The organism is Chromatiaceae bacterium, assembly GCA_016714645.1.
Lineage (GTDB): Bacteria > Pseudomonadota > Gammaproteobacteria > Chromatiales > Chromatiaceae > M0108.
Genome location: JADKCI010000004.1, coordinates 230,687 through 287,156 on the forward strand (window position 1 = coordinate 230,687; position 56,470 = coordinate 287,156).

The 56,470-nt window shown below is 62.8% G+C and carries 53 protein-coding genes and 4 pseudogenes (2 of these 57 cut by a window edge); 36 read left to right on the forward strand and 21 right to left on the reverse strand.

Annotation, left to right across the window (positions count from 1 at the left end; all coding sequences use genetic code 11):
- The 3 genes from IPN92_12925 to IPN92_12935 form a co-directional block, all read right to left on the reverse strand.
- Positions 1-178: the beginning of an anaerobic ribonucleoside-triphosphate reductase activating protein gene (locus IPN92_12925; protein MBK8639123.1), read on the reverse strand. 524 nt of this gene lie to the left of the window's left edge; the window shows 178 of its 702 coding nt (coding positions 1-178); its start codon is at positions 176-178; its stop codon lies off the left edge, out of view.
- A 21-nt stretch (positions 179-199) separates the two neighbouring features.
- On the reverse strand, positions 200-391 hold the full coding sequence (locus IPN92_12930) for a hypothetical protein (protein ID MBK8639124.1): 192 nt from the start codon (positions 389-391) through the stop codon (positions 200-202).
- Positions 392-458: 67 nt separating this feature from the next.
- Positions 459-2,471 (reverse strand): ribonucleoside triphosphate reductase, encoded by a 2,013-nt coding sequence (locus tag IPN92_12935; protein MBK8639125.1) that lies wholly within the window; start codon positions 2,469-2,471, stop codon positions 459-461.
- Between the two features lie 518 nt (positions 2,472-2,989).
- Between IPN92_12935 and IPN92_12940 the strand changes: the two genes are divergently transcribed.
- From IPN92_12940 to IPN92_12970, 7 genes and pseudogenes are all read left to right on the forward strand, one after another.
- A complete protein-coding gene (locus IPN92_12940) occupies positions 2,990-3,409 on the forward strand; it encodes an H-NS histone family protein (protein ID MBK8639126.1) in 420 nt (139 codons plus the stop codon).
- 243 nt (positions 3,410-3,652) lie between these two features.
- Positions 3,653-4,363, forward strand: a complete 711-nt coding sequence (locus IPN92_12945) for a VWA domain-containing protein (protein MBK8639127.1) — start codon at positions 3,653-3,655, stop codon at positions 4,361-4,363.
- Positions 4,364-4,366: 3 nt separating this feature from the next.
- Complete coding sequence (locus IPN92_12950) at positions 4,367-5,128, forward strand: molecular chaperone DnaJ (GenBank protein MBK8639128.1); 762 nt, start codon at positions 4,367-4,369, stop codon at positions 5,126-5,128.
- A gap of 20 nt (positions 5,129-5,148) precedes the next feature.
- Positions 5,149-7,688: pseudogene (locus IPN92_12955) on the forward strand (DNA topoisomerase 3).
- A 237-nt stretch (positions 7,689-7,925) separates the two neighbouring features.
- Entirely contained in the window at positions 7,926-8,309 is a 384-nt protein-coding gene (locus tag IPN92_12960; protein MBK8639129.1) for a hypothetical protein, read from the forward strand.
- A 98-nt stretch (positions 8,310-8,407) separates the two neighbouring features.
- Positions 8,408-10,132, forward strand: a complete 1,725-nt coding sequence (locus IPN92_12965) for a potassium channel family protein (protein MBK8639130.1) — start codon at positions 8,408-8,410, stop codon at positions 10,130-10,132.
- A 122-nt stretch (positions 10,133-10,254) separates the two neighbouring features.
- On the forward strand, positions 10,255-10,803 hold the full coding sequence (locus IPN92_12970) for a hemerythrin domain-containing protein (GenBank protein MBK8639131.1): 549 nt from the start codon (positions 10,255-10,257) through the stop codon (positions 10,801-10,803).
- A gap of 161 nt (positions 10,804-10,964) precedes the next feature.
- On the opposite strand, the gene glgB is transcribed toward IPN92_12970, so the two are convergent.
- Positions 10,965-13,217: a 1,4-alpha-glucan branching protein GlgB gene (gene glgB, locus IPN92_12975; GenBank protein ID MBK8639132.1), complete on the reverse strand. Its 2,253-nt coding sequence runs from the start codon at positions 13,215-13,217 to the stop codon at positions 10,965-10,967.
- A gap of 119 nt (positions 13,218-13,336) precedes the next feature.
- Here glgB and glgC point away from each other — a divergent pair, with 119 nt between their 5' ends.
- The 3 genes from glgC to IPN92_12990 are packed head-to-tail and all read left to right on the forward strand — an operon-like array spanning position 13,337 to position 16,768.
- On the forward strand, positions 13,337-14,608 hold the full coding sequence (gene glgC / locus IPN92_12980) for a glucose-1-phosphate adenylyltransferase (protein MBK8639133.1): 1,272 nt from the start codon (positions 13,337-13,339) through the stop codon (positions 14,606-14,608).
- Positions 14,598-16,298 (forward strand): glycoside hydrolase, encoded by a 1,701-nt coding sequence (locus IPN92_12985; protein ID MBK8639134.1) that lies wholly within the window; start codon positions 14,598-14,600, stop codon positions 16,296-16,298. Before glgC ends, IPN92_12985 begins: the two co-directional genes overlap by 11 nt.
- Before the next feature lie 11 nt (positions 16,299-16,309).
- Positions 16,310-16,768: a hypothetical protein gene (locus tag IPN92_12990; protein MBK8639135.1), complete on the forward strand. Its 459-nt coding sequence runs from the start codon at positions 16,310-16,312 to the stop codon at positions 16,766-16,768.
- Between the two features lie 91 nt (positions 16,769-16,859).
- Here the strand turns inward: IPN92_12990 and cobA are convergent, their stop codons facing one another.
- A complete protein-coding gene (cobA, locus tag IPN92_12995) occupies positions 16,860-18,269 on the reverse strand; it encodes a uroporphyrinogen-III C-methyltransferase (protein ID MBK8639136.1) in 1,410 nt (469 codons plus the stop codon).
- Between the two features lie 108 nt (positions 18,270-18,377).
- Here cobA and IPN92_13000 point away from each other — a divergent pair, with 108 nt between their 5' ends.
- The 7 genes from IPN92_13000 (at position 18,378) to IPN92_13030 (ending at position 23,376) form a co-directional block, all read left to right on the forward strand.
- A complete protein-coding gene (locus IPN92_13000) occupies positions 18,378-18,704 on the forward strand; it encodes a rhodanese-like domain-containing protein (GenBank protein ID MBK8639137.1) in 327 nt (108 codons plus the stop codon).
- Positions 18,705-18,816: 112 nt separating this feature from the next.
- Entirely contained in the window at positions 18,817-19,047 is a 231-nt protein-coding gene (locus tag IPN92_13005; GenBank protein ID MBK8639138.1) for a sulfurtransferase TusA family protein, read from the forward strand.
- 42 nt (positions 19,048-19,089) lie between these two features.
- Positions 19,090-19,569, forward strand: a complete 480-nt coding sequence (locus IPN92_13010) for a DsrE/DsrF/DrsH-like family protein (GenBank protein MBK8639139.1) — start codon at positions 19,090-19,092, stop codon at positions 19,567-19,569.
- A 250-nt stretch (positions 19,570-19,819) separates the two neighbouring features.
- Positions 19,820-20,722, forward strand: a complete 903-nt coding sequence (locus IPN92_13015) for a LysR family transcriptional regulator (GenBank protein ID MBK8639140.1) — start codon at positions 19,820-19,822, stop codon at positions 20,720-20,722.
- A gap of 10 nt (positions 20,723-20,732) precedes the next feature.
- Complete coding sequence (locus IPN92_13020; protein ID MBK8639141.1) at positions 20,733-21,122, forward strand: hypothetical protein; 390 nt, start codon at positions 20,733-20,735, stop codon at positions 21,120-21,122.
- A gap of 22 nt (positions 21,123-21,144) precedes the next feature.
- Entirely contained in the window at positions 21,145-22,206 is a 1,062-nt protein-coding gene (locus IPN92_13025; GenBank protein MBK8639142.1) for an AI-2E family transporter, read from the forward strand.
- A gap of 57 nt (positions 22,207-22,263) precedes the next feature.
- Positions 22,264-23,376, forward strand: a complete 1,113-nt coding sequence (locus IPN92_13030) for a trypsin-like peptidase domain-containing protein (protein ID MBK8639143.1) — start codon at positions 22,264-22,266, stop codon at positions 23,374-23,376.
- 50 nt (positions 23,377-23,426) lie between these two features.
- Here IPN92_13030 and IPN92_13035 read toward each other — a convergent pair whose 3' ends face one another.
- Both IPN92_13035 and moaA read right to left on the reverse strand, forming a co-directional pair.
- A complete protein-coding gene (locus tag IPN92_13035; protein MBK8639144.1) occupies positions 23,427-23,687 on the reverse strand; it encodes a zinc ribbon domain-containing protein in 261 nt (86 codons plus the stop codon).
- Positions 23,688-23,783: 96 nt separating this feature from the next.
- Positions 23,784-24,773: a GTP 3',8-cyclase MoaA gene (moaA, locus tag IPN92_13040; protein MBK8639145.1), complete on the reverse strand. Its 990-nt coding sequence runs from the start codon at positions 24,771-24,773 to the stop codon at positions 23,784-23,786.
- Between the two features lie 253 nt (positions 24,774-25,026).
- On the opposite strand from moaA, the gene IPN92_13045 reads away from it, so the two are divergent.
- A complete protein-coding gene (locus tag IPN92_13045; GenBank protein ID MBK8639146.1) occupies positions 25,027-26,040 on the forward strand; it encodes a class 1 fructose-bisphosphatase in 1,014 nt (337 codons plus the stop codon).
- 97 nt (positions 26,041-26,137) lie between these two features.
- Here IPN92_13045 and IPN92_13050 read toward each other — a convergent pair whose 3' ends face one another.
- Together IPN92_13050 and IPN92_13055 are read right to left on the reverse strand one after the other, a co-directional pair.
- A complete protein-coding gene (locus IPN92_13050; GenBank protein ID MBK8639147.1) occupies positions 26,138-26,398 on the reverse strand; it encodes a DUF2442 domain-containing protein in 261 nt (86 codons plus the stop codon).
- A complete protein-coding gene (locus IPN92_13055; protein ID MBK8639148.1) occupies positions 26,395-26,667 on the reverse strand; it encodes a DUF4160 domain-containing protein in 273 nt (90 codons plus the stop codon). The genes IPN92_13050 and IPN92_13055 overlap by 4 nt, the downstream gene beginning before the upstream one ends.
- Before the next feature lie 225 nt (positions 26,668-26,892).
- Between IPN92_13055 and IPN92_13060 the strand changes: the two are divergent.
- From IPN92_13060 to IPN92_13070, 3 genes and pseudogenes are all read left to right on the forward strand, one after another.
- Positions 26,893-27,801 (forward strand): annotated as a pseudogene (locus IPN92_13060) (site-specific integrase).
- Positions 27,798-28,133: a hypothetical protein gene (locus IPN92_13065; protein ID MBK8639149.1), complete on the forward strand. Its 336-nt coding sequence runs from the start codon at positions 27,798-27,800 to the stop codon at positions 28,131-28,133. Before IPN92_13060 ends, IPN92_13065 begins: the two are co-directional and overlap by 4 nt.
- Positions 28,134-28,139: 6 nt before the next feature.
- Positions 28,140-28,337 (forward strand): transposase, encoded by a 198-nt coding sequence (locus IPN92_13070; GenBank protein ID MBK8639150.1) that lies wholly within the window; start codon positions 28,140-28,142, stop codon positions 28,335-28,337.
- Positions 28,338-28,818: 481 nt separating this feature from the next.
- Here IPN92_13070 and IPN92_13075 read toward each other — a convergent pair whose 3' ends face one another.
- Both IPN92_13075 and IPN92_13080 read right to left on the reverse strand, forming a co-directional pair.
- Complete coding sequence (locus IPN92_13075; GenBank protein MBK8639151.1) at positions 28,819-29,028, reverse strand: hypothetical protein; 210 nt, start codon at positions 29,026-29,028, stop codon at positions 28,819-28,821.
- A 49-nt stretch (positions 29,029-29,077) separates the two neighbouring features.
- Positions 29,078-30,046, reverse strand: a complete 969-nt coding sequence (locus IPN92_13080) for a hypothetical protein (GenBank protein ID MBK8639152.1) — start codon at positions 30,044-30,046, stop codon at positions 29,078-29,080.
- Positions 30,047-30,497: 451 nt separating this feature from the next.
- Between IPN92_13080 and IPN92_13085 the strand changes: the two genes are divergently transcribed.
- The gene (locus tag IPN92_13085; protein ID MBK8639153.1) at positions 30,498-30,872 is read left to right on the forward strand and encodes a phage integrase N-terminal SAM-like domain-containing protein; all 375 of its coding nucleotides are present in this window, start codon (positions 30,498-30,500) and stop codon (positions 30,870-30,872) included.
- A gap of 38 nt (positions 30,873-30,910) precedes the next feature.
- On the opposite strand, the gene IPN92_13090 is transcribed toward IPN92_13085, so the two are convergent.
- From IPN92_13090 to IPN92_13100, 3 genes are read right to left on the reverse strand one after another with little or no spacing between them, the layout of a single operon-like run.
- Positions 30,911-32,347, reverse strand: coding sequence for a PhoH family protein (locus IPN92_13090; GenBank protein ID MBK8639154.1), 1,437 nt, complete (start codon positions 32,345-32,347; stop codon positions 30,911-30,913).
- Between the two features lie 38 nt (positions 32,348-32,385).
- Entirely contained in the window at positions 32,386-32,862 is a 477-nt protein-coding gene (locus IPN92_13095; GenBank protein MBK8639155.1) for a peroxiredoxin, read from the reverse strand.
- Between the two features lie 25 nt (positions 32,863-32,887).
- The gene (locus IPN92_13100) at positions 32,888-33,433 is read right to left on the reverse strand and encodes a glycine cleavage system protein R (GenBank protein MBK8639156.1); all 546 of its coding nucleotides are present in this window, start codon (positions 33,431-33,433) and stop codon (positions 32,888-32,890) included.
- A 220-nt stretch (positions 33,434-33,653) separates the two neighbouring features.
- On the opposite strand from IPN92_13100, the gene IPN92_13105 reads away from it, so the two are divergent.
- From IPN92_13105 to IPN92_13125, 5 genes are all read left to right on the forward strand, one after another.
- Entirely contained in the window at positions 33,654-34,529 is an 876-nt protein-coding gene (locus IPN92_13105; protein MBK8639157.1) for a 4-hydroxy-tetrahydrodipicolinate synthase, read from the forward strand.
- A gap of 54 nt (positions 34,530-34,583) precedes the next feature.
- Positions 34,584-35,750, forward strand: coding sequence for an outer membrane protein assembly factor BamC (gene bamC / locus IPN92_13110; GenBank protein ID MBK8639158.1), 1,167 nt, complete (start codon positions 34,584-34,586; stop codon positions 35,748-35,750).
- A 34-nt stretch (positions 35,751-35,784) separates the two neighbouring features.
- A complete protein-coding gene (locus tag IPN92_13115) occupies positions 35,785-36,546 on the forward strand; it encodes an MBL fold metallo-hydrolase (GenBank protein MBK8639159.1) in 762 nt (253 codons plus the stop codon).
- A 60-nt stretch (positions 36,547-36,606) separates the two neighbouring features.
- A complete protein-coding gene (cysM, locus tag IPN92_13120) occupies positions 36,607-37,497 on the forward strand; it encodes a cysteine synthase CysM (GenBank protein MBK8639160.1) in 891 nt (296 codons plus the stop codon).
- Between the two features lie 292 nt (positions 37,498-37,789).
- On the forward strand, positions 37,790-39,703 hold the full coding sequence (locus IPN92_13125) for a L,D-transpeptidase family protein (GenBank protein MBK8639161.1): 1,914 nt from the start codon (positions 37,790-37,792) through the stop codon (positions 39,701-39,703).
- Positions 39,704-39,809: 106 nt separating this feature from the next.
- Here the strand turns inward: IPN92_13125 and amrA are convergent, their stop codons facing one another.
- Together amrA and amrB are read right to left on the reverse strand one after the other, a co-directional pair.
- On the reverse strand, positions 39,810-40,406 hold the full coding sequence (gene amrA / locus IPN92_13130; protein MBK8639162.1) for an AmmeMemoRadiSam system protein A: 597 nt from the start codon (positions 40,404-40,406) through the stop codon (positions 39,810-39,812).
- On the reverse strand, positions 40,387-41,217 hold the full coding sequence (gene amrB, locus IPN92_13135) for an AmmeMemoRadiSam system protein B (protein MBK8639163.1): 831 nt from the start codon (positions 41,215-41,217) through the stop codon (positions 40,387-40,389). The genes amrA and amrB overlap by 20 nt, the downstream gene beginning before the upstream one ends.
- A 114-nt stretch (positions 41,218-41,331) precedes the next feature.
- Here amrB and amrS point away from each other — a divergent pair, with 114 nt between their 5' ends.
- The 3 genes from amrS (at position 41,332) to rdgC (ending at position 44,362) form a co-directional block, all read left to right on the forward strand.
- On the forward strand, positions 41,332-42,414 hold the full coding sequence (amrS, locus tag IPN92_13140) for an AmmeMemoRadiSam system radical SAM enzyme (protein ID MBK8639164.1): 1,083 nt from the start codon (positions 41,332-41,334) through the stop codon (positions 42,412-42,414).
- 53 nt (positions 42,415-42,467) lie between these two features.
- Positions 42,468-43,367, forward strand: a complete 900-nt coding sequence (locus IPN92_13145) for a YihY/virulence factor BrkB family protein (GenBank protein ID MBK8639165.1) — start codon at positions 42,468-42,470, stop codon at positions 43,365-43,367.
- A 68-nt stretch (positions 43,368-43,435) separates the two neighbouring features.
- Positions 43,436-44,362 (forward strand): recombination-associated protein RdgC, encoded by a 927-nt coding sequence (rdgC, locus tag IPN92_13150; protein ID MBK8639166.1) that lies wholly within the window; start codon positions 43,436-43,438, stop codon positions 44,360-44,362.
- Here the strand turns inward: rdgC and IPN92_13155 are convergent.
- The 3 genes and pseudogenes from IPN92_13155 to IPN92_13165 all read right to left on the reverse strand — a co-directional run bounded on the left by IPN92_13155 (position 44,359) and on the right by IPN92_13165 (position 46,469).
- Positions 44,359-45,366: an NAD-dependent epimerase gene (locus IPN92_13155; GenBank protein ID MBK8639167.1), complete on the reverse strand. Its 1,008-nt coding sequence runs from the start codon at positions 45,364-45,366 to the stop codon at positions 44,359-44,361. The genes rdgC and IPN92_13155 overlap by 4 nt on opposite strands.
- 126 nt (positions 45,367-45,492) lie before the next feature.
- Positions 45,493-45,939: an SRPBCC family protein gene (locus IPN92_13160; protein ID MBK8639168.1), complete on the reverse strand. Its 447-nt coding sequence runs from the start codon at positions 45,937-45,939 to the stop codon at positions 45,493-45,495.
- A 67-nt stretch (positions 45,940-46,006) separates the two neighbouring features.
- Positions 46,007-46,469 (reverse strand): annotated as a pseudogene (locus IPN92_13165) (VIT1/CCC1 transporter family protein).
- Positions 46,470-46,663: 194 nt separating this feature from the next.
- Here IPN92_13165 and IPN92_13170 point away from each other — a divergent pair.
- The 3 genes and pseudogenes from IPN92_13170 (at position 46,664) to IPN92_13180 (ending at position 49,201) form a co-directional block, all read left to right on the forward strand.
- Positions 46,664-47,919: pseudogene (locus tag IPN92_13170) on the forward strand (IS1380 family transposase).
- 353 nt (positions 47,920-48,272) lie between these two features.
- Positions 48,273-48,887: a hypothetical protein gene (locus tag IPN92_13175; GenBank protein MBK8639169.1), complete on the forward strand. Its 615-nt coding sequence runs from the start codon at positions 48,273-48,275 to the stop codon at positions 48,885-48,887.
- Positions 48,888-48,901: 14 nt separating this feature from the next.
- Positions 48,902-49,201, forward strand: coding sequence for a ferritin (locus IPN92_13180; protein MBK8639170.1), 300 nt, complete (start codon positions 48,902-48,904; stop codon positions 49,199-49,201).
- 91 nt (positions 49,202-49,292) lie between these two features.
- On the opposite strand, the gene IPN92_13185 is transcribed toward IPN92_13180, so the two are convergent.
- A complete protein-coding gene (locus IPN92_13185; protein MBK8639171.1) occupies positions 49,293-51,413 on the reverse strand; it encodes a M1 family peptidase in 2,121 nt (706 codons plus the stop codon).
- A 140-nt stretch (positions 51,414-51,553) separates the two neighbouring features.
- Positions 51,554-52,261 carry a hypothetical protein gene (locus tag IPN92_13190; protein ID MBK8639172.1) on the reverse strand — a complete coding sequence of 236 codons (708 nt, stop codon included), beginning with the start codon at positions 52,259-52,261 and terminating at the stop codon, positions 51,554-51,556.
- Between the two features lie 170 nt (positions 52,262-52,431).
- Between IPN92_13190 and IPN92_13195 the strand changes: the two genes are divergently transcribed.
- The 3 genes from IPN92_13195 to IPN92_13205 all read left to right on the forward strand — a co-directional run.
- On the forward strand, positions 52,432-54,399 hold the full coding sequence (locus IPN92_13195) for an adenylate/guanylate cyclase domain-containing protein (GenBank protein ID MBK8639173.1): 1,968 nt from the start codon (positions 52,432-52,434) through the stop codon (positions 54,397-54,399).
- Between the two features lie 131 nt (positions 54,400-54,530).
- Positions 54,531-56,033 carry a mechanosensitive ion channel gene (locus tag IPN92_13200; protein ID MBK8639174.1) on the forward strand — a complete coding sequence of 501 codons (1,503 nt, stop codon included), beginning with the start codon at positions 54,531-54,533 and terminating at the stop codon, positions 56,031-56,033.
- 97 nt (positions 56,034-56,130) lie between these two features.
- Positions 56,131-56,470: the beginning of a ChaN family lipoprotein gene (locus IPN92_13205; protein MBK8639175.1), read on the forward strand. It continues 824 nt past the right edge of the window; 340 of the gene's 1,164 nt are visible here — the first part of the coding sequence; it begins with the start codon at positions 56,131-56,133; its stop codon lies beyond the right edge, outside the window.

Below are 56,470 nucleotides of genomic sequence, written 5' to 3' on the forward strand. Positions count from 1 at the left end.
CCTCCACTTGGCTCCAGGGGATGGCATGGGTGCCGTCGGGCGGCAGCAGATGCGGGTTGTGACAGTAGGAGCACCGCCAAGGGCAGCCCTGGCAGAAGATCACCGCCGCCAGTTCCCCGGGATAGTCCAGACTGGTCAGGGGGGTAAGACCGCCGATGCGCAACGCGTCCTTGTCCATGCCCTTATCCCTTGGCGCTGCTCAATCGCATTTTTTCACTTCAAGGCACCCCGGGGCCGGCCGTTGCTCGACAAAATAGCGCCGCTCCTGGTGCTCGGAGCGCTTGCCGGCGTTGAAAGCGGCCACTGGGCGATGGTAGCCCATGACGCGGGTCCAGACTTCGCAGCGGGTACGATCTTCGTCCGTGAGCGGGATGTTGGGGTTAGTCGACATGGTGGTGCTCTCCTGAATAAGTTTTGAAAAGGATTCGCCCATGGCGAGGGTTCTCTGCGGTCTGGCACTACTTGCGGGCCATGATTTCCTGGTCACAGTGGGGGCAGAACTCATGCTCGCCCGGGAGATAGCCATGGTTGGGGCAGATGGAAAAGATGGGCGTGATGGTGATGTAGGGCAGGCGGAAGTGGGTCAGAGCGCGGCGGACCAGGCGTTTGCAGGCCTCGGGGCTGGATATGTGCTCGCTCATGTAGAGGTGGAGTACGGTACCGCCCGTGTATCTGCTCTGGAGCTCCTCCTGTAACTCCAGAGCCAGGAAGGGATCATCCGTGTAACCGACAGGAATCTGAGAGGAATTGGTGTAGTAGGGTGCATCCGCCGAGCCGGCCTGAAGTATGCCCGGGAGGCGCTTGCGGTCCTCCCGGGCGAAGCGATAAGTGGCACCCTCCGCAGGGGTGGCCTCCAGGTTGTACATATGGCCGGTCGCCTCCTGGAACTCCACCAGCCGCGCCCGCGCCCGGTCGAGAAAACGCAGGGCCAGTGCCTGACCCGCGGTGGAGGTGATGTCCTCCCGGTCCTGGGTGAAGTTCCGGACCATTTCGTTCAGGCCATTCACCCCGATGGTGGAGAAGTGGTTGCGCAGGGTGCCGAGGAAACGCTTGGTATAAGGAAAGAGGCCATCATCCAGGTGGCGCTGGATGACCTTGCGCTTCATCTCCAGGCTGTCGCGGGCCAGATCAAGCAGCTGGTCCAGGCTGGCCAGGAGGCAGGCCTCGTCGCCGGCATGGGCATGGCCCAGACGCGCGCAATTGAGGGTCACCACCCCTAGGGATCCCGTCTGCTCGGCGGAGCCGAAGAGGCCATTGCCGCGCTTGAGCAGTTCCCGCAGGTCGAGTTGCAGGCGGCAGCACATGGATCTGACCATGTTGGGTCTGAGTTCGGAATTGATGAAATTCTGAAAGTAGGGCAGGCCATATTTGGCCGTCATGGCGAAGAGGCGCTCGGCGTTTTCACTGTCCCAGGGAAAGTCCTCGGTCATGTTGTAGGTGGGAATGGGGAAGGTAAAGATGCGACCCTTGGCATCGCCCGCCGTCATGACCTCGATATAGGCGCGGTTGATGAGGTCCATCTCCCGCTGGAGATCGCCATAGGCGAAGGGCTGTTCCTCGCCAGCGATGATGGGTATTTGTTCGCGCAAATCCTCCGGGCAGATCCAGTCAAAGGTGAGATTCGTGAAGGGCGTCTGACAGCCCCAGCGGGAGGGCACGTTCAGGTTATAGATGAGTTCCTGGATGTACTGACGAACCTGCGAATATTCCAGCAGATCCTTGCGTACATAGGGCGCCATATAGGTATCGAAGCTGGAGAAGGCCTGGGCACCGGCCCATTCATTCTGAAGGGTGCCGAGGAAATTGACGATCTGGCCGATGGCGGATGACATGTGGCGCGGCGGGCCGGATTCGACCTTACCCGGCACACCATTGAAGCCCTCATGTAATAAGGTGCGCAGGGACCAGCCGGCACAATAGCCGGCCAGCATGTCGAGGTCATGGATATGGATGTCGCCCGCACGATGGGCTTCACCGATCTCGGGGGGATAAACGTGCGATAGCCAATAGTTGGCGATCATCTTGCCCGAGGTGTTCAGAATGAGGCCACCCAGGGACCAGCCTTGGTTGGCATTAGCGGAGACGCGCCAGTCGGACCTGTCCAGATATTCGTCGATGCTGGCGGCGGCGTCCACCAGGGTGCGGCGATCCGAGCGCAGCTTGCGGTGCTGTTCCCGATAGCGGATATAGGCTCGGGCCGTTTCGAAGTGGTCATCCGCGATGAGGGTCTGCTCCACCAGGTCCTGGATGGCCTCGATATCCGGCACACGACCATTATGGAAGCGGTGGCTGAGCACTTTGACGACTTGGGAGGTCAGGCGCTCGGCCTCCCGAGCCCCGAATTCGCCACTGGCCCGCCCCGCTCGTTCGATGGCCGAGCGAATCTTGCTGGCCGCGAAGGCGACCTGCGTACCATCGCGCTTGAGGATGCGGGTGGGCAAGGTGGCGAGCCTTGGCTGGACGTTAGGCATGAGCGATAACCTGGGTAAGCACAATATATAGTGGTTAAGATTATACGAAACTCAAGATGTGGGTCTTGACCCAAGTCAAGCTAGAGCCGGTGATCGGGTCTGCGGGTGCCGCCGAGTCTGGGAGGGCCGCCGAGTTTGCCGGATTGTGCGGGGCGTTACGGCTTGGGTGTGGGTCACCCCCGTCGGGAGGGTTCGCCAAATCTCTCCTGGCGCTTGGGTTGGGGGATACCCGCCATGCCCCCGGGTCTCCAGGGTGGCGAGGGACCCTTCCGGTAATGAGGCTTGACCTAATTCGATCGGAGCGAATGAGTGTGCGGGTATCCTGACGATACCCTTGACTTGAGTTTAAATAGCCGGGTTGATCGTCTTGGGAGTCACTGAATGGTCATTAAAGACGGCGTGGTTTCCATGGGGAGTTGACAATATAAATTTTTGGTTTAAATTAGCGGTCCTATTACCGTATCGGGTGCGTCGATTCGGTAGTTAATGTTACTCACCCACTCATCAGGAGTTTTTTGATGGAATTAGAAAACCTAAGTTATGAGGAGATCCAGCGGCTTGTCGCTGATCTCGAACAGGAACGCCTCAATGCCATCGCGGCCCTTGCGCAGCGTAAAGAGCAGGCCAAATATGAATTGGCTCAAACCATCAAGGACATGATTGCCGAACAGGGTTATGCCCTGAATGACATCGTCCCCCTGCTTGGTGTGAGAAAGCGCCGTGGTCCAGCTCGCGTGGTGGCTGCTCCGCGTCGCTCCCCGGCGGATAGTCGCCAGCGTACCCTCTACGTTGATCCCGATAATTCCGATAATGTCTATTCTCGCGGTGCGACTCCTGGCTGGATGAAGCAAAAGATGCAGGATCAGGGATATGATCCCGCCAGCAAGGGCGATCGCAATGCCTTCAAGGCTAATTATCTGAAGGTCGTGGAAGGCTGATTTGAGAGTGGATGTCGAGGGGAATCGGCGTCTTGACCGGCGCTGATTTTCCTCCATCCTTATGCTCATGGATTATGGCTAGGCGTCCCCTCGGGCGCCTGGGCCGTTTCTGGGATATCCCGAAGTTCGCATCCGGGACTATCTCATTCGCATAGACCCGGTTGGCATTTTCCCAGGATGCGGCCAAACTGACAGAGTCGCTCCTCCTTGACTATCCATCCTTATTGACGGCCCCGACGACCTATGACCAGTGACCGTCGAGATCTGTATTCCGTCGCCAGTGATGGTGAGTTGGCGGCCTTTATGCGCAAGTTGGAGGCTACTCCGCCGCGGATTGGGGGACAGCGCGGGCGCCTCATCTTTGCCATGGACGCAACCGCCAGCCGCGAGCCGACCTGGGACCAGGCCTGCGCCATCCAAGCCACCATGTTCAGCGAAACGGCTAACCTGGGGGGGCTTTCAGTGCAACTCTGTCACTTTGGTGGCTTCCTGGTTTTCGAGGCCTCACCCTGGTGTAACCAGGCCGAGGAATTGCTAGGGCGCATGACCCGCGTCTCTTGCTCGGCGGGTCTGACGCAGATCGGGCGCGTCCTGGAACACGCCCTAGAGGAGCGTAAGCAGGGTAAAGTGGATGCCCTGGTCCTGGTTGGCGATGCCGTGGAAGAGGAACCGGCGCGGCTCGCCGAGCTTGCCGGCCAACTCGGCCTTCTGGGGTTGCCGGTCTTCGTCTTCCAGGAGGGACGTGATCCCCAGGCGGAAAAGACCCTGCGCGCCATAGCCAGTCTGAGCGGTGGGGCCTGGTGCCCCTTCGATGCCCACAGCCCCGAGGTGCTGCGCGACTTGCTGAGCGCCGTCGCCATCTTCGCGGCGGGCGGTCGCCGCGCCCTGGAGGACTTTGGCCGTCGGCGTGGCGGCGCGGTCCTGCGCTTGACCCAAGGCCTTCGTCGGGGCTGATCCATGGTCGGTCGACTGCTCCTCCTCGTCCTGCTGATTGCCGCTTTAGTCTGGTTCCTCCACTGGTTCCGCAAGACATCAACCGCCCAGGTTTCCCGGCGCGTGCGGCAGGGCGCCTTTTGGGGCCTCATGGGTCTCCTGGCCGCTTTGGCCCTGACGGGGCGCCTCAACCCCCTTTTTGCCGCCCTTGCCGCCGCCATCCCCGTGGCCATGCGCGGTATCAATCTTCTGCTGATGTTGCCGGCCATCCGCCAGACCCTGCGCTCACTCGGCTTGGGCGGTCTCGCCGGGGGTGCCGCCCAGGCCGGGGGGCCGGGTCCGGCGGGTCAAAGTTCCTCGATCCGTACCCGTTTTCTCGAAATGACCCTGGATCACGCCAGCGGCGATATGGATGGACGGGTTCTGGAGGGTGAATTTCAGGGACAGCGCCTTTCCGAATTAGCGCAAGACGTCCTATTGCGCCTACTGGAATGTTGCCGCCGCGAGGATGTTCAGTCGGCCACCCTGCTGGAGGCCTACCTGGACAGGACCCAGGGCGAGGAGTGGCGCCAATCGGCGTCTGGCGGCCCCCAGTCCCCGGCGAGCGGCGGCCCCATGAACCAGGAGGAGGCCCTGGCCGTGCTGGGCCTGGCGCCAGGGGCGGACCCCGTGGCCATTCGCGACGCCCATCGCCGTCTGATGCAGCGCTTGCACCCGGATCGGGGAGGGTCCGACTATCTGGCCGCCAAGATCAACGAGGCCAAACGCGTCCTCCTGGACGATTGACGGTCCTCGCGAAATCTCCCTTGACCCTTCTCGTCCTCGCCGAAAAGCCCAGCGTCGCCCGCGATATCGCCCGCATTCTGGGGGCTGGGCGCAAGGGCGAGGGCTTCCTGGAGGGGCAGGGCTACCGCGTCACCTGGGCCCTGGGCCATCTGGTCCATTTTGCCGAGCCGGATGACTATGGCGTCGCCTGGTCGGGTCGCTGGTCCCTGGCCCAACTGCCCATGATCCCGGAGAGCTGGCAATTGCGGTCCGACCCGCGCACCGCCAGCCAGTTAAAGATCGTCCAGGGCCTGCTCAATGCCCCGGATACTCAGGCCGTCATCTGTGCCACGGATGCTGGGCGCGAGGGCGAGAATATCTTCCGCCTCATCTACGAGTTCGCTCACTGCCGCAAACCCTTCCAGCGCCTCTGGGTGTCCAGCCTGACCGACGAGGCGATCCGCGCGGGCTTTGCCCACCTCAAGCCTGGCGCGGCCTTCGAGCCCCTGGCCCAGGCGGCGCGGGCCCGTGCCCAGGCTGACTGGCTGGTGGGGATGAACCTCACCCGGGCCTACACGGTCCATAACCGGGTGCTATGCACCATCGGCCGGGTCCAGACACCGACTCTGGCCATGATCGTGGCCCGTGATCAGGCCATCGCCGGCTTCGTCAAAGCCTATTTTTACGAATTAGTGGCGACCCTGGCGGAGGGCTTCAGCGCCCGTTACTGCCGGGATGGCGAGACCCGCCTCGACGAGAGAACCGAGGCCGAGCGCCTCCAGCGGGAACTGGCGCCGCATACCCAGGGCCGGGTGAAGCGGGTTGACCAGAAGGTGCGCCATAACCGGCCACCGCCCCTTTACGACCTCACCAATCTGCAGCGTGACGCCAACCGCCACTTTGGCCTCACGGCCGCCCAGGTCCTGGAGCAGGCCCAGGCCCTCTATGAGACCTACAAACTCATCAGCTACCCGCGAACCGAGAGTCGCCATATCGCCGAGGATATGTTACCCCTGCTTCCGGGCATCCTCACTGGCCTGGAACATACCCTGGCTGCCGAGGCGATCCAGCGTCTGGAAGCTGGCCACCTACTCGGCAAGGCCTATGTGGACAGCACCAAGCTCACGGATCATCACGCCATTCTGCCCACGGGCAAGCGGCCCCCAGCCCATCTGCCGGAGGCGGCGCGTCGGGTCTTCGAACTGGTGGCGGCGCGATTTGTCGCCATCTTCCTGCCCGATGAGCAGGTGGAGGAGACCCGCGTTATCCTGGATATTGGCGGTGCCGACTTCATGGCCCGGGGTTCGCGGGTCCTGGATCCCGGCTGGAAGCGGGTGGAGCCCCCCCGCCGAGTCGCAGCGGGGGGCGAGCAGGAGGAGGGGGTCCTGCCGCCCCTGACTCCAGGTCAGACCGTCCATGTCACGGGCCTGGAGGTGGTGGAAAAGGAGACCCAGCCCCCGCGCCCCTATGATGACGCAACCCTGCTGGCGGCCATGAAGAGCGCCGGGCGCGAGATCGAGGACGATGCCCTGGCGACGGCCATGAAGGCGTCCGGCCTGGGCACGCCCGCCACCCGCGCCGAGATCATCGAAAAACTCATTCGGAGCGGCTATGTGGAGCGTCAGCGCAAACAGTTGCGGGCGACCCCCAAGGGCCTGGCCCTCATCGGCCTGGTGGCGGAGCCCTTGCGCAGCCCGGAACTGACCGCGAACTGGGAGCAGCGGCTCAAGGATGTGGAACAGGGCCAAGGCCGGGCCGAGGACTTCTATCGCGATATTGTCGCCTGGGTACGTCATCTCGTCCCCGTCGTGGCCCAGGGTCCGGCCTTGACTCCGGAGCAGGCGGCCGCCGCGGGCCCGGGTCGAACCAGGGATAAGCGCGGTGGGCCGCGGCACGCCAGCCCCGCGCGCGCCACGGATCTGGGCCTCTGCCCGATCTGTAAGAAGGGCAGGGTGCTGGAAACCGCCAAGGCCTTCGGCTGCAGCCGTTATACCGAGGGTTGCGGCCTGACGCTCTGGAAGACTCTGGCGGGGCTCAGGCTCGAAAAGCCTCTGATCCGGCAACTGCTGGCCGAGGGGCGGACGGATAAGGTCGAAGGTTTCGTCGCCAAGACCGGACGGCCCTTTGCGGCACGCTTGAAGTTGGATGAGGCTGGCCGGGTCGCCTTCGATTTCGAGGGATCGCCCGCGGGCGCGTCTCCGGCCCGCCCCCCGTGGCGGCCCGGGAAGGGAGTGTCGGGCGCGGATCGGGGCAGCCCGCGGGTGCGTCCGGAGTCCCCCTGGGGCCACTGACCTGTCCCAAGTGCGGCTTGGGTCGCATCATCGAGGGCCGCCGGGGCTTTGGTTGCGACCGCTACCGGGATGGTTGCGACTTCGTGGTCTGGAAGGAGGTCGCCGGACGCTTGCTGACGGAGGATGAGATCTGCCGCCTCATTGCCACCGGCCGCACCGGACTGATCCAGGGCTTCAGCGATGGCGATGGCGCCCAACTCGACGCCCATCTGCGCCTGGATGGGCACTGGCGGGTCGTCCTGGATTTTTCAGGGGAGGATGACCATCCCCGACCGGGGGAGTTGGCATAGCCGACCGCGGTCTGGCCGGGTTAGCCGCGGGCCGGCCATGGCCCCTCTGGATGGGCAAAAGGGGGCGCGGAGAATGCCGGACCCTGGCAGGGAGTCAGGGCGATAGGTCCCGTCAAACATGGAATTTACGCTTTCTTTACCTGCCCTGATTTGGGGGGGATAATTCGCCACCGCCCAGCGAATTCACCCAGGATGGGGAAGGCGGCGTTTCCCCTCTGTCCCAAGCCAGGTATCTCCATGAATCCTGAAAAGGTCGTCTTTGGCTTCTTTATCGTCCTGGCGCTGACCCTTAACTTTGGGTTTTTTGTCGGCGATGTGGACAATCCCGAGCATCACCATGTGTGGGAACTCTTCGCCACGTTGGTGGTGAATGCGATCGCCACCGTGCTCAAGTTTGGCGACCGCACCCAGTTGGGGGCCGTACTCCTGGCCACCAGCCTGGCGGCCATGCTCCAGCTCATCGCCGCCGTGGTCGTCTGGGCGGTGGCCGTGCATGTCGCGGCGACGGGCCTGACGCCTGGGGTTACCGCCAGCATCGTCTCCTTGAGTGGCGGCGCCATGATCGCCAATGTGATCTCGGTCGTGCTGCTGGTCATCGAGACCGTCATGCTGCGGCGCTAGTGCGCGGCCCCGACCCTGGGCCGGGTAAGGTAAGGCCGTCGCTTCGCGACCCGTCCGCGCGGGCCCCTGGAAATAAGCCATAGGGTTAACCGATTCCCATGGATAACGTTGCTTTCCTGATTTTCCGGCGCATGCGCGCCCCCCTGATCGTCCTCATCATCATCTACTCGGTCTCCGTCATGGGGCTGGTACTGATCCCCGGCCAGGACGCCGAGGGCAAGCTCTGGCACATGGATTTTTTCCATGCCTTCTATTTCTTCAGCTACACCGCCACTACCATCGGCTTTGGCGAGATCCCTTATGCCTTTACCGATGCCCAACGCGCCTGGGTCACCATCGCCATCTATCTGACGGTGGTGGGCTGGTTCTACTCTATCGGCACCCTGATCGCCCTCCTCCAGGACAAGACCTTTCAGCATTCCCTGGCGGAGCTGCGCTTCGCGCGGCGCATCCGGCGGATGAGGGAACCCTTTTACCTGGTCTGTGGTTATGGGGAGACGGGTAGCGCCCTGGTTCAGGCCATTACCGACGGTAATCGACATGCGGTCGTGATCGATCAGCGCCAGGAACGGGTCGATCTGCTGCAACTCGAAAATCTGCGCGAGTATGTGCCCGCCCTGCATGGCGACGCGCGCCGCCCTCATCATCTGCTGGAGGCGGGGCTCAAGCACCCCCTGTGCGCGGCCGTGGTGGCCTTGACCGAGGTCAACGAGACCAATCTCAAGGTCGCCATTGCCGCCAAGCTGATGCATCCGGAGGTCAAGGTCGTCTGCCGGGCCGATTCCCATGAAGTGGAGGCCAACATGGCCTCCTTCGGCACCGATTATATTTATGACCCTTTCGATATCTTCGGCGCCTATCTGGGCATGGCCATCGCCACCCCTTGCCTGACCCTGATGCGGGACTGGCTGTCCGGCCTGCAGGGCGAACCGCTCAGGGATCCCCCCATGCCGCCCGCCGAAGGACTGTGGATCCTCTGTGGCTATGGGCGATTTGGCAAGGCTATCACGGCCAATCTTGGCGCGCGGGGGATGGATTTGGTGGTGGTGGAGGCCGCGCCGGAATTGACCGGCAGGCCCGAAGGCATACCCCTGGTCCCGGGGTGGGGTACCGAGGCCCATACCCTGGAACAGGCGGGCGTGCGGCGCGCCGTGGGTCTGGTGGTGGGCACCCATAACGATGCCAACAACCTCTCCATTGTCATGACGGCACGGACTCTCAACCCCGACCTCTTTATCGTGGTGCGGGAGAATCACAAGGATAACGAGGAGCTGTTCCGGGCCGTTGGCGCCGATATCCTGATGCACCCCAGCACCATCATTGCCGACCGCATCCGCATCCTGTTGGTCACCCCCCTGCTCACCGAATTCGAGCAGCTTGCTCGGCTCCAGGACCACGCCTGGTCTTGCCAACTGGTGAGTCGCATCCTGGCTCTGGTTGACCATCAGGTGCCGGATGTCTGGGAGGTTATCTTTGATGACGAAAACGCCCATGCCATCTGCGTTCTGACCGGGCAGGGGGCGGAGGTCACCCTGGGGGCGCTTTTGCGCGATCCCCGCGCCCGCGAGCGCTCCCTGCCCATCATTCCCTTGCTGCTGGTCCAGGGCGAGGGGCGCGAACTCTTGCCACCCGAGGACCGCCAGGTCGGTCCTGGCGATCATTTGCTGCTGTGCGGCCGTCCCCTGGGCCGCTCCCGTCTGGGCTGGACCTTGCAGAATGTCCACTCCCTCAACTACGTCCTGACGGGTGGCAGTTCCCCCGAGGGGACCCTCTGGCATTGGCTCGCGGGGCGGATCAACCCGACCGCGGGTCATAGGCTATAAGCCATGCCTCGGTTGGCTATTGGCGCCACCCGAGTCCAACTATGCCATACTAGATCTTGATTTTTCCCGTCATGCTGGCCGAGCCGTTGGAGCCTGCATCCACTTGAAGAGGACCCTGACCCATGACGCAAATACTTGACCGTCTCCATCATGAGCATAAGCAGATCAGCCAGTTGCTCGACCTGTTGGACAATATTCTGGCCATGTTTCACAACGGCCGGGAACCGGACTACGAAATCCTCAGCGAACTGCTGCAGTACATGGAGGAGTATTCGGACCAGATTCACCATCCGATGGAGGAGCTAATCCGCGAACGTCTCCGCCTGGCCGGCCACCACCAGTCCTATCTGGACATCCTCACCCGCCAGCACCAGGCCCTGAACGAGATGACCCACAATTTCCGCCAAGCCGTCGACGGGGTCATCAACGGCGAGGTCCAGCGCCGGGATCAGATCGAGGCTTACGGTCGGGAAATGGTCTCGACCCTCCGCGCGCACCTGGATCTCGAAGAGGCCGAGGCCTTTCCTCTGGCCCGTCGGGTGTTGAAGGAAGAGGACTGGGCGGCGATTCAGGCCGAGGTGGCACGGACCATAGATCCGCTGCTAAGCGAGACGGATTTGCAGCGTATCCACACCATCTATCAGCATCTCTCGTCCCAGGCCAGGGCCTGATCGGCATGCGCCGAGCCGCTTTTTTGGCCAAGCTCCGGTTGGAGTGAGCCTTACTAGGCCCTGCCGGACCGGCTAATAACTGGTAGCGTCCTCGCCGTGGGGCCCCTGGTTAGGCCAAGGCCCCACGGTGATTGGGTTGCCCTCGGACCTGCGGGCGTCTTTCATTGTGCATCCGCGTCCTGGGCCTCATCGGGCTCCCGGGTGGGCTCGGCTGCGTCGGCAGTGGCGTCGAGGACGAGGACGACACCCGCGAGGGGCGGCAGATCCACCAGGATAGAATGGGGGCGCCCCATCCATTCCACGGGCTCGGAGGCGCCACCCACGCGCTCGCCATAAGAACTGCCGCCATAGATACCCGCGTCCGAGTTGAGGACCTCACGGTAAAAGCCGGCCTCGGGTACGCCAAGGCGATAGCCGGGGCGCGGTACCGGGGTGAAGTTGAAGAGGGCCAGCACCTTGGCCTCGCCGGTGCGGTCCTTGCGCAGGTAGCTCAGGACTGACTGGGAACTGTCGTTGCAGTCGATCCACTCGAACCCCGTATCCTGGAAGTCCAGGTCGTACAGGGCCCGGTGTCGGCGATAGAGGCGGTTAAGGTCCGCGACCAACCGGTGAATACCCTGATGAGGCTCCCGTTCGAGCAGGTACCAATCCAGCTCGCCGGCGAAGTCCCATTCACGTCCCTGTCCGAACTCACAGCCCTGGAAGAGCAGCTTCTTGCCCGGATAGGTGAACATGAAGGCGTAGAGCAGGCGCAGCCCGGCGAACTTGCGCCAGCCGTCGCCCGGCATGCGGTCGAGCAGGGAGTGCTTACCGTGGACTACCTCGTCATGGGAGAAGGGCAGGACGAAGTTCTCGGTGAAGGCGTAGAGGAGCCCGAAGGTCAGCATGTCGTGGTGATAATGCCGGTAGATGGGGTCCTTGGAGAAGTAGGCCAGGGTGTCGTGCATCCAGCCCATGTTCCACTTCATGGTGAAGCCCAGGCCGCCGGCGAAGGTGGGCCGCGAGACCGCCGGCCAGGCGGTGGATTCCTCGGCGATCATGAGGGTGCCAGGGTGCTGGCCGTGAGTCACCTCGTTGAGCTGGCGCAGGAAGTCCACCGCCTCCAGGTTCTCGTTGCCACCATAGCGATTGGGTATCCACTCGCCGGCGTTGCGGGAATAGTCCAGGTAGAGCATGGAGGCCACCGCGTCCACCCGCAGGCCGTCCAGGTGAAACTCCTCTAGCCAGAAGAGGGCGCTGGAGAGCAGGAAGTTTGTCACCTCGTTACGCCCGAAGTTAAAGATCAGGGTGCCCCAATCCTTATGTTCGCCCAGGCGCGGGTCCTCGTGCTCGTAGAGGGCCGAGCCATCGTAGCGGGCCAGGGCGAAGGTATCGCGGGGGAAGTGGGCGGGGACCCAGTCGAGGAGGACGCCGATACCCTTGCCATGCAGGTGATTCACAAACCAGCGGAAGTCCTCCGGCGCGCCGAAGCGGCTGGTGGGGGCAAAATAGCCCGTGGTCTGGTAGCCCCAGGAGGCGTCCAGCGGGTGCTCGGTAATGGGCAGCAGTTCGACGTGGGTGAAGCCCGCCTCCTGGGCATAGTCCGCCAGGCGCTCTGCGATCTCGCGGTAGCCGAGGAAGTTGCCATCGGCGCTGCGCTGCCAGGAGCTGAGGTGGACCTCATAGATCGAGAGTGGCTGGTGTGACCAATCGGCCTGGGCGCGCTCCTCTAGCCAGGCGGCGTCGTCCCAGGCGAAATCGCTCTCGGCCTGGGTGATGCAGGCCGTATCCGGGCGGGTCTGAAAAGCGGTGGCATAGGGGTCGATTTTGACGTGGGTGTTGCCTTGCTGGTCGCGGAGTTCGAATTTGTAGAACTCGCCCGGCCCGAGGGCCGGCAGGAAGATCTCCCAGACCCCTGATCCGCCCCGTGCCCTCAGGGGGTGGACGCGTCCGTCCCAGGCATTGAATTCACCCACCACGCTGACGCGTTGGGCGTTGGGCGCCCAGACGGCGAAGAGGGTGCCGGCTACCCCCGCCACGCGACGCGGATGGGCGCCAAGAAAACGGTAGGCATGCCAATGGCGGCCCTCGCCAAAGAGATGCAGGTCGAAGTCTTCGAGTTGGGCGGGGAAGGCGTAGGGGTCTATGAGGCGATGGACCTGGCCTTGGGCGTCGGTCCAGTCGATGCGATAGCTGGGGGGGACCTGGGAGGGATCGCCCTCCCAGACGAAGAGATCGGTGCCCTCGATGCGTGGGACCTCTACCTGGGTCCCCGCGACCCGCACCCGTTCCGCCTTGGGCAAAAAGAGCCTCAGGGCGCATACGCCGTCCTTGACATGGCGGCCCAGGACCTCGAAGGGGTCGTGATGGCGGGCCTCGAGGATGCGCTGGAGGTGTTCGGGGAGTTGGGCGGCGGCGGGGGTTCCCGTGGGCATGACGGCGTGTCTCCTACACGGCAAGAGGCGATGGCTTAACGGCGGATGATGTTACCATAAGGGAGCCTTGCGTTTAGCCAAACGCCAGCCAAAATTAGTCATCGCCGAGGGGGTTCTCCATGCCGGATTCGACTCAACGTTTCGTCAGCCGCCTCACCCGCAACACCCTGGCCCTGATTCTGGCTGGTGGTCGGGGCTCGCGCCTCCAGGATCTCACCAAGTGGCGCTCCAAGCCGGCGGTGCCTTTTGGGGGCAAGTTCCGCATCGTCGATTTCCCGCTTTCGAACTGCATCAACTCGGGCATCCGCCGCATCGGTGTCCTCACCCAGTACAAGTCCCACTCCCTGATCCTGCATATTCAGAAGGGTTGGGGCTTCCTGCGGGGTGAGTTCGGCGAGTTCGTCGAGCTGTGGCCCGCCCAACAGCGCGTTACCGAGACCTCCTGGTACGCCGGTACCGCCGACGCCGTCTTCCAGAATCTGGACATCATCCGTGCTCATAACCCGGACTATGTCCTGATCCTGGCCGGCGACCACATCTATAAAATGGATTATGGCGCCATGATCGCTCAGCACGTCGAGATGGGCGCCGATATGACGGTGGGCTGTCTGGAAGTCAATCTGGCCAAGGCCCGTGAATTCGGTGTCATGTCCGTGGACCGGGACAACCGGGTTCGCCACTTTGCCGAAAAGCCCGACCAGCCGGATTCCATTCCCGGGCGCGAGGGCGTGGCTCTGGCCTCCATGGGCATTTACGTCTTCAATCGCGGATTTCTCTACGAGCAGCTCATCCGGGATTCGGATATGCCCGGTTCCAGCCGCGACTTTGGCAAGGACATCATTCCTGGCGTGATCGACAAGTACCGGGTCATGGCCTATCCCTTCCGTGACTTGCGCAGCGGCGAGCAGGCCTATTGGCGCGATGTGGGCACCGTCGATGCCTTTTGGCAGGCCAACCTGGAGTTGATCGGCGTCACTCCGCCCCTGAATCTCTACGATGCCTCCTGGCCGATCTGGACCTACCAGGAGCAGTTGCCACCGGCCAAGTTTGTCTTCGACGACGAGGAACGTCGGGGCATGGCGGTGGATTCCATGGTTTCTGGTGGCTGCATCATTTCCGGCGCCGTGGTTCGCCATTCCCTGCTCTTTTCCAACGTCCGGGTCAATTCCTATTCCTACGTTCAGGACTCCGTAATACTGCCGGACGTGGATGTGGGCCGCAATTGCCGAATCCATAACGCCGTCATCGATCGGGGCTGTCGCATCCCCGAGGGCATGAACATCGGCCTGGATCCGGACCGGGATCGCGCCAGCGGCTTCTATGTGACCGAAACCGAGGTAACCCTGGTTACCCCGGAGATGCTCAAGCAGGAACCCAGTTATGTCCGCTGACCCAACCCGCCTACCGGTTGTGCTCTGCTGGCATATGCACCAGCCAGACTACCGGGGGCCCGGCGGGCGAGAATACCACCTGCCATGGGTCTATCTCCACGGCATCAAGGATTACTCCGATATGGCGGCGCATCTGGAGGCACAGCCCCAGGCCCGCGCCGTGGTCAACTTCGCCCCGGTCCTGCTGGAGCAGATCGAGGATTACAGCGCCCAGATCCAGGCCTGGCAGGCCGGTGGCCGGCGCATCCGGGACCCGCTGCTGTCCGCCCTGGCCGGCCCTGGCCTACCCTTGGATACCCCCCGGCGCCGAGACCTGATCATCGCCTGCCGCAAGGCCAACAAGACTCATCTCATCGATCGCTTTCCCTGCCTGCGCGAACTGATAGATCTGGCGGATTGGTTCGACTGTCATCACAGGGCCGACCTTTACGTTAACGATCAGTTCCTTGCCGACCTCCTCGTCTGGTACCACCTGGCCTGGACCGGGGAGCATATTCGCGATAACGACCCCCGTATCGACTCCCTGCAGCGCAAGGGGCGGGGCTTTTCCCTGGACGACCGTCGCGCCCTGGTGGACGTTATCGGTGAGCAGCTCCATGCCCTGATCCCGCGTTATCGCCGCCTCGCCGACCAGGGTCGGGTGGAGCTGTCCTTCTCCCCCTACGCCCATCCCATTCTGCCCCTGCTGCTGGACATCCGCTCCGCCCGGGAGTCCGTACCCGAGAGCCCGTTGCCGGAGTTGCAGGCCTACCCGGGGGGCGAGGAACGGGCGCGCTGGCATCTTCGCCGCGGCATGGCGACCTTCGAGCGCCACTTTGGCCGCCGGCCCACCGGTTGCTGGCCCTCCGAGGGCGCCCTCAGCGCGGCCACCCTGCGTCTGCTGGAAGAGGAGGGGGTGCGCTGGGCCGCCAGTGGCCAGCGCGTCCTCTATAACAGCCTGCGCGCCACTCGGGGTGACAATTTGCCGGAACATTGGCTGACCAGCCCCTACCGGCTGGGTCAGGGCCAGATCCACTGCTTCTTCCGTGACGATGGCATCTCCGACCTCATTGGCTTCACCTATGCCGATTGGCACGCCCAGGACGCCGTCTCCAACCTGATCGAACACCTGGAGCGCGTCGCCGAGGCTACCCAGGGTCGTTCCAACCGCGTCCTCTCCATCATCATGGATGGCGAGAACGCCTGGGAATATTACCCCCACAACGCCAGCTTCTTTCTGCCGGAACTCTACCGCCGCCTGGCCAGCCATCCGCGACTGGAGCTCACCACCTTTTCTGGTCTGCTGGCGGGTCTTGCCGGTCCGACCCCCGCCCTCGAACGCCTGGTGGCCGGAAGCTGGGTCTATGGCACCCTCTCGACCTGGATCGGCAACGCCGACAAGAACCGCGCCTGGGACATGCTCGGTGCCGCCAAGGCCGCCTATGACCGGGCCCTGGCCACCCGAACCTGGAGCGAGGAAGAACGCGAGCGCCTGGAACTCCAGTTGGCCACCTGTGAGGGTTCGGATTGGTTCTGGTGGTTCGGCGACGACAACCCCGCTGGGGCGGTCAGCGACTTTGAGCGTCTCTACCGCCTGCAACTCCAGCAATTTTACGAACTCTTGGGCGAGGCCTCACCTGAATATCTGGACCGCCCCTTCACCACCCATGCCGGCACCGCCGAGCATGGCGGCACCATGAAGCGCAACTAACAGGAATCCTCATGGAAGAAGTCTATGATCTGATGGAAGGCCTCCTGGCTTCCAAGGCCGATGAACAGATGATGGGCTTTGCCGGATTTAGCCGAGGGGCTCATCCCGGCGGCGGGCCCCTCGAAGGTGTGCTCAAGGCGTCCGCCTTTCATCGTCCGGACGGTAGTGGTTACCTGACCCTTACCTTCATCTACGATCGGGAGCAGGGCGCGGGCAACTTGCTGGATAAGCCCGATCAAGAGGCCTTTCGCGCCCTCCTGGGTCCCAATTTTGAGATGGTGATCGATATCCCCCTCAACACCTTCTCCGATCTCTCCGATTATGTCGTTGAGGAGCTGGATGTCTATTTTCGCCATCTCCAAGGCCGGGAAAGGGACATCCTGGAATCCAGCCTTATGCCTGCCCTGACCCAACTGCTCGGGCTGGCCTTCAAGCCCCTCCAGGAATGGCCACCCCGGCCGCTGGCATGAGGTGCCGATGGGGTAGCCGACTTGCCCGCGCCCCCCATCTACCTTAAATTCATCGGCCGCACCCTGACCCTGGCCTCCCACCTGATCCCTCCTATGCCGCTGTTCCTGGGGGTAGTTGATGGTTCTGGAACCAGTTCAACTTCTCCCGTAGCTTGACGACCTCGCCGACAATGATAAGGGTGGGCGGCTGGGGCATTTCCTCGGCAATCACCTCCTGGATGGTGGCCAGGGTACCGGAAAAAACCCGCTGATGGGGGGTGGTGCCCTGCTGGATCAGGGCGATGGGCATATCCGGCGAGACGCCGTGGTTTAGCAACTGCTCGACGATGAGGGCCAGACCCACCAAACCCATATAGAAGACCACCGTCTGATGAGGTTGGGCGAGCTGATCCCAGTTGAGATCCATGGTCCCGTCCTTGAGGTGACCCGTGACGAAGGTCACGGACTGGGCATAATCGCGGTGGGTCAGGGGGATGCCGGTATAGGCGGCGCAGCCAGAGGCCGCGGTGATACCGGGCACGACCTGGAAGGGCACCCCCTCCGCCGCCAGGGTGTCGATCTCCTCGCCGCCGCGGCCAAAGATAAAGGGGTCGCCGCCCTTGAGGCGCAGCACTCGATGGCCGGCCTTGGCCAAGTCAGCGAGCAGGCGATTGATGTCCTCCTGGCGCATGACGTGGTTGTCGCGCTCCTTGCCGACATAGATGCGTTGCGCGTCGCGACGCGTGAGGTCGAGAATGGGCCTGGCGACCAGGCGGTCATGGACCACCACATCCGCCTGCTGCATGAGGCGCAGGGCACGGAAGGTGACCAGGTCCGGATCGCCGGGTCCAGCGCCCACCAGATAGACCTCGCCCATGCCGCCACTGGGGCGGGCTTCGGCAAGTTCGCGGGCCATGACGGCATCGGCCTCCTCCAGGTGACCGGAAAAGACGCGATCGGCGACCCCGCCAACCAGCACCCGATCCCAGAACCGGCGGCGGTCACGCTCGTCCGCGAAGCGCGCCTTGACGGCGTCTCGGTAGCGAGCGCAGAGGTCGGCAAGGCGGCCGTAGCCAGCCGGTATCATGGATTCCAGTCGGGTACGCAGCAGGCGTGCCAGTACGGGGGAGGCCTTGGTGGTAGAAACGGCCACTACCACGGGGGAACGGTCGATGACCGAGGGCAGGAGGAAGCTGCATTCCTCCGGCTGGTCCACGACATTGACCGGGATGCCGATTGCCTTGGCCAAACGCGCGATGCGCTGGTTGGTCTCGCGGTCGCTGGTGGCGGCGATAATTAACCGCATCCCCTTGATATCCTCGTCCTTGAAGTCTCGGGAGCGATGGATCAGGTCCCCGGCGTCGGCTTGAGCCTGGAGTTCCGGCGTCAGTTCCGGGGCAACCAGGTGGATCCGGGCGTGGGCGCGCCCGAGGCTGGCAACCTTGCGCGCGGCGACCGCGCCGCCACCCACGACCAGGCAGGGTTGATCGCGGATATCAAGAAAGATGGGTAGTAAATCCATGGGCTTAGACGTCGCTGGGCAGGGTTTGAGGGATGGTGGATCGGTTGCTTTAGGGATGAAAACATCTTAATATACTGAAATACTTGGATACGGGACAGGGCTTTACCTTTGGTTAGCGAGATTGATTCCGTCGGCCTGATGGACAGAATTGCGGCGGGGGAAGATATCTATCTGGTTGACATCCGCACCCCAGCGGAAATTGTCCAGGCCGCCATCCCCAATGCCGTTTATATTCCCATGCACCTCCTGCCCCTGCGGATGAACGAGCTACCCAGGGACAAGGATGTGGTGCTTTACTGCCGCAGCGGCGCTCGGTCCTACCATGCCTGCCAATATCTGGCCCAACAGGGTTTCGACAAGGCCATCAACCTGCGGGGCGGTATCATCGCCTGGGCTCGCCACGGTTTCGCAATCGAACCGGGCCGCTCAGCCTGACCCGGCGTCGCGCCGGTTGGCGCGATTGCCTTTTTTCGCCGTTTGGCCTATAAACGGCAAACTTGCGTGTCTTCACTCCTCGTCCACAACCCTAACCCCCTCGGAGATTTCCATGGCAGACTTCGATCAAGAACTCGACGCCAGCGGCCTGAACTGCCCCCTGCCCATCCTGCGCGCCAAGAAGACCCTCAACTCCATGAGTTCCGGCCAGGTCCTGCATATCATTGCGACCGACCCCGGCTCCGTGAAGGACTTTGACTCCTTTGCCAAGCAGACGGGCAACGAACTGATGGAATCCAAGGAAGAGGGCGGCAAATTCCATTTCTTGATCAAGAAGTCCTGAGCGCCGAAGCCAACCTAAATCAATTTCCGAGAGGAGCGTCCGATGGAACCGAAGAAGTTGGCGATCATCGCCACCAAGGGGTCGCTGGATTGGGCCTACCCCCCTTTTATCCTTGCCTCCACGGCGGCGGCACTGGGCTATGAAGTCCAGATCTTTTTCACCTTCTATGGCCTGCAACTGCTGAAGAAGGATCTGTCCCTGGAGGTTACGCCCCTGGGTAACCCCGGTATGCCCATGCCCATGGGCATGGATAAGTGGTTCCCGATCCTGGGCATGACCCTGCCTGGCATGCAGGGCATGATGACCTCCATGATGAAGGCCAAGATGAAGAAGAAGGGTGTGGCCAGCATCGATGAGCTGCGCGAACTTTGCACCGAGGCGGAGGTCAAGTTCGTAGCTTGCCAAATGACCGTCGATCTTTTCGATATGGAACAGTCGCAGTTTATCGAGGGTATTGAATACGCGGGCGCCGCGGCCTTCTTTGAATTCGCCGGCGAGAGCGATATCTGCCTCTATATCTGACTGCTGCTGGCTCAAGGCTTGATCAAAGCCGCGAGGAACGCCGCCCATGAGGCGGCGTTCCGGTTTCAGGCTTCCCCATGGGCATCGGCATGAAGGATGATCCGATGCGGCTCAATGTCTTTTCAGGCGGGCCAGGCCTCATCAGGCCCTGGGGTCTTTTCCTCGGGTCAGGATTGGGCCGGCCAGCTTCCCAGATCCGAATCTTTCATGATATAAGTAGTTTTTATTTGCTCTTTGCCGGGTGATGGTTATGGCGGATCGGCGACTGCAAGTTTTTCACACCGTGGCGCGCCTCTTGAGCTTTACCAAGGCCGCCGAAACCCTGCATATGACCCAGCCGGCGGTGACCTTCCAGATCCGTCAACTGGAGGACCACTTCAACACCCGTCTCTTCGATCGTACGCACAACCGCATCAGCCTGACCGCCGCGGGTGAACAGGTGTTGTATTTCGCCGATCGCATCTTCGAAATCTATGCCGAAATGGAACATTCGATACGTGATCTGACCGGGGAAATTAGCGGGGCCCTCACCATCGGCGCCAGTACCACCATCGCCGAGTACATGCTCCCGACCCTGCTGGGGGATTTCAAGGAGAAGTACCCCGAGGTCACTATCCATCTCAAGGTGGCCAACAGTGACGGCATCGTCTCCCTGGTGGAGAGTAATGCCATCGACCTGGGCGTGGTGGAGTCCTCGGTTGCCAACAAGAATCTGGTGGTGGAGGTCTGCAAGCGCGATCATCTGTTGGGCATAGTCCCGCCCAGTCATCCGCTGGCCAAGGAGACCTCGGTCAAGTTCGCCCGGCTCCTGGAGTACCCTTTTATCTGCCGCGAGGAGGGTTCGGGTACCCGGGGGGTGATTGGCGAGTATCTGGATCAGCTTCCGGAGTGCGAGGGCGCCCTCAAAGTCGCCATGGAACTGGGCAGTCCGGAGGCAGTCAAGGGGGCGGTAGAGGCGGGCATGGGGGTGTCCGTGGTGTCGCGGGCGACGATCCAGAAGGAATTGCGACTGGGCACCCTGGTGGCACTGGAACTGGATCCACCCTTGGAACGTCCCTTCTCCTTCGTCCACCAGAAACAGAAGTTTCGCCTGCGGGTCATGGAGAAACTGCTGGAATTCGCCCGCGGCTATTGCGAGGAACACCCAGGATGACCCAAGCCCGATGATGACGCAACCGCTGCCACCGCGCGACGAGCGCCACCTGACGCGGCTGTATCGCGGCCTGGATGAGGAATCCCGTGCCACCCTGCTGCGTTTTGCCGAGTTTCTGAGCGCCACCGGCAATGGCGGGGGTATCGGCGTCCTGGCCCAACGGCCAGCCCTGGCGGAACCCGAGCTCATCGCCAGGCCGCTGGTGGAGTCCGTGGTCGGGGCCATCAAGCGCTTGTCCCTCAGTTACCCTATGCTGAATCGGCGGCGCATGCTCGACGAAACCTCAATCCTGATGGCCGCCCACGTCCTCAACGGCCGACCGGCCCGGGATGTCATCGACGAGCTTGAGGCCCTTTTTGCCCGGCATTACGTTCTTTACCGGGACGACTACACGAAGTGAACGTCAGGATTCCTACTCATCCATGCAGGTTATAACCGACTGGTTCAGGCGCTATTTTTCCGATCCCCAGGTCGTCGTACTCGCGGCGGCCCTGATCGTGGGATTCGCCGTGGTGCTGTCCATGGGCTACATGCTGGCCCCGGCCTTGGCCAGTATCGTCATCGCCTACTTGCTGGAGGGCTTGGTGGGCTTTTTTCAGCGTCACGGCTGGCCACGCCTCGCGGCCGTCCTGGTGGTTTACATCGCCTTCATGGTCTTCGTGATCACGGTCCTCTTTGGCGTCATCCCGGTGGTGTCGCGGCAGGTGACCGACCTGGTGCAGCAACTCCCCTCGATGATCTCGACCGGGCTCGTCTCCCTGAGCGAACTGCCGGAACGCTACCCGGAAATGGTCTCCCAGGACCAGGTGCAGCAGGTCATCGGCTCCATCCGCTACGAGATCACCAACTTCGGCCAGCGGGTGCTATCCTGGTCCCTGGCCTCGGTGGTGGGCATCATTACCATCCTGGTTTATCTGATCCTGGTGCCCATGCTGGTCTTCTTTTTTCTCAAGGATAAGGAGTTGATCCTCTCCTGGTTCATGGGTTACATGCCGGAGCACCGGCGCATCACGGGTGATGTCTGGCACGACGTGGACCGTCAGATCTCCAATTACGTGCGGGGCAAGTTCTGGGAGATCCTGATCGTCTGGGCCGCCACCTATATTGGCCTACAGATCTTCGGGCTTAATTACGCCATGTTGCTGGGGCTGCTGGTCGGCCTCTCGGTTATCGTGCCCTATATTGGTGCCGCGGTGGTGACGGTCCCTGTCCTCCTGGTCGGCTGGTTCCAGTGGGGCTGGTCGAGCGAATTCGCCTGGATGGCCACGGTTTATTTCATCATCCAGGCCCTGGATGGCAACGTCCTGGTGCCCTTGCTCTTTTCCGAGGTGGTCAATTTGCACCCCGTGGCCATTATCGTCGCCGTACTCGTCTTCGGCGGGCTCTGGGGCTTCTGGGGCATCTTTTTCGCCATCCCGCTAGCGACCCTGGTCCAGGCCATCCTCTTCGCCTGGCCGCGGCCAACCCCGGAGGTTGGCGACTGACGAAGGCGGGTGATGCCCATCCCCTTTTCCAAATTCGGCGTCTATGGGGGTAGATCCATGCGCTCCTTCACCCTTGCCCGCTTTCTGCTGTGGTTTGCGGTCTTCCTGCTTCTGGCCCTCGCGCTACGGCCCTGGGTGGAGGATGTGCTGATCGGCTTTCGCGCCGTGCCGCGCGCCATCGCGCCCCGCGGCGATCTGGGGGGGGACGAACAGACGACGATCGCCATCTTCGAGGCCTCCACCCCCTCGGTGGTCTATATCACCACCACCACCCAGGTGCTGGATATCTGGACGCGGGACATAACCGAAATTCCCCGGGGCACGGGTTCGGGTTTTGTCTGGGACGACCAGGGACACATCGTCACCAATTACCATGTCATCAAGGGCGTCCGCTCGGCCCGGGTGGGGCTCTGGGATCAGCGCACTTACGACGCCGACCTGGTGGGCGCCAGCCCGGAGCATGACCTGGCCGTGCTGCGCATCCGGGTCCCCACCTCGCGGCCGATGCCGCTGCCCATTGGTACCAGCCAGGACCTGCGTGTTGGCCAAAAGGTGCTGGCCATCGGTAATCCCTTCGGGCTGGATTACAGCCTGACCACCGGCGTCATCTCGGCTTTGGACCGTACCATCCAGGGGGATAAGGGCCAGTCGATCCAACACCTGATCCAGACCGACGCCGCCATCAACCCTGGCAATTCCGGTGGCCCCCTGCTGGATAGCGCCGGGCGCCTGATCGGTATCAATACCGCCATCTTCAGTCCCTCGGGGGCCTTTGCCGGCATTGGCTTCGCCGTGCCGGTGGATACGGTCAACCGGGTCGTGCCGGAACTCATCGCCCACGGCCATTTCCAGCGCCCAACCCTGGGTATCAAGGCCGATGACGCCATCAGCGACCGGATATTGAGCCAACTTGGCCTTTCCGGTGTGCTGGTGCTCCAGGTGGAGCCCGGCTCGGCGGCGGAACAGGCGGGTTTGCGGGGGACCAAGGCGGAGCGGGGTGGGGGTATTGCCTTGGGCGATATTATCCTCGCCGTCAACGACCAACCCCTGGACAGTCTGGGGAAGCTGAACGACCTGCTGGAACGTCACAAGGTCGGCACTCAGGTCATGCTCACCATCGACCGGGTGGGTGAAACCCTTAGGGTCGGCGTAGTGCTGCAAGGACGATAAACGCCCTAATCGCCGGGGGCCAGAACCTCCCTGGGGCCCCCGGCGCGACCTTACATCATGCCGCACATCCCCGAGGGGCAGCAGCCGCCGCTGCCACAAGACGGCGGCGCCATGCCGCTGCCCAGGCTGGCCTTGGAGATGAGGTTGCCACCGGTGGCCAGGCGATGCACCGGGCTATCCGTGGGCGTCTCCCCGGGCTCGACCCCGGCGCGCGCGCAGAGTTCGCCCCAGTGGGTGATGGTCTCGTTCATGCGATGGCTCACCTCGACCACTTGGCCATTGGTGTCGCAGCGATAGTCGTATGTAGGCATGGAAAGCGCTCCGCTATATCAAGAAAGACTGATGAACCAATTATAGGCCGGGGCATCGAGGTGGCCAACGGGCATTTCCCGCAGACTGTCTGTCCTTCAACCCCCGATGCGGTTCATCGGTCGCCCCATGACGGCGGGAATGCCGGTCGCGAAGCCATGACCCTCGGGTTTCATGCGCAGGGCGTCCATGATGGCCTGGCGCAACCGGGCGTCGTCGCCGGGATATTGGCGAAGGATGGCACGCAGGTCGAGCGATTCCTCGCGCCCCAGACAGAGGAGCAATTGACCCTCGCTGGTGACCCGGACCCGGTTGCAGTCGGCGCAAAAGTTGTGGCTGTGAGGCGAAATGAAGCCAATGCGGGTGGGGCTGTCGGGAATGCGGTAATAGCGGGCGGGTCCGCCCGTGGTCTCGGTGGTGGGGATGAGGGTGAAATGGGGCTCGATCCGGGCGCGGATCTGTTCGCTGGAATAGCGGGTGGTGGGGCGATGCACGACCTCGCCCACTGGCATCTCCTCGATAAAGCTGATGTTGATGCCCTTGGTGAGGGCGAACCGCACCAGGTCGAGGATCTCGTCCCCATTGCGCTCGCCGAGGATGACGGTGTTAAGTTTGATGCGGTCGAAGCCGGCGGCGATGGCGGCGTCAATGCCGGCCAGCACCCGGCCCAGGTCGCCATTGCGGGTCAACTGGCGGAAGCGCTCGGGGTTCAGGGTGTCCAGGCTGATGTTGATGCGCCGTACCCCGGCGGCGCGGATAGCGCGGGCGCGGACCGCGAGCTGGGAGCCGTTGGTGGTGAGGACCAGTTCCGCCAGGCCGGGCAGGGCGTGGATGGCGCCCAAGAGTTCGATCAGGTCCGGCCGCATCAGGGGTTCGCCGCCCGTAAGGCGCACCTTGCGCACCCCCAGGCCGACGAAAATACGGGTCACCGCCAGGAGTTCGGCGGGGCTCAGGGCGAGATCCCGCCGGGCGAAGCGCTGATCCGGGTCCATGCAATAGATGCAGCGGAAGTCGCAGCGGTCCGTCACCGACAGTCGCAGATAGGTGATGCGCCGGCCGAAGGGGTCGACCAGGTCCGAGCCTGACAGTGGGGTGGCGGTTGACATGGGCTTGACCCTGAGGTTCACGTTAGGATCTATTTTGCCCCTTTCCCAGGGCGCGAGTCATTCGCCAATGCATCGGCGCCCGGGAAATAGAAGAGGGGCAGAGCATAGGGCGCCAGGAATTGTCGGAAGGTCAGGAAATCGAGCAGAGTATCCATCATCGAGGTGTGCGTAATATCAATATTCGCTAATATATGCCGTACTCCGCCCTGGGGCTCGCCACAACTGGAGGCAGTGCATGCACAACGGTACCACTATCACCCAATTCATTATTGAAGAGCAGCGTCGCGTCGCGGGCGCCACGGGGGATTTCACCTCCCTGCTCAACGATGTCGTCACCGCCTGCAAGGTCATCTCGAACATGGTCAACCATGGCGCCCTGGTGGGGGTCCTGGGCAGTGCCGGGAGCGAGAATATTCAGGGCGAGACCCAGAAGAAGCTGGATATCCTCTCCAACGAGGTCTTCATCAAGTCCAACGAGTGGGCGGGACACCTGGCGGCCATGGCCTCGGAGGAGATGGACGATATCTACCCCATCCCGGCGCGCTATCCCCGCGGCAAGTACCTGCTGACCTTCGATCCCCTGGATGGCTCCTCCAACATTGATGTCAATGTCTCGGTGGGTACCATCTTCTCCATCTTGCGGTGTCCCGGCGAGGGTGATCAGCCCAGCAAGCAGGCCTTCCTCCAGCCGGGCACCCGGCAGGTGGCGGCCGGTTACGCTATCTACGGCCCCTCGACCATGATGGTGCTCACCACCGGCAATGGCGTTAACGGCTTCACCCTGGACCAGAATATCGGCGAGTTCATCCTCACCCATCCCAACATCCAGATCCCCGTTGAGACCCGCGAATTCGCCATCAACGTCTCCAACTTGCGTTTCTGGGAGCCACCGGTGCGACGCTACGTGGATGAGTGCCTGGCTGGTCGCGAAGGTATCCGCGGCGAGGACTTCAACATGCGCTGGATTGCCTCCATGGTCGCCGAGGTCCATCGTATCCTCACCCGGGGCGGCGTCTTCATGTACCCCATGGACAGCAAGATGGCGGCCAAGGGCCTGGGCGGTAAGCTGCGCCTCCTTTACGAGGCCAATCCCATGTCCTTCATTGTTGAACAGGCTGGCGGTCTGTCGGTGACGGGCAAGGACCGCATCCTCGACCTCCAGCCCGGGGATCTGCATCAGCGTGTCCCGGTGATCCTGGGTTCCCGCGCCGAGGTGGAGCGCATCCAGGGCTATCATCTCGCGGACTGAATTGCCCCGGCGTTAACCCTGTCCGCCCTGTCTGGCCGGTGGCTGGCGGGGCCGCGCTCGCTTTTGAGGCGAAGGTTAGGTGTCAAGCCCCTTATCCTTACCTAGCCATATGTTGGCCGATGTCTAGTGGAGTAGGTCTCCAACGTGCTTCGATGGTATCTGCGGACAGGTCTGCACCACAAGCCCACTCAAGGAAATACACTCCATTGTGAACAGCCATAAATTCAGTATGGTCTTGAAGCGGTGCGAACACTTCTGAGCTTAGGTATGGCTTGACATCAAATAGACCCGTAACCCCATCTTCAGCCTCAATGAAGAGTAGGTTATCTTCCATCGGCACGACTTCAGCGATTCTCATTGGTCTAGCCCTCGAATCGAGAAAGGTTGCTTGCCGTTGACAGCAAGGCCCCAATCCGCTATCAGTTCGTCTTCATGAATGGCAATCCACGCTACGACCATTTTATGTTTCTTTGGCGGTAGATGGCCGACTAGTAGTTCCCCTTCAGGGATGGAGTAAACGGCAACTTGCCCTTGGAATTCCGCATGGATGTGCGGAACGTTGTGCTTGTCGGTGTCGTAAAAGAACATCCGAATCAGAACGCCGTAAAACATAGAGATGGTGGGCATCGAGTTTCGTCTCCCCTGTCTCTGGAGCCCAACGTTCCGGCTAAAGCGGGCGTGCGTACTGGGATGCCGAAGTCCCAAAAAATGGCTTGTGGCGCGCCTCGCTTTTGAGCCGGCTTGTTGGACGAAGCCGCTACCGCAGCAGGTGAGCTGAGCCCCAATACTCTCCCCGCCGCCCGACCCCCGGGCGGTCGCGACCATCGCGACAACCCTGCTGGAGAGTATCCCCTGAATTCTATCGAGCAAGCCCGGCTTAACCCCCTCTACGCCACCCTGCTGCGCGCCCTGCAACTCCAGGGCAAGGCCGAAAAGACCGTCGAGGCGTATGCGCGTGCGATCCGCCGCAGCGCCGATTTCTTCGGGCGCTGTCCCGACGATCTGACGGCTGAGGAGCTACAGACCTACTTCTCGGCACTCCTGAAGTCCCATTCCTGGTCTACGGTCAAGCTCGACCGCTGTGGATTGCCGTTCTTCTACCGCTCTGTCCTCAAGCGGCCGTGGGACTGGACCGAGATCGTCAAGCCGCCGCGTCCCCAGCGCCTGCCGGACGTGCTGACGCGGGAGGAGACCCTGCGGCTGCTGGGCACGGTTCGCAAGCTGCGCTATCGGGTCTTCTTCACCACCCTCTACAGCACCGGCCTGCGTCTGAGCGAAGGGTTGGCGCTGGAGGTGGGCGACATCGACGCGCAACGGCTGCGCATTCATGTGCGCGGGGGCAAGGGCAACAAGGACCGCTAGGTGCCGATCACCGACACGTTGCTCCACATGCTGCGCCGCTGGTGGGCAACCCACCGCCATGCGCGCCTGCTCTTTCCCAGCCCCACCGGCGGCCCCGAGCGGATGCGTCAGGCCACCACCCCCATGGACCGCGGCGGGGTGCAGGCGGCGATCCGGGCGGCGGTGGCCGATGCCCGCATCCGCCTGCGCATCAGCGTCCACAGCCTACGCCACTGCTTCTCGACCCACATGCTGGAGCTGGGGGTGGATTTGCGCGAGCTGCAGACGATCCTCGGCCACGCCCACCCGGAGACGACCGCTCGCTACGCGCACCTGACCGAGGTCACCGCCGCCCAGGCGCGCAAGCGCCAAGGCCATCTGCTGGAGTCCTTCGTCCTGCGCTGGAGGGACGCGGCATGATCCGCCTGGCCGAGCTGATCAAGACCTTCCTCCCGGATCTGGAGCAGAAGTACGGTAGCCGGCTGTTGCCCAGCCACCGCCAGGCCCTGACGGCGATCGAGCAGTGCCGCACCCAGGCCCTAGGCAGCGTCGCCAGCCACTGGCGGCGCAAGACGGGCAAGTCCCTCTTCCCCCACAAGGCCCTGGCCAAGGTCCTCCGGACCAAGTGGTTCCACGCGATGAAGGTGCGCGGTTGGGCCGTCCAGGCCAACCTGCCTGCACCGTGGTTGGTCGATTGCAAGCAGGTTGGCAACGGCGACTTGGCGCTGGCCTACCTAGGGCGCTATCGCTAACTCGGGGTGCTGCCGAAGAAGAACATCCTGCGCAACGCGAACGGTCAGGTGACCTTTCGCTACACCGACAATCAAGGGACCCACAAAACTCGCACCCTGGCCGAGGCAGACTCCCTGTGGCTGCTACAGCATGTCCTGCCCATAGGCTTCCGCCGCAGTCGCGATTACGGCTTCCTCCATGCCAACGGCAAGCGGCTCATCTAGCTGTTGCATAGGGTGCTGGGCTTCATCCCGCCCCAGCCAAAGCAGCAATGCCCACCGCAGTGCTGCAAACAGTGCGGGGGAACGGTGACCGTGTCGATCTTCCCCATCCTTGCCCATCTGAGTGCAGCGGCAAGGCCTGTGGCGGCGGCCCTGGAGATGGCGATGTAACCCGGGCCACCTCTGCACCTCCCGCAGAGCGGGCCATTCCCGCTCAAGGGCTGCGCTCGGCCCAAAGTCATGCGATTTTGACCCAATTCCAGCCAACTTCGGCCGGATGGAGCCCTGCTCCGGTAGCTGAGCCGCCCTCTCTCCCACCACCATCCCCGGGATCGCCTCCCGGGAGATGGTCGGCAAAAAGATATTTCCTAGTCAAAGGCTCCGTGCCAACCCGCCGGGCTCGTCCAACCATTAGGACAACTCGTGGTTCGCTGTGCTCACACGAGTTGTCCTTGCTCGTTAGGCCTTTACGTTGCTACCTGAATTATGCTGCTAGGAGCATACCTTCATTTGGACGATCGGAGTCACCGCGATTATCAGATTCTGCAGCGTAAGTAGATTGCTGAGTATTTGTCGGCGCACCCGATGCATAGATATTGGCGAACTCCTCATTGACAGGCTTCCAATTCCAGTCCGTCGATTCAGGCTTGTCTGAAATTGGAGGTTCAAGATACCTTAATGCAAAAACTTTCATATTTTGGCTCCGAGATGGTTGAGGATAAAAAACACGTGATTTCAGGTTGTTAGTCGATTGTCAAATTACCCCCTAGGTTACTAATAAGCCATTTTGAAATTGATCTAGATATTTTTGTGCCGGTGAGGTTTTCTATCCACAACCATTGCCCCATGGAATTCACCTCCAGAAAAAACCACTCCCCATCTAGCGATACTATAAAATCAAGCGCCCCGTATTCTAAGCCAAGGTTTTGCATTAGGGATGTAACCATTCCTCTTATTTCTGGGGGCGGCACTAGCAATGAGTGAGGGGTATGAGCCAAATCGTACCGACGCCAATCTACGTTGGCACGAGATGATTTCTGCGAGTCGATCTTACAAACATGGTGCTCATTACCAACGACGGTATACCGAACTTCATAAGACTTTTCTATGTATTTTTGTAGTGTTATTGGGTTCTCGCCCATCTCGCCAAACTCATCGAGATCGGTAGCTTTTACCTTGTTTACGTACATTCCTTTGTTTTTTCCATCGCTATCGAGATAAAATCCTTGGTGGAGCATTTTGATTACTACTTGATTTTGTTGTTTGGCAAATTCAACCAGCCTTGATTTATCGTTTGTTGTTATAGTTGGTGCCAATGAAAAACCTATTTCTTTTGCTAGGTTGTACTGAAAAAATTTATTATCTGCTTTGTAAGATTTGTCTAATCTATTGAGCCAAGGTATATCTTTAAGGCTTTGATATAAGCCGATTAAACCCCGGTCCCACTCACCTTTCCATATTTTTATTCCTGGGTTGCTTAAGTTAGCCTCGTCCAAGCTTAGCTCAACAAAAGCCCTTCTTGCCCAAACGCATTTTATATATTGCGACGACGTGCTTTTTCTATTTGATTCGATTGTAAAGCCATCAAACGCCCAGTGAAATTTTGTATTTTTTAATGATTCCGTATCTAAATTAAGGCGAAAGTAAGGGGTTTTTGACTCGGTCAACTGGCTGCACACTAAATCTGCGTGTGCATCAAAAGTGTCTGACAAGATAAGTATCATCGATTCTCTCAATTTTTAAGTTTGGTTTGTGCAATTTAAGCCTGAAAAGCTGGCCGGCGGCGAAGGCTAACAATACAATATCGGCCTAAGGACTAATTGTTTAGACGTCGTGCAGGCCTCATGGACCCCCGGTCGTGGCACGGCGTCTGGCGCGCACGACGAATAACTAGAGTTCGGCGGCCGATGTGCCACATAAACCCGCCTTGCGGGCGAAAATAAACCATAAAACCCGCGTAAGGTCAAGGGCTTCCGCAGCGTTTCGAGCGTCCGCCGCGCCCAAACTTTCCGGCGATTTTGCCGGATAAACCGGAAACAGCGGCGAAAGAGCCGCATAAACGGGACCCCATGGCTTGGCGCAAACGCAGGGATCTATCGCGGAATCATGGTGTTGGTGAGCCAGCTTGGTAACGAATGCGATCCACGATCATGGCGCCCGGCGATGCAATCCAGTTTCGGAAAGGGGCTAGAAAACGCGGGTGGGAGCTGGGGCTCGGGGTGCTATGGACACTCCACTTCAGCTCGAGGATGGGATGCCTACATCGGCCGGATCAAGCGCTTCATCTACTTCCACGGCAAGCGCCACTCGAAGGACCTCCGCGAGGGGGAGGTCGAGGCGTTCCTGATGGCACTGGCCACCGAGCGGGGGGGCTTGGCCTCGACCCAGAACCAGGCCCTGTGTGCCCTGCGGTTTCTGTACAAGCAGGGGCTTGGCGAGGAGATCGGATGGGTCATGGGGTTATGCGGGCTAACCCTGCAGGCCGGCATCCTTAAGCGGGCAACGCCCCACAGGCTGCGCCACTGCTTCGCCATCTAGCATTGTCGGGAGAGGCGTGGCAAGCGCCGCGCGGGACATCACAACTCCTCGGAGGCAAAATCCGCCAGTCGTGAGCGTTCCCCGCGCCGGAGGGTAATGTGGCCGCCGTGGGGCCAGGGCTTGAAGCGGTCGACCACGTAGGTGAGGCCCGAGGTGGTCTCGGTGAGGTAGGGGGTGTCGATCTGGGCGATGTTGCCCAGGCAGACGATTTTGGTACCCGGGCCGGCGCGGGTGATGAGGGTCTTCATCTGCTTGGCCGTCAGGTTTTGTGCCTCATCCAGGATGATGTATTTATTGAGGAAGGTGCGGCCGCGCATGAAGTTCAGGGACTGGATGCGGATACGGTTACGTACCAGGTCGTTGGTGACGGCGCGGCCCCAATCCCCCGTCTCGCCGCCCTTGGCGCCTTGGGAGAGGACCTCCAGGTTGTCCATGAGGGCCCCCATCCAGGGGGTCATCTTTTCCTCCTCGGTGCCGGGCAGGAAGCCGATGTCCTCGCCGACCGGGATGGTTACCCGGGTGACGATGATCTCCTTGTACACGGGTTTGTCGAGGACCTGGGCCAGGCCGGCGGCCAGGGCCAGCAGGGTTTTGCCGGTGCCGGCGGTGCCCAGCAGGGTGACAAAGTCGAGATCCGGGTCGAGCAGCATGTTGAGGGCAAAGTTCTGCTCCCGGTTGCGGGCCGTGATGCCCCAGACATTGTGGCGCTGGGTCCGGTAGTCCTGGACGACCTCGATAATGGCCTCGTCGATGGCCGGTTTCTCGCGGACCAGGGCCTCGATGCCCGTTTCGCCTTCTATGTAAAGGCATTGGCTGGGGAACCAGGCGGCCACGTCGGCGCCATGGACCCGGTAGAAGGCGCGACCCTCCTCGCGCCAGGAATCCAGTTCCTTGGCGTGGGCATCCCAGAACCCCGGCGCCAGGGCCACGACCCCGGTGTAGAGGAGGTCCACGTCCTCCAGGACCTGGTCGTTGGCGTAGTCCTCCGCCGGGATGCCGAGCACCGCCGCCTTGATGCGCAGGTTGATGTCCTTGGAGACCAGGATGACGGTGGTGTCGGGATGCCGCCGCTGCAGGGCCTGGACGACCCCGAGGATGGCGTTATCCGGATTGTTCCCGGGCAGGGCGCCGCCCAGGAGGGTCCCGATCTCGAGTTGCTCGGTCTGGAAAAAGAGGCGGCCGGAAGCGGGCAATACATGGCCGCCCAGGTTTTCGCGCAGAGGCTGGATAGGCAGGCCGGCATCAATCTCCGCCTTGTCGGCGTCGCGCATCAGGCCGTCGAGGAAGCGGCTGACCTGCCGTACGTTGCGGGCCACCTCGGACATGCCCTTCTTGCCCCGGTCCAGTTCTTCCAGGACCACCATGGGGAGGTAGATGTCATGCTCCTGAAAGCGGTAGAGGGCCGTGGGATCGTGCATCAGCACATTGGTATCCAGGACGAAGAGGCGGGGCTTGGCGGGGTCGCGCTTGATCATGGTGGCTTCGGGGGTTTGAGGGGTGTGAGCTGGCTGGATCAGGGGCCAGGCGTTAATTCACGGATGGCCTCCAGGACCGCCTGGACATGACCTTTGACCTTGACGTTCCGCCACTCGCGGCGCAGGACGCCCTCGCCATCGATCAGAAAGGTGCTGCGCTCGACCCCCAGGGACTCGCGACCGTAGAGCTTTTTCAGCTTGATGACGTCAAAGAGACGGCACAGGGCCTCGTCCGTGTCGGCGACCAGGTCGAAGGGGAAGCCCTGCTTGGCCTTGAAATTCTCCTGGGCCTTGAGCCCGTCGCGGGAGGCGCCGAGAATGAGGGTGTCGAGGCCGGTAAAGTCAGCGCAGGCATCGCGGAAGTCCTGCCCCTCCTGGGTGCAGCCCGGGGTGTTGGCCTTGGGGTAGAAATAGAGCACCAGGTTGCGGCCGCGGAAGTCCGAGAGGCGGGCCCTCCGGTTGCCGGTCAGGCTGAATTCCAGGTCGCCAAGGGGCTGGCCGAGGATCGTGGTCATGGGTGGAAACCTCCGGGTAGGGCGATCAGCCTTTCAGCGGCTCCAGCACCGCGTCCAGGTTGAGGTCGTCGCAATAATCCATGAACTCCTCCCGCAGCCCGGCGATATGGATGTCGGCGGGAACCCCCACGGTCATGCGCACCGAGAACATGGGCGTCCCCGTGTGGGCGGCGGCATAGGAAGAGGTGGACATATCCTCAATATTAATGTTGCGCTCGGCAAAGAACTCCGCCAGATTGTTGACGATGCCCGGGTGATCCATGGCGATCACGTCCACGCCATAGGGCAGCAGGTTCTTACCGGTGGCGCGTTCGCTGGTGCGCTTGAAGATGATAGTCATGCCCAACTGGCGCTCCAGTTCCGGCAGGACGATTTCCAATTTGGCCAGGGTGTTCCATTTACCCTCGACCAGGAGCATGACGGCAAATTCGCCACCGAGGACCGTCATGCGGCTATCCTCGATATTGCAGCCCTGGTCCAGGAGAACCTTGGACAGGCGGTTGACGATGCCAGGCTGGTCTTCGCCGAGGGCGGAAATGACGAGATAGGTCTTCTTGGTTGGGGCGGTCATGGTATCCAATCGGGCAGGCTGGAGGTTTGTAGGGGGCCGGCTGGCGTCCAGAGACAGGTCCGCATGGCGTGTTGCGTCCAGTTCCCAGGGCCTATTGACAAAGAGTTTAACACGCCCTTTCGCCGGTCTCGAATTAAGCGGTTAGAATCAAGTGGCTTGTTTTCGCCAGAATAGCCAGGATAATATCCTCAATTTTTCACAGCGGTTCGGAGTAGTGGCCATGTTTCGCGGTAGTATCGTTGCCCTCATCACCCCCATGCAGGGGGATGGCCGCCTTGACGACCTGGCCTTGCGGCGCTTGGTGGACTTTCATATCGAGGAAGGTACGGATGCCATCGTCGCTGTCGGCACCACGGGCGAGTCGGCTACCCTGGATGAGGAAGAACACTGCCGCGTGATCCGTCAGGTGGTGGAATACGCCGCCGGGCGCGTCCCCGTCATCGCCGGGACCGGCGCCAACTCCACCACCGAGGCCATCCGCCTGACCCGCTGCGCCCAGGAGGCGGGCGCCGATGCGGCCCTGCTTGTGACGCCTTACTACAACAAACCGACCCAGGAAGGCCTGTATCTCCACCACAAGGCCGTGGCCGAGGCCGTGGACATCCCGCAGATTCTCTATAACGTGCCAGGCCGCACCGCCTGCGATATGCAACCGGCGACGGCTGCGCGCCTGTCGTTGATATCCAACATCATCGGCATCAAGGAGGCGACCGGCGATCTGAGCCGGGTGGCGCAATTGAGGTCCCAGTGCCGGCCTGGCTTCGCCCTCTTCAGCGGTGACGACGCCACGGCCTGCGACTTCATGCTCCAGGGCGGCAATGGCGTCATCTCGGTGACCGCCAACGTGGCCCCGCGCCTGATGCATGCCCTATGCGCCGCGGCCCTGGCCGGGGACGCGGACGAGGCGCGCGCCATCAATGCCCGACTGGATGGCCTGCACCGCAAGCTGTTCGTGGAGTCTAATCCGATCCCGGTCAAGTGGGCCGTGGCGGAGATGGGCTTGAGCCCCACCGGTATTCGCCTGCCCCTAACCTGGCTGACCGAAGCAGCGCGACCCGCGGTGCGCATCGCCATGCGCCAGGCCGGCATCGACTGATTCGCCCCCCCAGGACTCGGCGCCCCTTATCCCGCAAACCTAAGCAGCCCCCCCATGCCCATGCACATACGCAAAGTCATCGCCGCCTTCCTGCCGATCCTGCCGTTCGTCACGGCCTGTAGCAGTTTTAGCGTGGATGAGTATCTACCGGATCACACCCTGGCTTACAAGCAGCAGCGCGAGGCGGGCGAGAACCTGGAACTGCCGCCGGATCTGGTCTCTGGCAAGTTCGATGACGCCATGGATGTGCCAGACGCGGGGGGCTCCACCACCTATTCCGAGTACGCGGGCGAGCGCAAGCAGAAGGGTCAGATCGCCAAGACGGGCGATGTGCTGCCCGATGTCAAGGACGTGACCTACCACCGCGAGGGTGACCGGCGCTGGATCGAGATCAACGCCAAGCCTCAGGCCCTCTGGCCCCGACTGGAAAGCTTCTGGCGGGAACGGGGCATTCTGCTGGCGGAGAAGAACCCGACCACGGGCGTCATGGTCACAGACTGGATCGAGAATCGCGCCGAGATCAAGAGTAATGCCATCTCCGACATGATGCGTAAGGTGCTGGATAGCGTCCATTCCACCGGCACCCGCGACCAGTACCGCTTGCGCCTCGAGCCGGGCCCCAAGCCCGGCACCACGGATATCTTCCTGACCCATCGCGGCATGGAGGAGCGCCTGATGCGCAACACGGTCGCCGAGGACTCCAACACCATGTGGGAGGCGACGCCCTCGGATCCGGACAAGGAGGCCGCCATGCTGCGCTCCATCATGATGTATCTCGGTGTCACCCGTGATCGTGCCAAACAGATCGTCAGCGAGGGGGGCAGCAGCAGTGCCGCCTCCTCCGGTTCCGCCGCTACCGCGGGCTCGCGCCTGGAGGAGGGGGGCAACGTCCTGGTCATTGATGATGAGTTGCGTAACGCCTGGCGCCTGGTGGGCGTCGCCCTGGATCGGAGCGGTTTCGCCGTCGAGGATCGGGACATGAGCCAGGGCGTTTATTACGTCCGGTACGACGACTCCTCCAAGGAAGCACACAAGAAGGGCTTCCTCTCCAAGATGGCCTTCTGGAGGGATGACAAGGTGGATACCGTGACCCAGTATCAGGTCCGGCTCATTGCTAACGGCAAGGAGACCCGGGTCCAGGTGCTCGACAAGGCGGGTAATCGCGACAATTCGACCACGGCCCAGAACATCCTGGCCCTCGTCAAGGATCAGATGCGCTGACCCAGGGATGACCAGGACCTCCGGGGAGGCGGGCATGCGCTTTGCCAGCCTGGGCAGTGGCAGTCGGGGTAATGCCCTCCTAGTGGAGGCTGGGGGTGTCCGGCTGCTGGTGGATTGCGGCTTTGCCGTTCGGGAGACCGAGCGGAGACTGGCCTTGCTGGGGGTGGCACCCGGAACCCTGAACGCTATTTTGGTGACTCACGAGCATAGCGATCACATCAGGGGTGTCGCCGCCCTGGCGCGCCGGCACGGCATCCCGGTATGGGCGACGCCCGGGACCTGGGGCCGGCAACCGGCATCTGCGGTGGAGCAACTCCATCTCATCTCCGGGCTGGGCCCCGGCTTCCAGGTCGCGGGTATCCGGGTGGAGCCCTTTCCCATCCCCCACGACGCCCGCGAGCCCTGCCATTTCATCCTCGAAAGCGGCGGCCGGCGCCTGGGGTTGCTGACCGACAGTGGTTGCGTGACCCCCCATATTCGTGACCGCCTCCGCGAGTGCGACGCCCTCATGCTCGAATGCAATCATGACAGCGAGATGCTCCGGCGCGGCCCCTATCCCCCCTTCCTGCGGGCGCGCGTGGCTGGCGACTTCGGGCACCTGGGCAACCACCAGGCGGCGGAATTGGTCTCCTCCCTACCGTGCCGCAGGCTGAGCAGCCTGCTCCTGGCCCACCTGAGTGACAAAAACAATCGCCCGGAACTGGCGCGCCAGGCCCTGCTGGCCGTGGATGCCAGCCTCGCGGATCGCCTCACCCTGGCCGAAGCGGACAGCCCCAGCCCCTGGCTGCCCGTCTAGAAAGGCTAATTCTTTCATCTCATCGCAGCGAGGCCGCCGGCAAGCGGCGAGATCCAGCCCATGAACTATCCGACCATCGAGGACTTTGTCGGCAACACCCCCCTAGTGCGGCTGCAACGATTGCCGGGTGATACCGACAACCGCATCCTGGCCAAGCTGGAAGGTAACAACCCGGCGGGCTCCGTCAAGGATCGCCCGGCCCTGTCTATGATCCGGGGCGCCGAGGAGCGGGGGGACATTCGCCCCGGCGATACCCTGATCGAGGCCACCAGCGGCAATACCGGTATTGCCCTGGCGATGGTGGCGGCCATCAAGGGCTACCGCATGATCCTGATCATGCCGGAGAACATGAGCCTGGAGCGCCGCGCCCTGATGCGCAGCTATGGGGCCGAGATTCGCCTGACCCCCGCCGAAGGGAGCATGGAGGCGGCCATCGACCTGGCCCGCGCCCTGGAGGCGCGGGGCGAAGGCCGCATCCTCGACCAATTCGCCAATCCCGATAACCCCCGCGCCCACTACGAAACCACGGGGCCGGAGATCTGGCGCGATACCCAGGGTGCCGTCACCCACTTCGTAAGCGCCATGGGCACCACCGGCACCATCATGGGGACGAGTCGTTACCTCAAGGAACAAAATCCCGCCATCCAGATCATCGGCGTGCAACCCAAGGAGGGTGCCAAGATCCCCGGGATTCGCCGCTGGCCCGAGGCCTACTTGCCCAGGATCTACGAGCCCGGCCGGGTGGACCGCATTCTGGATGTTACCCAGGAGGAGGCGGAGGACACGACTCGCGCCCTGGCGGAGCGGGAGGGCATCTTCTGCGGTATCTCCTCCGGCGGCTCCCTGGCCGCGGCCCTGACCCTCTCGCGAGAGATCTCGGGAGCTGTCATCGTCGCCATCATCTGCGATCGGGGCGATCGCTATCTATCCACGGGGGTCTTTCCAGCCTGACCGGGTCCGGCGTTGTCTCTATCACGCAACATTACATCTGGCCCCGGCCAAAGTGACCACGAGATGGCTCTCCTATCGCCCCGGGCTTGTCGACCTGATTATAAAAATTCCTCTGATTTATTAGAGGGTAGACTGAGGCACCGTCAGGCTCAATGCCTGCGAGGACTCAAAGTGTAGCATTATGGCAACGTCGTATTTTTGCTGACATCTGGCCCCCGGAACGATTAAAATGACCCGGGGTCAAAAAATTTATTGTCCCCATGGCAGCTTGGCTTGCTGGAGAAGACAACCAATGTGGTACTGGAATCATTTTGAATCGGCGGCGGTAACAAGTCTGGGTCAGACACGGCGGCGGCTGATCCTGGTCCTGGCCCTGGTTTTCCTCCTGCTGCCCGCCCTGGCCCTGGCTGGCGACCTGCTGCAACAGCGGCTTACCGCTCTCCAGGAACAATCCAAGCCGGTCCTGGCCGATGTCCGACTAGCCTCGCCCAAGCTGCTCAACCAGGCCTACGCCGCCCGCGATTACGCCTTTGCCTGGGTCAATCCTGGTCAGGTCTCCGACTTCAAGGCCCTCGCGGAGCGCAGCCGCGACTTCGGCCTACGCCCCGTGGACTTCCATATCCCGGAATTGGACAAGCTGCTCCCGGGTGGCGATCCCTCGGCCCTCAAGGGTCAGGAGCGCGTCGATGCCGAGATTCTGCTGAGCGATGGCCTGCTGCGATTCATCCATCATTCCCGCTATGGCAAGGTCGATCCCCGTGCCATTGACAAGAATTGGAACCACGATGACGGACCCAAGGGCGAGGTCCTGGCCGCCGATCTCGGCCGCGCCCTGGCCGCGCCCAATACCAAGGCCGCTGTTACCGCCCTGCGCCAGGAGCCCGGTTTTTATGCCCAGCTCAAGGAGGGCCTGGTGCGCTATCGCGCCTACGCCGCCGCGGGTGGCTGGCCCACTATTCCCGCGGGTCCCAAGCTGGAGCCGGGCATGCATGATGCCCGCGTCCCCATCATCCGCGAGCGGTTGCGGATCACCGGTGACTATCAGGGCCCGGCGTCCACCAGTGGTAATTTTTACGGACCCGAGTTGGAGAAGGCGGTACGGCACTTCCAGGCGCGTCACAGCCTCGAAGTCGATGGGCGGATCGGCAAGGCCACCTTCGCAGCCATGAACGTCACGGCCGAGGAGCGCGTGGCCCAGATCCGGGTCAACCTGGAACGGATGCGCTGGGTTAGCGACCAGCTGCCCAAGGATTATCTGCTGGTGGATATCGCCGCCCAGCGGGTCGAACTCCATCGGGAGGGCCAGGATGTCTGGCGGTCCAAGGCGATCGTGGGACGTCCCGAGCGACCCACTCCCATCTTCCGCGATCGCATCGAGTACCTCGAATTCAACCCGACCTGGACGGTCCCGCCCACCATCCTCAAGGAGGACGTGGTCCCCAAGGCCCGCCAGAACCCCAATGCGGTGCGCAAGAAGGGGCTGGAGATCATCGATCGCCGCGGCAACAAGGTGGAGCCGGAGGCGGTGGACTGGAATGTCTCCCCCAACAACCTGCCCTACACCTTCCGTCAGCCGCCGGGCCCCAAGAACGCCCTGGGCCAGGTCAAATTCATGTTTCCCAATCAGCACTCCGTCTATCTCCACGACACTTCCGATCGCCAGCTCTTTCAGCGGGCCAACCGGACCCTGAGCTCGGGATGCGTACGGGTGGATAAGCCCATCGAATTGGCGGAGTTGCTGCTCAACGATCCTAAGTGGAATAAGGAGAAGTTCGCGTCCGTGTTCGAGACCAAGCGCCCCTCTTCGGTGCGCCTCAAGCAGCCCCTGCCCGTCATCCTCTCCTACTGGACCGCGGAGGCCGACGACAAGGGCCAGGTACACTTCCGCGCGGATTTCTACGGTCAGGACCAGCCGGTGTTGGCGGCCCTCGATGGCCCCAGTGCCGGGCTACGGCTCTACCGCGCCGCTTCGGCGGACGCGGCTCCGGCCAAGGACAGCGTGTCCGAGGCGGAGGCCAAGGACTGGATGGCGGGCCCGCCGCCGGAGGAGGACGCCGAAAAAGAGGCTGCGGCGGGCAACTTGGTGGCCAAGCCGGCCAAGCCCTCGCTCAGCCAGCCCAATAGCAAGCCGGTCACCCCGGCGGCCCCCAAACCGGCTCCCAAGGCCCGCGAATCCCTGGCCGGTGCCTCGGCCAAGGCCTCTTAGCCCCAGGTCCTGGCCCAGGCCCAGCTTGCTGGGCATCCGGTTGTGACCCAGGCCCGCCCCAGCGGGGGGCCGCTGGGGCGGGCCTGTTCAGTTTTATGGTTTAAAATCAGGAGGATGGGTTTTCATCGCCAAAGGACTCGGTCCGGTACCGGCTGACTCTGAGCCGGTCCGACCAATAATTCTCCGGCAATCCCGCCTTGCGCTTAAGGTGTCGGAGAAAGTCCACCGGTTTGGGCAGGGACTCCCAGACGGAGGGCAGGAAGGTCCCGCGGGCGAGGCCCTCCTCGAGAATGAGGCCATCCCGGCCCGGCTCGATCAGGGCGAACAGTTCCTGCTCGGAACCGAAGCTCAGCGGGGTCGGGGGCGTCAACACCGAGATCTCAATGTGCAGCCGTTCCAGTTCCCTGGCCGTCACCGGCGGAAAGCGGGGATCGCGAAAGGCGGCGGCGAAGGCGTTTTCGGCCACGTCCTTGACCAGCGGCTGCCGGGCCTCCAGGTGGCCGATGCAGCCCCGCAATTGGCCAAACTCCTGCAGGGTGACGAAGGCCGCGCGCTGGGCGCGCAACTCGGCGGCGTAATCTTCCAGATTGACGCGCAGGGGCCGGCCCTCCTCCAGGCCCAAAGCGATGGAGCATCGCGCCACCGCCAACAGGGCCTGGCGCAGCTCCGCATGCAGCAGCGGCTCAAGGGGCTGGATCTTCATGGAAGCCTCCCGGGGCGAAGGCAAAGGCACCGTAGCCAACCACCCGGTCGCGGGAACCGGCGGTGTCGCCGGAGTTGCGCAGGTCGAGGATGCGGCCCTGGAGGCCGTGATGCCGCGCCGCCCGCAGCAGCCCCTTGACCGGATTGCGGCCGCAGGCCTGGTCGTCGCCGATGGCCGCGGGGTCCAGGTCGGCGATGGCCCGGCTGGTGGCCTGGTCCAGGCGTCTGGCGCTGGCATAGTCCAGGTAGTGGCTCAGGTCCGAACTGACGACGATCAGGGTCTCGTCGCCGCCCCAGAGGCGCTCCAGAACCTCGGCGACCTCCGTCGTCGTGGCCTCGCCCACCAGGAAAGGCACCAGACTGAAGTCGTCCAGGATCATTTGCAGGAAGGGTAGTTGTACCTCCAGGCAGTGCTCGCCCTGGAAGGGGGCCTCGTAGGGCCGGGCCTGAGGCAGGTCCGCCAGGGCCTGGTAAGCCGCCAGGTCCACCGGTACCTGGCCCAGGGGGGTGAGAAAGGCCCGTGCCTGGCTGTAGGCCAGGCCATGGAAGGCCAGGCGATGGGAGGGGCCGAGCAGCACCACCCGGCGAATGCCCGCCGCCCCCGCCAGGAGCTGGGCATAGGCGCTGCCCGCCACGGGACCCGAATAGATATAACCCGCGTGGGGCGCGATCAGGGCCTTGGGCATGGGGGCTGAGACCGCCCCGGCATGGGCCTGGCCCGCCCGCACAAAGGCGCGCACCTCTGCCTCCAGGGTCCGCGCATCCGCCGGGTAGAAGAGCCCGGCCACGTTGGGATGACGTAAAGCGCTCACCGTTTTGTACCTCGAAGTGATGGGATCCGCCTGTGATCCGTCTATGCTTATTTTAGGTCGAAAACAACCCCCCTGCCCGCAAGCCGCTGGCAGTGCAACCGCGAGGTGAATGACGTGACCCTTCCCCTCACCAACCACCCCACCCGTTACTGGCATCGCCTGGCGGATGGTCGGGTGCAATGCGATGTCTGCCCCCGCAATTGCCACATCAAGGAGGGCCAGGCCGGGCTCTGCTTCGTGCGCGCCTGCCAGGGTGGCGAGGTGGTGCTCACCAGTTACGGGCGCTCCAGCGGTTTTTGCGTTGACCCCATCGAAAAGAAGCCCCTCAATCACTTCCTGCCCGGGACCCCGGTGCTGTCCTTTGGCACCGCCGGCTGTAACCTGACCTGCAAGTTCTGTCAGAATTGGGATATGAGCAAATCCCGCGAGGTCGATACCCTGGCCGTGAGCGCCTCCCCCGAGGCCATCGCCCGCCGTGCCGCCGAACTCGGCTGCCGGAGTGTTGCCTATACCTACAACGACCCCGTCATCTTTCTCGAATACGCCCGAGATACGGCCCTGGCCTGTCGGGCCCGGGGCATCCGCAATGTCGCTGTTACCGCCGGCTACATCAATCCGGGTGCCCGCGAGGATTTCTTCTCCGCCATGGACGCCGCCAACGTCGATCTCAAGGCCTTCACCGATGACTTCTATCACCACCTCTGTGGCGGTCATTTGCAACCCGTGCTGGAGACCCTGGAGTACCTGCGCCACGAGACATCGGTCTGGGTGGAACTGACTACCCTGCTGATCCCGGGTCACAATGACTCGCAGACCGAGATCGAGGCCATGACTACCTGGGTCGTGGAGCATCTGGGGCCGGATGTCCCCATGCACTTCACCGCCTTCCATCCGGACTGGAAGATGCTGGATGTGCCGCCGACGCCCATGGCGACCCTGACCCGCGCCCGCGATATCGCCAAGCGCAACGGCGTGCATCACGCCTATACCGGCAACGTCCACGACCGCCGGGGCGAGAGCACCTGGTGCCAGGGCTGCGGGGCCTTGCTCATCGAGCGGGACTGGTATCAATTGGGCGCCTGGGGCCTGGACGCCGAGGGTCGCTGCGCAGCCTGCGGCACCCCCTGCGCGGGCGTCTTCGAGGCTCGGCCCGGCGACTGGGGCAGTCGCCGTCTGCCGGTGTCCATGCCCAGATGAAGCCGTCTGTTCCGCGGGGGCAGGGGCCCCGGGAGCCCCGGGGGGAGAGCCCGATGGTGGGTGGAGGGGCTGACGATGCGCCAGCCTCGCCCTGTGGGCCGCTGGCCTTCGCCCTGCGGGTCCTCCGGGGCTTCAGGCGCAATCAGGGCATGCTGCTGTCCGGCGCCGTCGCCTATTACATGCTCCTATCCATGATTCCGCTTTTCCTGCTGTTGCTGGTGGGGCTCTCGAACCTGGTCCCGGAGGCCCAGTTGCTGGAGGCGGTGCGTAAGGAGTTGGCCCTCTTCATGCCCGGCATGGCGGACACCATGACCGAACATTTAGGGCAGTTTCTCGTCAATCGTCATCTGATCGGCTGGCTCGGCTTTGTCTTCCTCATCTTCTTTGCCACCATGGCCTTCACCCTGCTGGAGAATGCCATGTCGGTGATCTTCTTCCACCGTGTGGCCATCCATCGCCGCCACTTCATGGTGTCGGCCCTGATCCCCTTCCTCTTCATTGCCCTGATCGGGGCCGGCCTCCTCTTCATCACCCTGACCAGCGGCGCCATCGAGGCCCTGTCCCAAACCCAATGGCAGTTCTTAGGCCGGCAATGGGGCCTGGATGGCCTGTCGGCCCCGCTGCTCTATCTCCTGGGCCAGGCCGGCCTGGTGCTGCTCTTCATGGCCCTCTATCTGGTCATGCCTCTGGGCGGTATCGCCATCCGCCACGCCCTCGTGGGGGGGCTGGTCGCGGCCGTGCTGTGGGAGATCAGCCGCCACCTCCTGGTCTGGTACTTCAAGACCCTGTCCCTGGTGAATCTTATTTACGGCTCCTTCGCCGGCGCCGTCGTCCTCCTCCTTACCTTCGAGGTCGCCGCTTTAATCCTCCTGCTCGGCGCCCAGGTCATCGCCGAGTTTGAGCGCTGCAGGATGCCACAAGAGGAGGCGATCGGGTCTGGATTCAACACCTAACCCCTCCCCGGGCTTGCAAGTAGCGCCGAGGCGCGGATAATCCGCTCCCTTTGCCGGGAGTAAGCGCCGTGTTCAAGAATGTCCGATTGTTCAGGCTGGATGATCCAGCCTCGGTTGAAGCGGATCGGATCGAGGAGCAGCTCGCAAAGCGCCGCTTCCGCCCCTGCGGCCCCCTGGAGACGGCCACCCTGGGCTGGGCCCCGCCCTTGGGCGACGGTGCCACTGCCCTGTCCCACCTGGCGGGAGACTGCCTCCTGGTCTGCGCCCGCCGCCAGGAGCGGCTGCTGCCCGCCTCGGTGGTGGCCGAGAGTCTGGACGAAAAGATCGCCGAGATGGAGGATCGCGAGGCACGTACCGTCGGCCGCAAGGAGCGCCGTCAGTTGCGCGATGAGGTCATGCTGGATCTCCTGCCCCGCGCCTTCACCCGCTCGCGCCGGGTCTGCGCCTATCTGGACCGCCAGTCCGGCTGGCTGCTGGTGGACGCCGCCAGCGCCAAGGCCGCCGAGGAGGTGGTCGATCTGCTGCGCGAGACCCTGGGCTCCCTACCCGTGCATCCCCCTCGTCCCTCCCAGCCGCCCGAACTGCTTATGACCCGCTGGGTCATCGAAGGCGAGTTACCGATGGGCCTGGAACTGGGGGATGAGTGTGAGCTGCGCGACGCCCAGGACGAGCGCGCCCTGGTGCGCTGCCGGGGTCATGACCTGGCCTGCGAGGAGATCTCCACCCATCTGCGCTCCGGCAAGCAGGTCACCAAGCTCGCCCTCGACTGGCGGGAAAACCTCGCCTTCGTCCTCCAGGAGGACCTGTCCCTCAAGCGTCTGCGCTTCGCCGATGAGCTGATCGAGGAGGGCGTGGATCCGGGGCTGGAGGACGAAGCCGCCCGCCTCGACGCCGAGTTCATCCTCATGACCGGCGAGTTGCGCGGCCTGTTGGAGCGTCTCGAAGCGGTCTTCGACCTGGCTAGCGGCGACGACGGCCAGCCGGCCCCCTTTTAGACCCCGTAATAGCCCCGATACCAGTCCACGAAGCGCGCTATGCCCGTCTCCACCGCGGTGTCCGGCTTATAGCCCGTGTCCCGGACCAGGTCCGAGACCTCGGCGTAGGTGTCGGGGACGTCGCCAGGTTGCAGGGGCAGCAGCATCCTTTCCGCCTTTTTGCCCAGGCAGTCCTCCAGCACCTCGATGTAGCGCAGCAGCTCCACCGGGTGCTGGTTGCCGATGTTATAGATGCGGTAGGGCGCGGCGCTGGTGGCGGGGTCGGGGTCGGCGCCGTCCCAGCCGGGGTTGGGGGCGGCGGGGCGGTCGAGGACCCGGATCACCCCCTCGACGATGTCATCGACGTAGGTAAAGTCGCGGCGATGGTGGCCGTAATTGAAGACCTCGATGGGCTCGCCGGCGAGGATGGCGCGGGTGAACTTGAACAGGGCCATATCCGGTCGGCCCCAGGGGCCATAGACGGTGAAGAAGCGCAGGCCGGTCGCCGGTAGCCCGTAGAGGTGGCTGTAGGTGTGGGCCATGAGCTCGTTGGCCTTCTTGCTGGCGGCATAGAGGCTCAGGGGGTGGTCCACGTTGTGGTGGACGGAAAAGGGCATGGCGGTATTGGCGCCATAGACCGAACTGCTGGAGGCGAAGACCAGGTGCTCGACCCCGTAATGGCGGCAGCCCTCCAGGATGTTGGCGAAGCCGGTGAGGTTGGTGTCCACGTAGGACATGGGGTTCTCGATGGAATAGCGCACCCCGGCCTGGGCGGCGAGATTCACCACCCGCTGGGGCTGGTGCTGGGCAAAAGCGGCACTGATGGCCTCTCGGTCCTGGATATCCAGGCGCAGGTCGGTGTAGCGCGGGTGGTCCAGGGTGCGGGCGAGGCGCGCTTGCTTTAGGCCCACGTCGTAATAGTCGTTGAGGTTGTCGATGCCGATGACCTGGTCGCCACGGGCGAGCAGACGCAGGGAGAGCGCGGAGCCGATGAAGCCGGCGCTGCCGGTAATGAGTACTTTCATGAGAGGCCTCGAAGTTTGAACCAACCACCTAATGAGAGATGGGCGTGCGCCGGTTGTGCTTAGGCTAACGTTTCAGTTAAGCGGATTGCGAAGGGTCCGCTTGAGCGAGGGGCTAGCGTCACTTTCTTAGTCCGGGATCTCAGCTTCCACGAGCATGGCCAGGAGCGCCAGCGACTCTTGCCAGCCCAGGTAGCAGGCTTCCGTAGGGATGACCTCAGGTATCCCTTCCTGTACGACCCGCAGTTCGGTTCCGCACGACACTTTGGTCAGTGTGACCGTCGTTATCATCTGGCCGGGAAGCTTGGGGTCGTCGAACTTGTCCGTGTACCGCAACCGCTCGTTTGGGACGAGTTCAAGGTACTCGCCGCCAAAGCTGTGGGTCTGACCGCTGGAGAAGTTCGTGAATGACATCTTGTAGGACCCGCCAACCTTGGCGTCCATGTGGCTCACTTTCCCGGTGAACCCATTCGGTGGTGTCCACTTGGCCATTGCATCAGGATCAAGGAAGGCGCGATAAACACGCTCTGGCGTGGCGCGCAAGACGCGATGAAGTCGAACTATACCTGCTGGCATGTTACCTTCTCCCGGAAGTTGGTGGTGCATGAAGGGTTGGGTGTCGCGTTCCCTGACACCATGAATCTCAGGCGGCTACCCCAAAAAGGGCGCCCACTCCAGCGGTCAATGCCATTGCCAACGCCCCCCAGAAAGTGACGCGTGTGACAGACGCAATCACGGGGGGCGCCCCCTGATTGGGTGGCAACGTTCGAGGCCAGTGTCTCATCCAACCCGCGCTTAGCGTAAATGGCCGCCAGTTCCGCGTGTTCCTGCTCGGGATTCTCAGCCAACTCCTTGCTCTCCCGAGCCAGATCCGCGCGTACGGTATCGGCTTGTGAACTGACCGAGACATATTCCCCAGCAGCCATTGACATAGCGCCGGCGACAAGGCCGGCAACTCCCGCAATCAGGATAGCCTGAGTCCCCGCGCCTGCTGTTGCTACGCCCAAGGTAAGGCTGGCGGTAGAAACGATACCATCGTTCTCGCCAAGGACAGCGGCACGAAGCCAGCCTGTTCGGTGTGTTCTATGCCATTCATTGTGTCTCATAGAGCCTGCCGCGTAATGGGGAGTTCATTGCGACGCCCAACTGTTACTTAACAGATCTGTCTAGTCTTGTTCACGTAGACATCTATCCCGAATTATTCATAAAAAGGAGCGATCCGCGTTTAACCATATGATATAATTAACGTTCCTCTAAGGACGGTCCGGAAGAAGCTAAACGAGGTCGCCGATGTCGGTCTATCCCAGAACCGTTGCGCTTTCCCCTGTCGCCGGTCTCGGTGCGCGGCGACTTCGATGGCGGCGCCTTGTCGTCTGACTTTGGCCCCATGCTCCTGCGTGGGGTTGATCGGCAGATCGGTCTGACCGAGCGGTTGAGCGCAGCGATCAACGATCAGCGCCACCCGTCCTATGTCACCCATCCAATGCGCGAGTTGATCGCGCAGCGGGTCTACCAGATCGCCTGTGCCTACGCAGACGGCAACGATGCCAATACGCTGCGCCATGATCCGTTGTTCAAGCTTGGGCTGGAGCGTAAACCCCTCGATGCGGCGATGGATCTGGCCAGCGCGCCGACCTTCTCGCGCTTGGAGAACGGGGTTAGCGCACGCGACCTCTACCGCATCGCCCGGGCCTTCGTCGAGACCTTCATCGCCAGCTACCCGCAGCCGCCCCAGGTGATGGTGCTCGACATGGACCACTCCGAGGATGCTACCCACGGCCAGCAGGAGTTCGCTTTCTACCATCATCACTACGGCAACCATTGCTACTTGCCGCTGTTTATCTTCGAGGGCCTGTCGGGGAAGTTCATCACCGCGGTGCTGCGCCCCGGCAAGCGCCCCACCGGTGCAGAGAACGCGATGATCCTCAAGCGCGTGCTCAAGCGACTGCGGGCCGCCTGGCCGCAGACGCGCATCATCCTGCGCGGCGATGGGCATTTCTCCAACCCGGAGTTGATGGCCTTGGCGATGGCCGAGCCAGCGCGCCAGAGCGTACCCGCACCTACCATGAGATCGACTACCGCGCTGGTTCTTGGCCCGGTGAGTTCCGCACCATCCTCAAGGCCGAAGTGATGGCCCGCGGCGACAATCCCCGCTTCGTCGTTACCTCCTTGGACCTGCCCAGTCCTGAGTGCGTCTACCGCGATCTGTACTGCGCACGCGGTCAGGACGAGAACTTCATCAAGATGATCAAGAACGATCTGGCCAGCGACCGCACCTCCGACAGCAGCTTCTTGGCCAATCAGATGCGGCTGTTCTTCTCCTGCGCCGCCTATATCCTGCACCAAACCCTTCGCACCGAGGTCCTTGCCGGTACCGAGCTGGCCAACGCGCAACCCTCCACCGTGATCATCAAGCTGTTCAAGCTCGCCGTGCGCGTGGTGCCGTACAAGGACCGCGTGCGCCTGCACCTGCCCTCAAGTTGTCCAGTCAAGGCATTGTTGCAGCACGTCACCGCAAAACTCTTCGGCGCGCCGCCCTGGGCGGCACCCGCCTAGACGTCCGACACCACCCCGAGAAGGGGTGCTTCACCAAGCCGATCACGGCGATGCTCTCCTCGGGCAGGCCGTACCCTGCCCATCGAGCGGCAAATCTGGTAGAGCCCCATGGATGGAGCCCAGTGCTGCACGATTTTTCCACCATCCAGCGCCGTCCGAACTCCCTCGCCGCGCCCGGCGGCGTTCATATCGGGGCGCATCGACTGGGGTATTGGCGGCCGAGCGGGTTTATGAAATATCCGGGCTATGTGAACAAGACTAGACAGATTCCGTGTAGTCTCTAAATTGTCACAGTGTCTGCGGGTCCCCGCAGTGGCCCCCGGACCCCTGTTCAGCGCGCCCGAGACTACGCTATGCCCGACACCCCGTCAACCCATGAGGAAAAGGTCCGCGCCTTCTGGGCTCGGTACGCTGAAAAGATATTGGAATCAGGTGCTAAGCTACGCCTCGACCGGTGGCTTGTGCTACGGGCCGAGGCATACATCGCGGCCCAACCGGGGCGCCAACTGGCGGATCAGTCTGCCCCTGAGGTGGATGCCTATCTGGCGGCGCTCGGGCGCAAGCCGGAGGTCAAGGGCTGGCAGGTGCGTCAGGCGGCCGATGCGATACGGATACGGCTGGAGCTGGCCGGGGTGGCCTGGGTCAATGCAGTGGACTGGGCGCATTGGCAGGCGTCGGCGCGGGACCTGAGCCCGTCGCACCCGACGGTGGCGCGGGATTATGAGTCAGTGGCTGCGGACGGGGCATCGGCTGCCATGCCCTTCGCGGCGATTAGGGCGGCCCATGGGCCGATCCTTGAACGGGCGAGCGCGGTGGCGCGAGTGCGGGGGCTCTCGATCCGTACAGAACAGGCCTATCTTCCGCGGAAAAGGGCTTGCGCGCCGGCCCGACCCCACCCATATTTACAGACCGTCACCGGACCTAGGGCCGGTGAATCGCGATCAACTCCTTGCCCCATTACCGCTTGACTGGAGTCAAACCCATGGCGAACGAAGGCTATCATGAACCCGTCGCGGAACTCTCCGACACCACGCGCGACATGCATCGGGCCATCCTTTCTCTAATGGAGGAACTGGAGGCCGTTGATTGGTATAACCAGCGCGTGGATGCCTGTAAGGATAGCGAACTCAAGGCCATCCTGGCCCACAACCGCGACGAGGAAAAGGAACACGCCGCCATGGTGCTGGAGTGGATCCGGCGTCGGGATCCGGCCTTCGATCATGAATTGCGGGACTACCTCTTCTCCGACAAGCCCATCGCCCACGAGAAGGCGGGACATTAGGCCCCGGTCGGGGTTGGGGATAAGGGGGCGTCTTCCGGTATCGAGGTCGATGTCGTCCCGGATACCGGCGCGGGTGGTGTGCCAGAGACCCTTACCGCTGCTTGCTCCCCCGCCGCCCCGCGTCGAGGGCGGGTGCCGCGGCCGGGGCCAGGGCCGGCCTTTCCGTCGTGAACCAGACCTGAAGCCGGGACTCCCCCGCCTGCCACTGGCCTTTGAGGCGGTTGCTGGGCTCGTCTCCGGTGAAGGCGAGGTAGCCGTACTTGCCGTAATGGGGCAGCTTGCGTGCCAGGCCCGGTAGGGCCGCGGGGTTGGCGGTCGCGATCAGGCCCAGGGGGCGGCCCGCCACCTCCCGGACCAGGGCCAGGCTGAGGTCGTCGCCCGCGAGCATCTGGCCCGCCACTTCCAGGCGGTGCGCCTCGGAATCCAGGCCAAAGGGCTGGGCCGTCAGGGCGGTCACAAAGCGATTCTTCCAGCCCAGCAGCCAGACGGGCCTGTCCTCCGGCAGCCGCTCGATCTCGTCATCCCTCACCAGTTCCCATCCCGGGGCGTCCCTCGTCCAACTCTCGGCAAGCTGGCGATAGCCGCTGGCCAACGCCTCGGCCTCCGCCGCGGGCAGGACCATGAGGCCCCGGGGGGCGCCAAAGAGACTGCTCAGGCTGGGCGGGTTCTCCCCCGGTGCCAGACGGCGGAAGAGATCAAAATCGGGGTCCAGGGCCAGGCGCAGGGGCGGCGCGGCTAGCTCGATCACGAAGTCAGCGGCGCGCCCGTCCAGGAGGATTCGCCGCTGGATCATGCCGCCATCCTGCATGTGGACCAGCAGGGGTACGGTCAGGGTGAAGGGGGCCTCGGGCTGGGTCTGTTCCACCCGTGCCCGGAGCTGGAAGCCGCCGGCGGTGGGCTCCAGGGTCACCCCGGTCAGGGTCAGTTCCGGTGCCCCGGCGCGCTGGGTCCAGGCCTCGAAAAAGCCTTGCAGATCCCGACCGCTGGCCTGCTCGAAGGCGAGCCTGAGCTGGTCATAGCCCGCCGAACGAAAGATATTGTCGCGATAAAAACCTTGCAGGCCGGCGCGAAAGGCGGCGTCCCCCAGGTCGCGGCGCAGCATGTGGAACAGCATCAGGCTCTTGCCATAGCCGATGGCTTGAGAGGCCGAGCCGTGGCGGCCCTGGAAGGCCTTGAGGGGGAAGTCCTCGCCCGCGCCGACATAGTCCGCATAGGCCTGGAGGCTGTCGCGGCGGTAGGCCGCCCCCTGACCCTCCCGTTCCTTGAGCAGATGGTCCGCCAGGTAGGCCGTCAGGCCCTCGCTCCAGTTGCCCGTCCCGTAATCGATGAAGACGCTGTTGCCCCACCAATTGTGGAGAATCTCATGAGGATAGGAGCTCGTGAGGATAAAGGGCAGGCGAATGACCTGGGCGCCCAGCAGGGTGAAGGAGGGCATGCCGTAGCCCGTCTCCCAGAAATTCTCCACCAGGGCAAACTTGGCGTAGGGGTAGGGGCCGATGAGGTCGCTGTAGAAGGCCAGGTAATCCGCCGTGGCGTCGAGGTAGCGCTGGGCCAGCTCCGGGTCCGGATTGCGCAGATAGACCTGGGCCTCGCCGTGGGCCGTCGGCTGGCTATAGGCGACGAAGGGGGCGGCGATGAGATAGATGTCATCCTGGGGCTGGTCCTCGCGCCAGGTCACGCGGGCGCCATCGGCGGTCGCGACGCGGTTGGGTCCCAGGCCCTGGGCAATGGCGGTCCAGCCGAGGGGCAGCGCCACCTGGAGTGAAAAGTGCTGCAGGCTGTCCGGGAAGCGGGGATACCAGCCGCTGTTGCCATCCAGGACCACCCCGTCCGGGCTGATGATGCCGCGAGTCCATTGCCGTGAGCGGCCCATACCTTCCTCGACCGTCCGCAAGTCGCCCACCAGGGAGCCGGCATAGCTCAGGGTGATAGGCCCGGCGCCGCGCCGGCGCAAGCGAAAGACCTCCCTGCCGTCCCGGGAGCCGAGGGCTTCGAGGCGCGCCTCCCCCGCCACGACCTGGGGTTGCAGGCCCTGGTGCAGGGCGAAGGTCCAGTCGTCCTGGCCTTCCGGCAGGCTCAGGGTATCCGTGACGGCCAGCGTTCCCTGGGCCGGCGCCAGGCTCGCGTCAATTTCATGGCCTATCAGGGGCTGGGCCTGCAAGCCCAGGCCTGTCATCAGGAGCAGCGTCAGAACAAGCCATCTAAGGGACATGGGCCCTCCCCGGGGTGATCCAGTGATGCATTTAGTCCGTGGCTTCATTGTCATGGCGAAGACGGGACTCCTAACTTAGACTCATCACGCCTTGCCTTTGCAAGGCACGGCCTTGGTGGTGGGAGGCCGGAAGGGTAGGGCTATAACTTGCTCAGCACCCCCATGGCTTGTGCCTCGCAGCCTTGTTTGACCATCCAGGCCGCCAGTGCCGCCGGATTGATGGGCGTTGTCGCCGCCTTGTGAACTAGCAGGCTGACGGGCTTATCTCCCCGTTGCAACCGATAGCGCTTGCCATCCTGGAAATAGCGGGCCGGGACCGGCAACTCGGCCTGACGGGCGGGCCAGGTGAAGGTGGCAAGGGTGGCGCCCTGTTCGTCAACCAGGGCGATTTCTTCCGTTTTAGCGATGTTGTCGCGTAGCAGCACGACCGGATCACTGATCAGGCAGTGCTCGCCCGACTTGTCCACATCAATCGGGTCGGGCGATGCCGCATCGGAACCAAAGCTCCGCATCACCCCGAGGGTGGAGGTGGATTGGCGATGTCCTTGGAGCAGGCTGGCGATCGCGGTCAGATTGTTGGTCTGGGCACCCTTGTCACCGCTATTACCCGGCACGCCCGCATAGGGGCCGGCCAGCTTGAGGGTCTTGCCATCCTCCGCCAGCAGGGTCAGTTGCGCGCCCTCACCCAATTTTATCGGCGTCTTGTCATCCAGCAGGGCCCCGGATTTATAGGAGGTCCGTTCGGCGGTGACCACGACCCATGGTGCCGCCACGGCCAGTGACGCCCCTGTCAGCAGGACCCCGGCCGCAAGCAGCCTCGAAATTTTCCGCCGCCAATCATTGCTCATCGTGACCCTTCCCCCGTTAATGCCTCACCGATCCGCGCGGTTCGCGGGAAATGCCGGCGAAAATATACCTTGGCTAACCCGTATCATGCCGACATCGTCACCGTTCCGCCATAGGGCCTTGGGGCCATAGGGCGTTCGCTCCACCCGGCTTTGTCGAGGTTCGCCCTATCATGATCCGCCGCCAAGAATGGTTGCCACTCGTGGCCGTGCCCCTGGGGGTGGCGCTCATGGCCTGGTTGTTGGTAGCCCAGGGACCTCTGCGCTACATCGAAAACTGGTTCGGTGACTTGCGGGTAGCCCTGGTAACCCCGCGTCAGCCAGCCTCCGATGAGGTGGTGGTGCTCACCATTAACGACGATACCCTGAGTACCTTTGCCTACCGCTCGCCGGTCAGCCGCGCCTTCCTTGCCGAACTGGTGACCCTGCTCAATCAGAAAGGGGTGAAGGCCATCGGTCTGGATATCTTGTTTGACCAGCCTACCGAAGCCGCCGCCGACCAGGCCTTGCTCCAGGCGTTGCGCGATTCCACCGTGCCGGTGTTCGTCGCCTACGCCGATCAGGAGCATATCACCCCAGAACAACAGCAGTATCTGGATGCTTTTACACTCGATTTGCGCCGGGCTTACGCCAATCTGCCGTTCGACAATGTGGACGGCGTGATCCGCACCCTTTTTCCAGGTCGGATGGCAGCGGATGGCCGTCCGCTACCGGGAATGGCCGCCGCCCTGGCCGGAGTGGCCCTTCCCCAAGGGATAATCCCCTTACGCTATCGCGGGCTAGCCCCGGATGCGGCAGCGGATGATCTGGCCAGTGCCTTCAAGCATTACCCGGCGCATTTGGCTGGGGCCTTGCCGGCGGACTGGCTGGCGGGCAAGATTGTCCTGGTCGGCGCGGATCTGCGGGCCAGCAGCGAGGACATCTGGAAGACACCCTTCACCACCTTGCTGGGTAGCAAGGATGGCTCCTTGCCCGGGGTCATGATTCATGCACATGGGCTGGCGCAGTTGTTGGAGGGACGCTGGTTGCGGCTGGTGCCAACCTGGGTGGTCTTGGCTGTGTACGGGTTCGCTGCCTTGCTGGGCTCGCTCCTGGCTCGCCTGGACAGGGCGGCCTGGGTGAGTGTCGGCCTGGCATTGGGCAGTGTCCTGGGCTATTGGGCGCTGGGCTTCTGGTGGTACCACCAGGGTGGAGCCTTGTGGCCATTGGCGGGTCCATCCCTGGCGATGCTGGGTTCGACCTGGTGGTCCCACGCCCTCGTCAGCCGGCGGGAGCGGCGCCAAAAGGAGTTCATTCACGGCGCCTTCGCCCGTTATCTGCATCCAGACTGGGTCGAACAGTTGATGGCGAATCCCGACTTGCTGGGCCTCACCGGCGAGCGCCGGGACATCACCGTACTCTTCACCGACGTGGCGGGTTTCACCACGACCTCGGAGTTGCTGCCGCCGACCAGCCTGGTGTCTGTGTTGAGTGGTTATCTGGATGGCATGACCCAGATCATCATGGCACACGGCGGGGCGGTTAATAAGTATCTGGGCGATGGCATCATGGTGTTGTTTGGCGCTCCGGTCACCCAGGCGGATCATGCCCTGCGTGCTGTCCAATGCGCCTTGGCGCTCGATGTTTTCGCCGAGAGGTTCCGCCGGGAGGTCACCGATCCCGATGGTCAGCCGGTGGCCTTTGGCCTCACACGGATCGGGGTCCATACCGGCGAGGCGACGGTAGGCAACTTCGGGTCCCAGGCTAAGCTCGAGTACACGGCCATTGGCGATGTGGTGAATGTAGCCTCGCGACTGGAGGGATTGAACGCCTACTTTGGTACCCACGTCGCGGTCAGCGGGGCGACCATGAGCCAGGCGGGGTCCGGTGGTTTGCGCTTTCGCCCCATGGGACAGGTGGTGGTCAAGGGGAAGCATGAAGCCCTGGCGGTGTTCAACCCGGTGGCCCTGGGCGGCGAGGCGGATGCCGTCTTGGATGAATATGCGCGGGCCTATGCCTTATTGGCGATCGGCGATCCTGGCGCCGAGATGCGATTCGCTGCCCTCCATGAGCGTTATCCTCATGATGCATTGGTCGAATTTTACTGGCGGCGGATGCGGGAGGGCGAGCGAACCGTTCAGGTCAAGCTAGCCTCGAAGTAGCCCTTCGCTCGAACCCCGATGTCGGTCCCCCGTCCCGGGCCACCTTGACATCAACCTGGTGGATGCGATCATGGCCCGGGAATGCCTGCCCTCCCATCTCTCGTCAACCACATACACTCCCACATCCGCATATGACCCATATCCTTCCCTCGGCCGCTGAAATGATCTCCCTGCTGGGTGGGGCCCTGATCATTTATCTCCTGCTCATTCTCATGGCCCGGGCTCTGCGTCGCTGGCGCGATGTGCGCTTTCGGTGGGTATTCCACCTCTTCGCCATGGCGACGGGCCTGTTGATCAGCCTGAACTGGTTGCTCGGAGAGGGATCGGAGTTGACCTGGCGGAGCGATTTAACCCGCCATTTGACGGCGGCGGTGACCATACTCGCGGCCTTCCCCATCACGACCCTCTTTGTCCGGATGGTTTGGGGACGCAAGCCGGATACCGACCTCAAGGCGGCCGGGTCGCGGATCCTGATCGATACCGTCCGCATCCTGATCCTGATCCTGGCCGTGATCCTGGCGCTGCAATTCGTCTATGACATCCAGGTACCGGGCCTGGTGGCGGGCTCCGGGATCATGGCGATCATTCTCGGTCTGGCGATGCAGGATCTTTTGGGCAACCTGATCTCCGGGGTGTCGCTGCATTTTGAGAAGACCTTCCAACCGGGTGATTGGCTCCTCATCAATAACACCCATGCCAAGGTCATTGAACTCTCCTGGCGCTCGACCCTGTTGCTGACAAATGACGATGTCCTGATCGATGTTCCCAACACGGATATCACGAAGCAGGCGATCACTAATTTTCAATTGCCCACCCCTCGTCACGCGGTGAAGGCAACCATCAGTCTGCACTATGACCTCCCGCCCTTGCGGGCGCAGAGGGTTTTGAGGGCAGCCGCCCTGAGTGTTCCAGGGGTGTGCGTGGAGCCGGCCCCCGTGGTTTTACTCAAGGATTTCTTGGACTCGGGGATTAGTTATGAGATCAAGGTCTGGATCGAGGATCATGCCCTCATGAACCGGGTCCTGAGCGAGGTGCGCTCCCATGCCTGGTATGCGGCAAAGCGCGAGGGTTTTGTCATGCCCTACCCCCAGAGGGTCCTGCACCGGGCCGTCCGCCAGGATCCGTCGCTCCAGACCCGCGGGGTTGCCGCCCAGGCCTTGCGCTCGCACGAGCTGCTGGACTTTCTCTCCGAGGCCGAGATTGACAACCTGGTGCGCGAGAGTCCCGTTCAGTTGTTCGCCAACACCGAACGCATCGTTACCCAGGGCGAGGTGGGTGAGTCCATGTTCTTCCTGGTGCGTGGCCACGTCGAGGTGTCGATCACGCGTAATGGCCAGCAAACCATCGTCGCCAGGCTTGGCCCTGGTGATTGCTTCGGTGAAATGTCCTTGCTTACCGGGGCGGAGCGTACCGCCATGGTCGTCGCCGTGGATGAAGTCGAGACGGTAGAGATCACCAAGCAGGTTTTTGCCTCCCTGGTGAGGAATAATCCCGAGATTCTCAGCCGTCTCAGCGAATTGCTCGCGCAACGTCAGCTTGCCAATGACCAATGGACCCCCGATACAGCATCCCAGACTGTCGAGCAGGTACGTTCAGGCCTGCTGGGGAAACTGCGGGAATTTTTCGCGCTCTAACCGGGACCGACGAGGTTAACCGCACCCAGGAGCCTCCCGGTTGACAGGGCCCCGTGCCCTTACTGCCACCTACCCCACAGAGAAGCCCATGTCTGCCATGAATCCGAACCCCTGCTCGGCGGCCCTTGGTGCCCTGCTGCTTTGCCTCGCGCATCCCCTCCTGGCGCAGGAGGAGGCGACGGCCCCCCCGGTTCCCGACGAGATCCCCGACACCCATACCCGCGTGGTCGATCCCGCGACCCTCACCAGCCTGGATGCCCTGGTGACCAAGCTGGCCGATCGCCGCCTCGTCTTCGTGGGCGAGTCCCACGACCGCTATGAAGATCACCTCAATCAACTGGCCGTGATTCGTGGCTTGCATGAGCAGGACCTGGACCTGGCCATCGGCATGGAAATGTTCCAGCAGCCCTTCCAGCCCGCCCTGGATGCCTACATCG

What these genes read in the sequence shown, in the direction of transcription:
- IPN92_12930 (MBK8639124.1), bottom strand. Translation starts at nt 391, where the DNA reads ATGTCGACTAACCCCAACATCCCGCTCACGGACGAAGATCGTACCCGC.
- IPN92_12935 (MBK8639125.1), bottom strand. Translation starts at nt 2,471, where the DNA reads ATGCCTAACGTCCAGCCAAGGCTCGCCACCTTGCCCACCCGCATCCTC.
- IPN92_12940 (MBK8639126.1), top strand. Translation starts at nt 2,990, where the DNA reads ATGGAATTAGAAAACCTAAGTTATGAGGAGATCCAGCGGCTTGTCGCT.
- IPN92_12945 (MBK8639127.1), top strand. Translation starts at nt 3,653, where the DNA reads ATGACCAGTGACCGTCGAGATCTGTATTCCGTCGCCAGTGATGGTGAG.
- IPN92_12950 (MBK8639128.1), top strand. Translation starts at nt 4,367, where the DNA reads ATGGTCGGTCGACTGCTCCTCCTCGTCCTGCTGATTGCCGCTTTAGTC.
- IPN92_12960 (MBK8639129.1), top strand. Translation starts at nt 7,926, where the DNA reads ATGAATCCTGAAAAGGTCGTCTTTGGCTTCTTTATCGTCCTGGCGCTG.
- IPN92_12965 (MBK8639130.1), top strand. Translation starts at nt 8,408, where the DNA reads ATGGATAACGTTGCTTTCCTGATTTTCCGGCGCATGCGCGCCCCCCTG.
- IPN92_12970 (MBK8639131.1), top strand. Translation starts at nt 10,255, where the DNA reads ATGACGCAAATACTTGACCGTCTCCATCATGAGCATAAGCAGATCAGC.
- glgB (MBK8639132.1), bottom strand. Translation starts at nt 13,217, where the DNA reads ATGCCCACGGGAACCCCCGCCGCCGCCCAACTCCCCGAACACCTCCAG.
- glgC (MBK8639133.1), top strand. Translation starts at nt 13,337, where the DNA reads ATGCCGGATTCGACTCAACGTTTCGTCAGCCGCCTCACCCGCAACACC.
- IPN92_12985 (MBK8639134.1), top strand. Translation starts at nt 14,598, where the DNA reads ATGTCCGCTGACCCAACCCGCCTACCGGTTGTGCTCTGCTGGCATATG.
- IPN92_12990 (MBK8639135.1), top strand. Translation starts at nt 16,310, where the DNA reads ATGGAAGAAGTCTATGATCTGATGGAAGGCCTCCTGGCTTCCAAGGCC.
- cobA (MBK8639136.1), bottom strand. Translation starts at nt 18,269, where the DNA reads ATGGATTTACTACCCATCTTTCTTGATATCCGCGATCAACCCTGCCTG.
- IPN92_13005 (MBK8639138.1), top strand. Translation starts at nt 18,817, where the DNA reads ATGGCAGACTTCGATCAAGAACTCGACGCCAGCGGCCTGAACTGCCCC.
- IPN92_13010 (MBK8639139.1), top strand. Translation starts at nt 19,090, where the DNA reads ATGGAACCGAAGAAGTTGGCGATCATCGCCACCAAGGGGTCGCTGGAT.
- IPN92_13015 (MBK8639140.1), top strand. Translation starts at nt 19,820, where the DNA reads ATGGCGGATCGGCGACTGCAAGTTTTTCACACCGTGGCGCGCCTCTTG.
- IPN92_13020 (MBK8639141.1), top strand. Translation starts at nt 20,733, where the DNA reads ATGATGACGCAACCGCTGCCACCGCGCGACGAGCGCCACCTGACGCGG.
- IPN92_13025 (MBK8639142.1), top strand. Translation starts at nt 21,145, where the DNA reads ATGCAGGTTATAACCGACTGGTTCAGGCGCTATTTTTCCGATCCCCAG.
- IPN92_13030 (MBK8639143.1), top strand. Translation starts at nt 22,264, where the DNA reads ATGCGCTCCTTCACCCTTGCCCGCTTTCTGCTGTGGTTTGCGGTCTTC.
- IPN92_13035 (MBK8639144.1), bottom strand. Translation starts at nt 23,687, where the DNA reads ATGCCTACATACGACTATCGCTGCGACACCAATGGCCAAGTGGTCGAG.
- IPN92_13045 (MBK8639146.1), top strand. Translation starts at nt 25,027, where the DNA reads ATGCACAACGGTACCACTATCACCCAATTCATTATTGAAGAGCAGCGT.
- IPN92_13050 (MBK8639147.1), bottom strand. Translation starts at nt 26,398, where the DNA reads ATGAGAATCGCTGAAGTCGTGCCGATGGAAGATAACCTACTCTTCATT.
- IPN92_13055 (MBK8639148.1), bottom strand. Translation starts at nt 26,667, where the DNA reads ATGCCCACCATCTCTATGTTTTACGGCGTTCTGATTCGGATGTTCTTT.
- IPN92_13065 (MBK8639149.1), top strand. Translation starts at nt 27,798, where the DNA reads ATGATCCGCCTGGCCGAGCTGATCAAGACCTTCCTCCCGGATCTGGAG.
- IPN92_13075 (MBK8639151.1), bottom strand. Translation starts at nt 29,028, where the DNA reads ATGAAAGTTTTTGCATTAAGGTATCTTGAACCTCCAATTTCAGACAAG.
- IPN92_13085 (MBK8639153.1), top strand. Translation starts at nt 30,498, where the DNA reads ATGCAATCCAGTTTCGGAAAGGGGCTAGAAAACGCGGGTGGGAGCTGG.
- IPN92_13090 (MBK8639154.1), bottom strand. Translation starts at nt 32,347, where the DNA reads ATGATCAAGCGCGACCCCGCCAAGCCCCGCCTCTTCGTCCTGGATACC.
- IPN92_13095 (MBK8639155.1), bottom strand. Translation starts at nt 32,862, where the DNA reads ATGACCACGATCCTCGGCCAGCCCCTTGGCGACCTGGAATTCAGCCTG.
- IPN92_13100 (MBK8639156.1), bottom strand. Translation starts at nt 33,433, where the DNA reads ATGACCGCCCCAACCAAGAAGACCTATCTCGTCATTTCCGCCCTCGGC.
- IPN92_13105 (MBK8639157.1), top strand. Translation starts at nt 33,654, where the DNA reads ATGTTTCGCGGTAGTATCGTTGCCCTCATCACCCCCATGCAGGGGGAT.
- bamC (MBK8639158.1), top strand. Translation starts at nt 34,584, where the DNA reads ATGCCCATGCACATACGCAAAGTCATCGCCGCCTTCCTGCCGATCCTG.
- IPN92_13115 (MBK8639159.1), top strand. Translation starts at nt 35,785, where the DNA reads ATGCGCTTTGCCAGCCTGGGCAGTGGCAGTCGGGGTAATGCCCTCCTA.
- cysM (MBK8639160.1), top strand. Translation starts at nt 36,607, where the DNA reads ATGAACTATCCGACCATCGAGGACTTTGTCGGCAACACCCCCCTAGTG.
- IPN92_13125 (MBK8639161.1), top strand. Translation starts at nt 37,790, where the DNA reads ATGTGGTACTGGAATCATTTTGAATCGGCGGCGGTAACAAGTCTGGGT.
- amrA (MBK8639162.1), bottom strand. Translation starts at nt 40,406, where the DNA reads ATGAAGATCCAGCCCCTTGAGCCGCTGCTGCATGCGGAGCTGCGCCAG.
- IPN92_13145 (MBK8639165.1), top strand. Translation starts at nt 42,468, where the DNA reads ATGGTGGGTGGAGGGGCTGACGATGCGCCAGCCTCGCCCTGTGGGCCG.
- IPN92_13155 (MBK8639167.1), bottom strand. Translation starts at nt 45,366, where the DNA reads ATGAAAGTACTCATTACCGGCAGCGCCGGCTTCATCGGCTCCGCGCTC.
- IPN92_13160 (MBK8639168.1), bottom strand. Translation starts at nt 45,939, where the DNA reads ATGCCAGCAGGTATAGTTCGACTTCATCGCGTCTTGCGCGCCACGCCA.
- IPN92_13175 (MBK8639169.1), top strand. Translation starts at nt 48,273, where the DNA reads ATGCCCGACACCCCGTCAACCCATGAGGAAAAGGTCCGCGCCTTCTGG.
- IPN92_13180 (MBK8639170.1), top strand. Translation starts at nt 48,902, where the DNA reads ATGGCGAACGAAGGCTATCATGAACCCGTCGCGGAACTCTCCGACACC.
- IPN92_13185 (MBK8639171.1), bottom strand. Translation starts at nt 51,413, where the DNA reads ATGTCCCTTAGATGGCTTGTTCTGACGCTGCTCCTGATGACAGGCCTG.
- IPN92_13190 (MBK8639172.1), bottom strand. Translation starts at nt 52,261, where the DNA reads ATGAGCAATGATTGGCGGCGGAAAATTTCGAGGCTGCTTGCGGCCGGG.
- IPN92_13195 (MBK8639173.1), top strand. Translation starts at nt 52,432, where the DNA reads ATGATCCGCCGCCAAGAATGGTTGCCACTCGTGGCCGTGCCCCTGGGG.
- IPN92_13200 (MBK8639174.1), top strand. Translation starts at nt 54,531, where the DNA reads ATGACCCATATCCTTCCCTCGGCCGCTGAAATGATCTCCCTGCTGGGT.